The sequence below is a fragment of the Streptomyces sp. NPDC085927 genome, assembly GCF_044540975.1.
Lineage (GTDB): Bacteria > Actinomycetota > Actinomycetes > Streptomycetales > Streptomycetaceae > Streptomyces > Streptomyces hirsutus.
In genome coordinates this window covers 781,832-836,903 of sequence record NZ_JBITSN010000002.1, presented here as the reverse complement: position 1 = coordinate 836,903, position 55,072 = coordinate 781,832, and the positions used below count along the sequence as shown (strand labels likewise).

The following is a 55,072-nucleotide window of genomic DNA, read 5'->3' as shown; positions in this document are numbered from 1 at the left end:
CAGTCGTTGGCGAAGGTGATCCGGCGGGCGGTGAAGCCGTCGGGGCGCACGGTGGTGGTGGCGGAGCCGGAGGTGCCGTAGGTGCCGGAGCCGTCCGGCTTCGGGGTGCCCGCCGCGTTGTTGTGGACGATCACTGTGTCCCGGGCGTCGGGCGAGGCGCCGATCCAGGTCATGCCGGTGCGGTCGGCGTCGACGGAGACCGTCTCCCGGTAGGTGCCGGGGGCCAGGACGAGGACGCGTCCGGTGCCGGTCGCGGCGGTCACGGCCGCCTGGACGGTGGTGAAGTCTCCCGCGCCGCCGGGGTGCACGTACAGGGTCTTCGGGGTCAGGCGGTCGGCCGGCGAGCCGTACCGGCCGAACGGCCGGCGCGGGCCGTGGGCGGCCCGGGCGGGGGCGGCGGCCCGGGCGGGAGCGGCGGTCAGGGCGAGGGCGGTCGCGGCCGAGGCACCCGTGAGCAGGAGACCCCGTCGGGAGACGGGCGGGGACGTGCGCGAGGAGAACGGCAGCGGGCGGCCGTGGGGCGAGGGCATGCAGGTGCTCCTTCGGTACGGGACCGGGCGGGCCGGGTCGGACGGGCGGTGGCGGGCGGACCGGGTCGACGGGCGAAGCGGGCGGGATGGACCGGGGCGGGCGCGCGCCACAGTGGGGGTGGTACGCGCCCGCCCCGGCGTCAGGGGTGCGGGGAGGAGGTCAGCGGAGGCGGCCCGCTCCCGCACCGTGCTTGACCAGCGCCGGCACCGCCTGCGCCCGGTCGACGTCGGCGCGCAGGGTGGGTGTCCAGCCGGCGCCGGACCGGAGGGTCTCCTCGGGGATCTCCGCGTTGTGCACGGCGATCAGGTCGACCCGCTTGCCGTTGACGAGGTTGTTCCGCGCGGTGAGCGGCGAGTCGTTCCACCGCTTGAGGATCTTGGCCGGGCTGACGCCCTTCGCCAGGGTGAACGCGTTGTGCTCGGCGACGAGCCGGGACTCCTTGCCGATGCCGAAGCTGTAGCCGTAGCCCGCGTCGGCCACGAAGTGGTTGCTGTAGACGTCGACCTGCCCGAAGCGCACGCGCGGCGCGCGCTCGACCAGCTTCGAGAACAGGTTGTGGTGGAAGGTCGCCTTCAGCTTGCCCCGGTCGCCGACGGCCGTGGACTCGCCGTCGCTGTTGCCGATCAGGATCGTCTTGTCGTGCTCGGTGAAGACGTTCCAGGAGGCGGTGACGTAGTCGGCGCCGCGGACGATGTCCAGCTCGCCGTCGTGCTGCTGGTACAGCATCCCGAGGTGGGTGGGGGCCGCGCTGTCGGGGTGCTCGCCGTCGGTGAAGGTGTTGTGGTCCAGCCAGACGTGGGTGGCGTTGTACACGACGGCGGTGTCGTACTCGGAGTTCCAGTTGCCCCTGTCGCCGTCGGTCGGGTCCCACTGCGGGAAGCAGTCGAGGGGGCTCTCCAGGGTGAGGTTGCGGACGATGACGTTGTCGACGTCCTTGATCTGCAGGCTGGCGCCCTTGAACCCGGCGTTCTTCCCGATGCCGATGATCGTGGTGTTGGCGGGGACGTTCGCCTTGATCGTGGTGTTCTGCTGGGCCGCCGAGGCCCTGCGCAGGCCCTCGGGGCTGTCGTCGGGCTCGTCGCTCAGGTCCTGTTCCAGGCCCCAGGTCTCGGGCGCGTACTTCTCCAGGTAGGCGTCGAAGTCGTAGCCGGGGACGGCGAGCGAGTCGCAGCCGGCGGAGACCGCGTCGATGGTCCCCCGCACCTTGATGATCTTCGGCGCGCTGCCGCCGTCCGCCAGGGCCGCCTTGAAGCCGGCCCAGTCGCTGACGGTGTGGACGTGCTCGGGGGCGGCGCCGGCGCCTCCGGTGGTGCCGGTGCCGTGGGACGCCCAGCCGTCGTTCGCGCCGAGTGTCTGCCGGGCGGGGTCGCGGTGCTTGCCGGGGTGGTCACCGGAGTGGCCGCCGTGCGCCTGGGCGCCGGTGCCGGTCAGGGCCAGGACGAGGGCGGTGCAGCCGGCCAGCCCGGCGGCCTTCACGGTGGCATGGGCATGCCACTCACGTCTGTTCGGGGTGCGGGTCATGGTGCGGGTCTCCCTGTGTCTCGTTCCGTCGGTGTCGCGGACTGTCGTGCGCGCCCCTCGCGTGACTCACGCGTCCCACGCGCCTCACACGGTGTGCGCGAGGCGGGTCAGGCGGTGGCGCCGCCGTCCGGCCAGGTGATCCAGGACTCGGGGATCACGTCGTCCAGCCGGCGCACGTCCCGCGGCGCGAGCACCCGGGTGCGCAGCAGCTCCCGGGCGACCAGCCGCGCCACGGCGATGGCGCCGGGCGGGTTGAAGTGCGTGTTGTCCTGCTCGGTCGCCGTCCAGTTGAAGTACTTCTTCGTCTCCTCGGCCCCGAGCTCCTGCCACAGCGCCAGCGACAGGGCCTGGGTGTCGAGCAGCGCGACCCGCTCCTCCTGCGCCAGCGCCCGCATCGCCGCCGGATAGTCGCCGTGGCTCGGCACGGCGGCACCGCCCGCGTCGAACCTCCGGCGTTCCACGGCGGTGGCCAGCACGGGCCGCGCCCCACGGGCCCTGGCCCCGTCGACGTACAGCCGCAGATACTCCCGGTACGTCGTCCAGGGCTCGGTGTAGCGGGTCGGGTCGGTGGCCTTCTCGTCGTTGTGCGCGAACTGGATCAGCAGGAGGTCACCGGGCCGGACGGCGGCGAGGATCGCGTCCAGCCGTCCCTCGTCGACGAAGCTCTTCGAACTCCGGCCGTTCACCGCGTGGTTGGCGACCTCGAGGCCGGGGCGGAGCAGGAAGGGGAGCGCCGTGCCCCACCCGGTCTCGGGGGCGGCGTCGGCGTACTTCTGGGCCGCGGTGGAGTCCCCGGCGATGTAGAGGGTGCGGGGGCGGGGACGCCCGGGGGCGGCCTGGGCGGTGCCGGTCACGGCGAGGGCGAGGGGAAGGCCGAGACCGGCGGCGGATACCTGTCTGCGAGTGAGCGACACAAGCCTGTGCCTTTCAGCAAGGGTCCGAAGGAGCCCCGTGGGAGGGCTCGGGACTGTACCTGTGTGCGGGCCGCGGCCGGGCGGGCGCGGCCGGTCGTGGGGGCGGCCCGTGCCCCGGAGGGGACGGGCCGCCCCCGCGGTGTCACCGGGTGCGGCTCAGGCCATCTGCTCCTGCCACTCGGCCTGGGCCTCGTTCAGCTGCTCGGCCAGGTTGTCGAGGAAGTCCTTGGCGCTCATGTCCCCGAGCAGCACCTTCTGGAAGCTGGGCTCGTTGTCGGCCTTGGAGATGGTGTTCCAGTCGGGCAGGTAGTACGGCAGCTGGACGATCGTCGTCGACCCGTCGCTCAGCGCGTCCGCGGCCAGCTTCGTCGGCTCCGCCTTCTGGATCCAGTCGTCCTTGGCGGCGTCGAGGTTGGCCGGCACCTGTCCGGCGGACTCGTTGAACTTCGAGTTGGCCTCGGCCGAGACGGCGTACTCGATGAACTTCCAGGCGGCGTCCTTGTTCTTGGAGCTCTGGAACACGCCGAGCCCGTCGACCGGGTTGGAGACCTGGACCCGGGCCCCGTCGGGTCCGGTCGGCTGCGGGATGCCCCGGAACTTGTCGGCGCCGAACGCCTTCACGTGGTCCTGGTACGAGCCGAGGTTGTGGTTGAGCATGCCGATGGTGCCCGAGTCCCACTGCGCGACCATCTTGGTGAAGTCGTTGTTCAGGTCGGCGGCGGGAGTGACCTTCTTGAACAGGCCCGCGTACTTCTCCAGGGCCTCGACGTTCTTCGGGTCGTTGACCGTGGTCTTCTCACCGGTGGAGTCCCAGAACGTGGTGATGCCGGACTGGCCGTACATCGCGTCCAGGGCCTGGGCGATGGAGCCGGCACCACCGCGGATGGTGTAGCCGAACTCGTTCTTGCCCTTGTTGCTGAGCTTGTCCGCGGCCTTGAAGAAGCGGTCCCAGGTGGTCGGCTCCTCGAGGCCCGCCTTCTCGAACAGGTCGGTGCGGTAGTAGAGGACGCCGTTGTTCGCGGAGGTCGGGATCGAGTACAGCTTGTCGTCACCGCCGCCGGCGGCGCGCAGCGACTCGACCATGTCCTTGTTCAGCTTGCCCTCGAGGGGCGACTTGCCCAGCCGGTCGTCCAGCGGGTCGACCGCCTTCTGGGCGGCGAAGCCCGCGAGCATCGACGCGCTGATGCCTCCGACGTCCGGCAGGCCGCCGCCCTGGATGGCGGTGTCGACCTTGGACTGGTACTCGGTGGAGGCGATCCCGACGTACTCGACCTTGATGTCCGGGTTGGCCTTCTCGAAGTCGGCGATGATCTCCTTCCAGATGTCGGTGCGGACACCGCCGTTGTTGTCCCAGAAGGTGATCTTGCCCGTGCCGCTGCCCTCGGCACCCTTGTCGCCGCCCGCGCCGCTGCCGTCGTCGCCGCAGGCGGTGACGGTCAGCGCGAGCACGGCGCCCAGGGCGACGGCGGCCGGGGTCCGGCGCCTGCCGGTGCTGCTGCTTCTGCGATTGCTGATCTTCATTGGTCGGCTCTCTTCTGCTTCTGGTTCTTCTGGTTCCGACGGGACTTGCGGGAGGTGCGGGAGGTGCGGGTGTGGGGGCGTTCGCGGTCGTCCGGCGGGGTTCAGTCACGTGGGGGCGGTGCCGGCGCGGGCGCCGAAGCCGGTGCCGGGGCCGTGTCCGGTGGTGAGGCCGGCCTCGGCAAGCGCTTGCCCAGGAGGTGCGTCATTGCGGCTCCCAACAGGCGTACGGAGGAGGGTGGTCAGGCGGGACTGATCCTGAACCGCCTGAAGGTCGCGGTCCCGGCGTGCCCCTGGCCCGTCGGGGCGAGGGCGGCCAGGCCGAGCAGGGCGCCGACCCAGCGCCACGGTGTGGCGGCGAAGGTCTGCCCGGAGGGACGGAAGCCGTCCCCGGTGTCGTACGAGAAGCGGCAGCGGGCCCCGGCTCCGGCCTCGATCCGCAGCCGGGCCCTGCCTTCGGGGGCGAGGCGGGGGTGGCCGGCGTCGCGTTCGCTCCCGGCGGCCGTCTCGGCGAACCGGTGCACGAGGTGTGCCGTGCCGTCCGCGCCGCGCTGGAGTCCGATCCAGGCGTAGGCGTCCCCGAGGACGGCGAGGCCCGCCCGCGCTCCGGGCTCCGGGCTGTCGAGCCGCAGTTCCACCTCGATGGTGCACGGGGTGCCGGGCAGCCGCTGGGTGAGGATGTTCGGCAGTTTGCGCAGGTCGTGCGCGTCGGCGGTGCGGACGCAGGTCAGCCGCAGGCCGTCGGCGGAGTGCTGGGTGGCCCAGCCGTCATGGGGGTCCTCCCTGCTCGAGCGGAGCCGAGAGCTTGGGGGAGGGTTGGCCGTCCACTGCCACTGACGGCCGTGCCGGCCGCCGGGGAAGTCGTCGTCGGTGGCGGGCGCGGAGGCCGGCTGGGCGGGCAGGTCCGGGCGGCGGTGCTCGGCGACGGGGGCACCGTCGTTGCCGATCACCGGCCAGCCGCCCCCGCTCCCGCCCTCATTCGCCCGGGAGGTGTCCCCCGCAGGGCCCCAGCGCATCGGCTGGAGGTGCACGACCCTGCCGTACGCCCCGCGCTGCTGGAAGTGCAGGAACCAGTCCTCGCCGGACGGGGTGCGCACCCAGCCGCCCTGGTGGGGCCCGTTGACGTCGGTGTCCCGCTGCTCCAGGACGACCTTCTCCTCGTACGGGCCGAAGAAGTCGCGCGCCCGGAAGGCGCCCTGCCAGCCGGTCTCCACTCCCCCGGCGGGCGCCAGGATCCAGAACCAGCCGTCGTGCCGGTAGAGCTTGGGCCCCTCCAGGGTGAACCAGCCGGGGATGCGGTCGGCGTCGACGATCACCTTGCCCTCGTCGAGGAGTTCGGTGCCGTGGGGGTGCATGCGGTGGCCGGTGAGGCGGTTCTTGACGCCGGAGCGGGACTTCGCCCAGGCGTGCACGAGGTACGCCTCGCCGGTCTCCTCGTCCCACAGCGGGCACGGGTCGATCAGGCCCTTGCCGGCCTTCACCAGGTGGGGGCGGGTCCAAGGGCCGCGGATCTCGGGGGCGTTGACCTGGAAGATGCCCTGGTCGGGGTCGCCCCAGAAGATCCAGAACCGGTCGTCGTGGTGGCGCAGGGACGGCGCCCAGACCCCGCAGTCGTGCCGGGGCATCCCGAACTCGCTCTCGGGTTCCAGGCGTTGCAGCGCGTGACCGACGAGTGTCCAGTTGACCAGGTCACGGGAGTGCAGCAGCGGCAGTCCGGGGACGCGGCCGAAGCTGGAGGCGGTCAGGTAGAAGTCGTCGCCGACGCGGGTGACGTCCGGGTCGGACCAGTCGGCGTTAAGCACCGGGTTGCGGTAGGTGGGGTCCGTCGGCGGGGCGCTCACGGGCTCACCGCCTTGCGGACCAGGGCGGCCGCGTCGTCCCTGCCGAGGCGGCCGTCGGCGACGACGGTGACGACGCGGCGGACCACCGTCTCCCCGGGCGGGACCGGCAGCCGTGCGTCGTGGGCGAGGGAGGAGCCGACGCCGGGGTACTCGGCGGCGCGCACGAACCAGGGGTCGCGGCGGGTCGCCTCGGTGGCCCCGGCGAACACCAGCGTCCAGTCGGCGCCGGCCAGGGCCACCCAGTCGGCCGGGCGGCCGTGCACCGCTTCCTCGCCCTCGGCGGAGGAGGTGAAGACCTCCGGCCCGCTCTCCTCCTTGCGGGCCCGCCAGAAGAAACCGCCGTAGGCGGCGCCGGCGCGGCCGTTGGTGGCCGGGCTGCCGACGGAGAGCGGGGCCTCGGTGACGTTGGTGAGGGAGAAGGTGAAGTCGAGCGCCCAGGCGGTGTCGGTGAGCCCGGTGGCGGCGACGGTACGGCGCTCCCGCAGCAGCTCGCCGGGGGCGGCGATCCAGCGCAGCTCCTCCACGAAGCCGTCGGGGTCCCGGAGCTGGAATCCGGTGTGCCGCTGGGAGCCGTGGTTGTCCAGCTCGGTGGAGCCCCGGTCGCGGACGTAGGTGCGCCCGCCCCAGAAGTTGTGCCCCTCGACGTCGGGAACGGCGACACCGACGCCGAGGTGGTGGGTGTGGTCCACGGGGGACAGTTCGGTGACCGCCGTGCCGGCCAGGGTGGTGACGGGGTGCAGGTACGGGCGCGGGGAGAGCCTGTGGGGCAGCTCGGGCCGGGTGACGTACCGGCCGACCGGCCGGCCCGCAACGCGCAGGACCGCGAAGTCGTCACTGGTCATCGGGTGCTCACCTCTTTCGGCGGGTGCGGTGCGGACTGCGGTGCGGACTGCTGTGCGGACGGTTCTCCGGACCGCCGCGCGGACTCGGGTACGGCCTGCCGTGCGGGCAGGGCCCAGGGGGCGCCGAGTTCGGAGTAGAGGGACAGGGTGTCGGCGGCGGCCGCGACGAGTCCGTCGACACCGGGGACGACGCGGCGGTTCTCGCCGGGGACGCGGTGCCAGGCCCCGGCGGGCAGCGGGGCGGGGTCGGGGGCCCGCCGGATCGCCTCGACGACCTTCATGAAGGCGCCGGTCGCGTCCGGGGTGACCAGCAGGGGGGCGCCGGTGACGAGGTGGTCGACGAGGTTCTCCAGCAGGTCGGTCCGGCCGAAGTGTAGTTCTTCGGGGCCGTGGCCCGCACGCTGGACCAGGACGCGGTCCTGCTTGTACCAGAAGGTGATCCGGCCGCTGGTGCCGTGCACGAGGACGTACGGGTCGTCGGCCCGTTCGGCGCACAGGGTCGCGGCGACGGTGACCGGCCGGCCCTGTGCGGTGGTGACGCGGACGCAGGACGTGTCGTCGGACTCGATGTCGTTGGCGCGCAGCAGTTCGGTCTCGATGCCGGTGACGTCCTCGGCGCGGGTGCTGCCGGCCAGCGCCAGGGCGGTGGCGACGGCGTGGGCGAGCGGGTTGGTCAGCGCCCCGTCGATCACGTCGACGCCGTTCAGCCGGCGCCGGCCCGCCCAGGGCGCCCGCCGGAAGTAGTCCTCCGGGCGCACCCAGGCCCCGGCGCCGCCGATCCCGGTCGGCCGGCCGATGGCGCCGTCGGCGACCAGTGCGCGGATGGCGGGCACGGCGTGCGAGCCCAGCGACTGGAAGCCGATCTGGCAGGCGATCTTGGCGGCGGCGACCCCGTCGGCCATCCGGCGGTACTCGGCGTAGGACGGTGCCGGCGGCTTCTCCAGCAGGAGGTGCACGCCCCGTCCGGCGGCGGCGAGGGCGAGGTAGGTGTGGGTGTGGATCGGGGTGCAGACGACCGCGATCCGGGCCCCGGTGGACTCCAGCAGGGCGCCGAAGTCGGCGGACTGCTCGGGCGGTTCACCACCGTACTCGTCCTCGGTGAGCGGGGTGAGTTCGCAGATGCCGGCCAGCCGGACGAGCCCGTCCTCCTGGAGCCTGCGGATGTTCGCGAGGTGCCAGCGGCCGTGGCCGCGGGCGCCGGCGAGCACGACGGGCAGCGGCTCGGGCCGGGGCGCGGCGCCGGACGCGGCCTCAAGGGCGCCCCGGGGTGCGGGCTCGGGTGCGGCCTCGGGCGTGGTCATCCCTTCACCGCCCCCGCGCTGAAGCCGGTGATCAGCCACTTCTGGATGAAGGCGAACACGATCACGACGGGCACGGCCGCGATGATGCCGCCCGCGGCGAGGGCGCCGAGGTCGACGCTGTCCGCGCTCATCAGGGTGTTCAGACCGACCGGGATGGTCTGCTTCTCCTGGTCGTTGAGGAACATCAGGGCGAACAGGAAGTGGTTCCAGGAGTGGACGAAGGCGAAGGAGCCGACGGCGATCAGTCCGGGCCGCAGCAGCGGCAGGACGACCACCCGGAACGCCCGCATCCTGCCGCACCCGTCGACCCAGGCGGCCTCCTCCAGGGAGTACGGCACGTTCTTGATGAAGTTGCTGATCAGGATCATCGACAGCGGCAGCTGGAAGACCGTCTCGGCGATGATGACGCTGCCGAGCGAGTTGATCATCTGCAGTCCGGCGAAGATCTCGAACAGCGGGACCAGGAGCAGCGCGCCGGGCACGAACTGGGAGCACAGCAGGGCGAGCATGAAGACCCGCTTGATGCGGAAGTCGAACCGGGCGAGCGCGTAGCCTCCGGCCAGGGCGACCAGCGTCGTCGTGATCAGGGTGGCGACACCGACGAGCACGCTGTTCTGGAAGAAGGTGCCGAAGGCCCGGTCCGTCCACACCTTCTCGAAGTGGACGGTGGTCATCGGCCAGGGCACCAGCGAGGTCGAGCCGGCCGGGCGCAGGGCGAAGAGCAGGATCCAGTAGAAGGGGATGAGGGTGAACAGGAGGTAGATGCCCAGGGGGAGGTAGATGTGCCAGCGGGGCACCTCGTCCCAGGCGCGGTGCTTCTTCCTCGCGGGGCGGCTCGGCGGCTCGGCGGCGGAGCGCGCGGGGGCGGGGGCGGCCGGGGCGGCCTCTTTGGTGATCACTTGCTTTCGCCTCCGAACTTGCTCAGCCGCAGGTAGACGATCGAGCAGAAGAGCAGAATCACGAACGCGACCGTGGTGAGGGCCGACGCGTAGCCGAAGTCGTGGGCGTCGACGCTGGTGTTGGCGATGTACAGCGGGAGCGTCGTGGTCACGCCGGCCGGTCCGCCGCCGGTGAGGGTGTAGAGCAGGTCGACGTTGTTGAACTCCCACACCGCGCGCAGCAGCGTGGACAGGATGATGGCGTCCTTGAGGTGGGGCAGCGTGATGTGCATGAACTGCTGGAAGCGGCTGGCCCCGTCGACCTCGGCGGCCTCGTACAGGTCCTTGGAGACGGACTGGAGGTCGGCGAGGATGAGGATGGCGAAGAAGGGGACGCCGCGCCAGAGGTCGGCGACGACCACCGCCGAGAAGACGGTGGAGGTGTCCGAGAGCCAGCTGGTGCCGTAGTCGCCGATGCCCATGTCGGCGAGGTAGCGGGTGATGCCGGTCTGGGAGTTGTAGAGGAGCACCCAGATCGCCGAGGTCAGCACGCCGGAGACGGCCCACGGGGAGAAGACCAGGGCGCGGCCGACGCCCCGCCCGATGAAGGTCTGGTTGACGATGAGCGCCAGCGCGAGTCCGAACATCAGCTGGAGGCCGACCTCGACGACGACCCACTTGGCGCTGAAGACCAGGGTGTCCCAGAACAGCGGGTCCTCGGTGAAGAGGTGGACGAAGTTGTCGAAGCCCGCGTAGCCGTTCCGCCACGGCTTGGTGGGGTTGTAGTTCTGCAGGCTGTAGTAGAAGACGCTGATGACCGGGTAGGCGATGAAGCCCAGCATGAGCAGGCCGGCCGGGGCGATCAGCAGGTAGGGCAGTCTGCGCGGCGTGGCGGAGGCACGGCGCCGCCTCGGTGGCGTGGGCGGTTTCGCCACGGCTGCGGCTTGGGCCATGACTGTTCTCCGTTTCTCGGTGTACGTCGTGCTGTGCGGGGGTGAAGCGCTTTCTTCTCAGGTGTGCGGATGTGCACGCGATCCGGGGGACCGATCGTGCGGGGGTGCTCGCGGTCAGCCCGCGTAGGGGTCCTGCACCGTGCCCGGCCGGGCGAGGAACTCGAAGTCGCAGCCGGTGTCGGCCTGGGTGATCTGCTCGTTGTAGAGCGCGCCGTATCCGCGCTCGTACCGGGCGGGCGGGGGCGTCCACTGCGCCCTGCGCCGCTCCAGTTCCTCGTCGTCGACCTCGAGCCGGAGCAGCCGGCGTTCGACGTCGAGGGTGATCAGGTCCCCGGTGCGGACGAGGGCCAGCGGTCCGCCGACGTACGACTCGGGGGCGATGTGCAGCACGCAGGTGCCGTAGCTCGTGCCGCTCATGCGGGCGTCGGAGATCCGCACCATGTCCCGTACCCCTTGCTTGAGCAGGTGGTCGGGGAGGGGCAGCATGCCGTACTCGGGCATGCCGGGCCCGCCCTTGGGGCCGGAGTTGCGCAGCACCAGCACGTGGTCGGCGGTGATGCCCAGGTCCGGGTCGTTGATGGTGCGCTGCATGGTCCGGTAGTCGTCGAAGACGACCGCGGGGCCGGTGTGCCTGAGCAGGTGCGGTTCGGCGGCGATGTGCTTGATGACGGCGCCGTCGGGGCAGAGGTTGCCGCGCAGGACGGCGAGCCCGCCCTCGTCGGCGACGGGCTTGTCCCGGGGCCGGATGACGTCGTCGTGGTGCACCTGCGCGCCGGCGATCTGTTCGCGCAGGGTGTCGTGGGAGACGGTGGGCCGGTCCAGGTGGAGCAGGTCCTCGATCCGGGAGAGGAACCCGGGCAGCCCGCCCGCGAAGTGGAAGTCCTCCATCAGGTACGTCTGTCCGCCGGGCCGTACGTTGGCGAGCACCGGGACGGTGCGGGCGATGCGGTCGAAGTCGTCGAGGGTGAGGGCGACGCCCGCGCGGCCGGCCATGGCGATCAGGTGGATCACGGCGTTGGTGGAGCCGCCGAGGCCCAGGACCGTCGTCACCGCGTCCTCGAAGGCGTCCGCGGTGAGGATGTCGCTCAGCTTCCGGTCGCGGTGGACCAGTTCGACGATGCGCAGTCCGGCCGCGGCGGCCATCCGGTCGTGCCCGGAGTCGACGGCCGGGATGCTGGAGGCGCCCGGCACGGTGACGCCGAGGACCTCGGCGGCGGCGGTCAGCGTGGACGCCGTGCCCATGGTCATGCAGTGGCCGGGCGAGCGGGCCAGGCCGCTCTCCAGTTCCTGCATCTCGCAGTCGCCGATGACACCGGCCCGCTTGTCGTCCCAGTACTTCCACATGTCGGTGCCGGAGCCGAGGGTCTCCCCGCGCCAGTGGCCGGGGAGCATGGGGCCGGCCGGGACGAAGACGGTGGGCAGGTCGGCGCTGGCCGCGCCCATGAGCAGGGCGGGCGTGGACTTGTCGCAGCCGCCCATCAGCACGGCCCCGTCGACCGGGTAGGAACGCAGCAGCTCCTCGGTCTCCATGGCGAGGAGGTTGCGGTAGAGCATCGGGGTCGGCTTCTGGAAGGTCTCGCTGAGCGTGGAGACCGGGAACTCCAGCGGGAAGCCGCCCGCCTGCCACACCCCGCGCTTCACGGCCTGCGCGCGGTCGCGCAGATGGACGTGGCAGGGGTTGATGTCGGACCAGGTGTTGAGGATCGCGACGACGGGCTTGCCCAGGTGCTCCTCGGGCAGGTAGCCGAGCTGGCGGGTGCGGGCGCGGTGGCTGAAGGAGCGCAGTCCGTCCGTGCCGTACCACTGGTGACTGCGCAGTTCCTCGGGCCGCCTGCGCCTCTCGTCGGGGACGTTCACACGGACCACCCGGCGGCTATCGCGGCGACCTCGGCCCGCTCGTCCTCGGGCAGCGGCCTGCTCGGCGGGCGGACCTCGCGGCGGCACAGGCCGAGGGAGGCGAGGGCCTCCTTGACGACGGTGACGTTGTTGGCGGAGCCGTTGGCGGCACGCAGTTCCTCGAAGCGGCGGATCTGCTCCCAGACCTTCATGGCGGTCGCGTAGTCGCCCGACCTGAGCGCCCCGATCATGTCGAGCGACACCGACGGGGCGACATTGACCAGGCCGGAGGTGAAGCCGGTGGCGCCCGCCGAGAAGTAGGAGGGGGCGTACGGCTCGGCGAGTCCGGCGACCCAGACGAACCGCTCGAGACCGGCGTCCCGCGCGAAGGCGGCGAACTTCGCCGCGTCCGGCACGGCGTACTTCACGCCGATGACGTTGGGGCAGGAGTCGGCGAGTTCGGCGAGGCGGGCGCCGGTGAGCTGGGCGTTGCGGATGTAGGGGACGACGCCCAGGCCGGGCACGGCCTCGGCGATGGCGCGGTGGTAGTCGACCCAGCCGCTCTGGGAGACGTAGGGGTGGACGGGCTGGTGCACCATCACCATCCGTGCGCCGAGGTCACGGGCGTGCCGTGCCGAGGCGACGGCGGTCGGCACGTCGTGTCCCACTCCGACCAGGACGGACGAGCCGTCACCGGTCTCCTCGAGGGTCAGCTCGGTGACCGTGCGCCGCTCCTCGGGGGTCAGGGCGTAGAACTCGCCGGTGTTGCCGTTGGGGGTCAGGGTGGTGACGCCGGCGTCGAGGAGACGGCGCAGCAGGGCCCGGTATCCGGCCCGGTCGACGGAGCCGTCCTCGGCGAACGGGGTCACCGGGATGGCCACCACGTCGGCGAGGGCCGTCCGCTGGGTCTCGAACGTCGTCGTCATGCCTGACCGTCCTCTTTCTGGGCTGCCGGGGCTGCCGGGGCTTCGGGGATGTCCTGGATCCCGGTGCCTTCCCCGGCACCGAGTTCCGCGCCGGGGAAGGCCCGTCGCACGAAGGAGGCGATGTGCGCGTGCAGGGCGCGCGCCGCGCCGTCCGCGTCGCCGGCGAGGGCGAGGGCGAGGATCTCGCGGTGCTCGCTCGCCTCCCGCTCCCAGGAGGGATCGGCGGCCCAGGCGACGGCGGAGACGAGCGCGGCCTGGTCGCGGACCTCGTCGAGCATCCGGCCGAGCAGCGGGTTGCCGCACGGCAGGTACAGGGCGCGGTGGAACTCCCGGTTGGTCAGGGAGCGTTCGGCGGTGTCGGTGGCCTCGTCGGCCCTCGTCAGCGCGTCGCGCGCGGCGTCCAGGGAGGCACCGCGCCGGACGGCGCGCCGCAGCGCCTCGGGTTCGAGGAGCAGACGCACGTCGTAGACCTCGCGTGCCATGTCCGCGTCGACCATGCGCACCGTGACGCCCTTGTACTGGCTCATCACCACCAGGCCGGTGCCGGCCAGGGTCTTGAGCGCCTCCCGCACCGGGGTCTTGGACACCCCGAACTGCGCGGCGAGGTCGGTCTCGACCAGGGCCTGGCCCGGCGTCAGCCGGCCGGTGAGGATGCGGCGTTTGATCTCTTCCAGCACGTACTGCGTGCGGGAGGGGATCGGGGTGGGCACAGAGGTCATGCGCGCCTCTCGGATCTCGCGTATCGCGTCTCATATATGACGTACGAAGTACGACGCGATGAAACTAGGAGCGGCCCGGGGTTTCGTCAATGCTTCTGACAAAGGAAGTTCGGGTTGCCGTTCCCCGCTTCCGGAGCGGCCGGCCACCGCGCCGACGGCGGGACGCCCGGCCGGACAAGCGTGCTCGCACGGGGCCCGTGAACGCGTGACGGCCGGGCACCCGTCCTGCCCGGGTGCCCGGCCGCTCGGAAGATCTCCAGGTCAGACCTTGGGGGTCCACCCCGGATCGCGGCCGCTCAGCCCCACCGTCCGGTCCAGCAGCGGGGCGTCGGACGGCACGGGCACGACGGGGCCGAAGATGCCCTCGCCGCTGTCCCGGCCGGGTTCCGCCGCGGCGGCGAGGAGGAAGGTGTGCGCGGCCTCGAGGGCGGCGGGGTCGGGCGCGTAGTCCTGGCCGGTGGCGCGGGCCAGGTCCCAGCCGTGGACGACCAGTTCGTCGGCGGCCACCGCACCGGCCACCTCGCCCGGCAGGTCCACGCCCCCGGCCCTGGTCATGCCGGTCCAGGCCCGGGGGTCGCGCCAGGCCTCGGCGAGTTCGCCGAGCACCACGGGCAGGTCCTCGCGCCAGCCGGGGCGCAGGTCCGGCAGCGCGCCGTCCGGGCTGGTGTCCGTGGTGACGCCGAGATCCTTGCGGCCGGCGTCGCGGAAGGCGAGGCCCAGCCCGGCGAGGTGCCCCAGGAGGTGGTGCACCGCGTACCGGGGGCAGGGGGTGCCGTCCGCGAGCTGCGCGTCGGTGACGCCCTGGACGAGGCGCGTCACGATCCGCGCCTGCGGTCCGAGGTCGAGGGTCCGGTCGGTCATGGCTGCTCCTCATGGCTGTGCCCGTGCGCGCACGGGTGTTCCTGGAGGGTTGACCGAGCCGGACCCCGGAACTCATCGCTCGCCCGCGCGGTTTCCAGGGCATCTGCCCGATCCGCAGGGACAGTCCTTAGCCCCACGATGACCTGGCATGACGACGAACGGAACGCAGGGAACGGACGGGCCGGGCGGGCGGACCTGGGCCGCGGTGCGCGTGGTGCGGGACCGGAACGCGCGGCTCTACCTGGCCTCGGTGGTGGTGTCGGGTTTCGGCACGTCCGCGCTGTGGCTCGCCTCCTGCGTGTGGGTCAAGGACCTCACCGGCTCGGACGGGCTGGCCGCGCTGTGCCTGCTGGCGATGTGGGCTCCCGCCCTGGCCGGTCCGCTGCTGGGCACGCTCGCCGACCGGTTCCGTCGCAAGCCCTTGCTGATCGGCACGAGTCTGCTCCTGGCCGGGCTCCTGCTCACCCTCCTCACCGTCGACTCTCCGCACCGCCTGTGGCTGCTGTACGCGGTGCTGTTCGTCTACGGCGCGGCGGGCGTCGTCCACGACGCGGCCGAGTCGGCGCTGATCGCCACCGCCGTGGACCGGTCCCTGCTCGGCGACTTCAACGGGCTGCGGACGACGGCCAACGAGGGCATGAAACTCCTGGCCCCGCTGGCGGGCGCGGGCCTGTACGCCGCGTACGGCGGGGCGGGCGTCGCCCTCCTCGACGCGGTCACCTTCCTGTGCGCCACGGTGCTGTACGCGTCCCTGCGCGTACGGGAGGAGCGGCCCGCACCCCTGCGGGCCGGCCCGCGGGAGCGCCTCGCCGAAGGCGCCCGTCACCTGTGGTCGCATCCCGTGCTGCGCCCGCTGGCCCTGGCGGGCGGCGCCACGATGCTGTGCGCGGGACTGAACGGGGCGCTGGTCTACGCCGTGGTCGAGGACCTCGGCCACTCCCCCGCGTACGCCGGTGTGCTGTACGCCGTCCAGGGCGCGGGCTCGGTGGTGCTCGGCCTGTGCTCGGGGCCTGCCCTGCGCCGCTTCGGCGAGCGGCGGTTCGCGGCGTACGGCATCGCCCTCCTGGCCGCCGCCGTCGCGCTGCGCGCGGTGCCGGACGATCCACTGGCCTGGGCGTGCAGCGCGGCGATCGGGGCAGGGCTGCCCGCCGTCCTGATCGCCACGCTGACCGCCGTGCAGCGCGAGACGCCCGGCCCGCTGCTGGGCCGGGTCACCGCCACCGCCAACACGCTGGTGTTCACACCGAACGTGGTCGGGCTGGCGGCCGGCGCGGCGCTGGTCGGACCGCTCGACCACCGGCTGCTGCTGGCCGCCCTGGGGTGCACGCTGGCGGCGGTGGCGGTGGCACTGTTTCAGAGTGCGGTGAGCGCCGAGCGCACCGCTTCCAGGTCGCCGTCCGACGCCAGTCCCGCGTGATACAGCCGCAGTTGCGTGGCGCCGAGGCGGCGGGCCTCGGCCGCGTCCGCGGCGAGGGTGCCGGGGCTGCCGCCCATGCCGGAGACCACGGTGAAGTTGGCGGCGAGGACGGCGTCCGGACGGTCCTCCCGTGCGAACGGCGCCAGCGGGGCGGGGCCCCCGGTGCAGGGGACGACCACGCCGTCGGCGACGGAGAGGATGTGCGCGGGGTCGACACCGGCGTTGGCACCGCAGTGGTACGACACCGGGTCCGCGTGCAGCAGGACCTGGAAGCCCTCGGGTGCCGCGTCCCGTACCGCCCGGACCACCGCCTCCTGGAGCGTGCGGGCCGTCGCGTCGCGCCACGCGCGCGTGGCGGCCGCCGTCTCCTCGCCGAGGAGCTTGCCGACTCCCGTCCAGCTTCCGTCGGAGGGCGCCCCCCGCCACACCGGTTCCAGGGCGGCCCGTACGGTCGCGGCCAGTTCACCGGCGTCCAGGCCCTGAGCCCCGTAGCCCTCGCGGCAGGACGGGCAGAAGCACAGGGACATCAGGTACTGTCCGGCGTCCCCGAGGCCGACCCCTGCGGTCTTGTCGTGGGCGTGCAGATGCGCGAGCCCGTACCAGCCGAGGGATTCCAGTTCGGTGCCGCTCGCCCCGGGCCGTACCGCCGCCTCCGCGGCCAGGCCGGTCAGGTAGGCGCGGGTGGCGGGCTGTGCGATGCAGGGTGCCCACGGGTAGCGGTCGCCGTAGGCGTTGACGACCGAGGTGTCCGGGTGGTCGGCGCCGAGGCGGGAGTTGTGCGCGAGCACGACCCAGGTGTGCACCTGGAGGCCCGCGTCCGCGAGCGCCGCGGCGGCCTCGCCGAAGGCGTCACCGGGGGCCCAGTCGCCGGAGGGGTACGGGCGCGGGGTGCGGCCGGCCCAGTGGGCGCCGGGCGGGTAGAGGACGGCCGCGTGCTCGGCGGTGACGATACGGTGGCGCGGGTGACGGGGAGTCAGCGCGCGCGTGGAGTGGTAGGCGGAGGCGAGCGTCGCCTGCGCCACGCCGAGCCCGGCGATCCGCGCGGGCGCTTCCGGGTCCCCGTTGACGTCCCAGGGGTAGACGAACGCCGATGCCTTCATTTGGCCTCCTCGATCAGTGCGAGTCCCCGCTCGATCAGCTGAGCGAGTCGCTCGACATGATCCCCGGCCGGTTCGTCGAGCGGCGGCCGGACCTCGCCCACGTCCAGGCCGCGCAGCCGTACCCCGGCCTTGACCAGGGAGACGGCGTATCCGCGCCCCTGGTCGCGCAGTTCGACGAAGGGGCGGTAGAAGCCGTCGAGCAGGCGGTCCACGGTGGCCCGGTCACCGGTGTGCAGGGCCCGGTGGCAGGCGAGGGCGATCTCGGGCACGAAGCAGAACACCGCGGACGAGTAGAGGCCGATGCCGAGGGCACGGTAGGCGAGCTGGGTCTGTTCGGCGGTGGGCAGCCCGTTGAAGTACAGGAACTCGCCGGGGGCCTCGGTGCGTACGGCGCTGATGATCCGCTGCATGTGGTCGAGGTCGCCGTGGCCGTCCTTGAGACCCACGATCCCCTCGGTGCGGGCCAGTTCGACGACGCTTCCGGGCGTGAACAGGGCGTTGTCGCGCTGGTAGACGATCACCGGCAGGGTGGTCGCCGCGGCCAGTTCGCGGTAGTGCCGCACCAGTCCCGTCTGGCCGGCCCGCACCAGGTAGGGCGGCATGGCGAGCAGCCCGTCCGCCCCGGCCCGCTCGGCGAGCCCGGCCCAGCGCACCGCGAGGCCGGTGCCGTACCCGGCGCCCGCGACGACCGGGACGCGTCCGTCGGCCGCCTCGACGGCGACCCGCACGCACGCCTCGAACTCCTCGGGCGTCAGGGCGTGGAACTCCCCGGTGCCGCAGCAGGCGAAGACGGCGGCGGCACCGGCCTCGACCCCGCCGCGCACATGGAGCCGGTAGGTCTCGAGGTCGACGGAGCCGTCGGGTCCGTAGGCGGTGACCGGGAAGAACAGCGGTCCGCTGGGGATACCGAGTCGGGCGGTGAGAGGGGCTGGCGTCACAAGCTCTCCCAGGTCCATATTCTTGATTGGCGTCTACATTTCTGAACGATGCCACGCTAGAGCGCCCTCGGGACGCCGGTCAAGCATGCCGCCCCGTCACACACCAGCCGATTTCCCCACTCCGCAGGAGGCCGGGGGATACTTGACGGGCGACGGGCCGCCTCCTTACCGTGTCCACGCATATGAATGCCGTGCGTGCACATGCACGGCCGGTGACGCAAGGAGATCCTTGATGCCCGCTCCCCGCACCGTCCTGCTCACCGGTGCCGCCGGCGGCCTCGGCACCCTGATGCGGGGCCTGCTCCCGGACTACGGTTACGAGCTGCGCCTGCTCGACCTGCGGCCCGTCGAGGGGGAGCCGGACGCGATCGTGGCGGATCTGGCCGACAGGGAGGCCGTGCGCGAGGCGGTCCGCGGGGTCGACGCGGTCATCCATCTCGCGGGCATCTCCCTGGAGGCCTCCTTCGAGAAGATCCTCGCGGCGAACATCGAAGGCACCTACCACCTGTACGAGGCCGCGCGCGAGGAGGGCGTGGGGCGCATCGTCTTCGCCTCCTCCAACCACGCCGTCGGCTACACCCCGCGCCCGCGGGGCGACGACCCCCTCATCCCCGTCGACACCCCGCGCCGCCCGGACACCTTCTACGGTCTGTCCAAGTGCTTCGGCGAGGACCTCGCCCAGCTGTACTGGGACAAGCACGGCCTGGAGACCGTCTCCGTGCGCATCGGCTCCTGCTTCCCCGAGCCGACCAGCGTGCGGATGCTCTCGGTGTGGATGAGCCCCGCCGACGGCGCCCGCCTCTTCCACGCGGCCCTGACCGCCGAGGGCGTCGGCCACACGGTCGTCCACGGCTCGTCCGACAACACCCGGCTGTGGTGGGACCTCGCCTCCGCGCGGGCTCTCGGTTACGACCCGCAGGACGACTCCGAGCCGTTCGCCGCGAAGCTGATCGCCGAGCAGGGCGAACTGGATCCGGCCGACCCGGCACAGGCCTGCATCGGCGGACACTTCGTCACCGACCCCCCGATCTGGCCGTACTGACGGCACGGGCAGCACCGGCGGATCCGGCACCACCGGCGGTTCCGGCACCGCCCGCACCACCGGCAGCACACAGCGGGAACCGACGGCGCCCGCGCGCACGGTCGCGGCGGAAAATCGACGTCCGCGGCGGCGGGCGGGCACCGAACGGGCCCGCCCGCCGCCGCATTCGGGCACCCGCGGTGCCCGCTTTTCCGTGCCCGTCCGCCCCCGCGCAGGTCCGAGGCGGGCACCGCCCGTGCCGAACGGGCGCAAACGGGCAGGACCGGTCACGCAACAGGCCTGGTCAGCTTCGCGCACCCGCTGTACAACTTCCTGCAAGGCCTCCACGGGGCCCGAACGGGCAACCAATGCAGGAAGCAGGTGTGCGGCCATGAGCGACAGAACGGCCGAAGAGCGCCAGCGTGAGATCGTGCGGGTGGCACGCGCCACCGGCTCGGTCGACGTGACAGCGCTCGCCGCCGATCTGGGCGTGGCCAAGGAGACCGTACGGCGGGATCTGCGCGCCCTGGAGGACCACGGCCTGGTGCGCCGCACCCACGGCGGCGCCTATCCCGTGGAGAGCGCCGCCTTCGAGACCACGCTCGCCTTCCGCGCCACCAGCCATGTGGCCGAGAAGCGGCGGGTCGCGAACGCGGCGGCCGAACTGCTCGGCGACGCGGAGACGGTGTTCGTCGACGAGGGCTTCACCCCGCAGCTCATCGCCGAGGCACTGCCCCGGGACCGGGCACTCACCGTGGTCACCGCCTCCCTGCCGGTCGCGGGCGCGCTCGCCGAGACCGGCACCATGTCCGTCCTGCTGCTCGGCGGCCGGGTCCGCTCCGGCACCCTCGCCACCGTCGACCACTGGACGACGAAGATGCTCTCCGGTTTCGTCATCGACCTGGCGTTCATCGGCGCCAACGGCATCTCGCGCGAACACGGTCTGACCACGCCCGACCCGGCGGTCAGCGAGGTCAAGACACAGGCGGTGCGGGCCTCGCGCCGGGTGGTGTTCGCGGGCGTCCACAGCAAGTTCGGGGCGGTCAGCTTCTGCCGGTTCGCCGGCGTCGGCGCGCTGGAGGCGATCGTCACGAGCACGCTGCTCCCGGCGGCCGAGGCCCACCGCTACTCCCTGCTGGGCCCCCAGGTCGTCCGCGTCTGACCGGGCCGCCCGACCGCACCACGATCCACGGCACGCGGTTTCCCCGCGCGCCGGTTCACCGCACGAGTTCCCCATCCCCGCGGGCCGACCCGTCCAGGCGACGCCCGGTACCTCCCTATATGACAGTTTTCGTCAAGGAGTGATCCATGCGAACCCAGAGCCGACGGAGGCCGCCGCGAGCCACACTCGCCGCGGTCGCCGCAGGGACGCTGCTCGCCCCGCTGCTCTCCGGCTGCTGGGTCGGAGCGGGCGGGGCCGGATCAGGTGGTGATGCCGTCAATGTCCTGATGGTCAACAACCCGCAGATGGTGGAGCTGCAGAAGCTCACCGCCGCGCACTTCACCAAGGACACCGGCATCAAGGTGAACTTCACCGTGCTGCCGGAGAACGACGTCCGCGACAAGATCAGCCAGGACTTCGCCAACCAGGCCGGCCAGTACGACGTCGCCACCCTGTCCAACTACGAGATCCCGATCTACGCCCGCAACGGCTGGCTCAAGGAGATGGACCCGTACGTCGGCGGGGACCCCGGCTACGACGAGCAGGACGTCCTCAAGCCGATGCGCCAGTCCCTCACCGGGGACGACGGCAAGCTCTACGGCCAGCCCTTCTACGGCGAGTCCTCGTTCCTGATGTACCGCAAGGACCTCCTCGAGCGGGAGGGCCTGACGATGCCGGAGAACCCCACCTGGAAGGAGGTGGGCGAGATCGCCGCGAAGCTCGACGGGGCCGAGCCCGGCATGAAGGGCATCTGTCTGCGCGGTCTGCCCGGCTGGGGCGAGGTCATGGCACCGCTGACGACCGTGGTGAACACCTTCGGCGGCACCTGGTTCGACGAGGACTGGAACGCCCGCCTGGACTCCCCGGAGTGGCTCGAGGCCACGAAGTTCTACGTCGGCCTGGTCCGCGAGCACGGTGAGGCGGGTGCCGCCCAGTCCGGCTTCGCCGAGTGCCTGAACAACACCACCCAGGGCAAGACCGCCATGTGGTACGACGCCACCTCCGCGGCCGGCTCCCTGGAGTCCGCCAACTCCCCCGTCAAGGGAAAGATGGGCTACGCCCCCACCCCCGTGGAGAAGACGGAGTCGGCCGGCTGGCTCTACACCTGGGCCTGGGGCATCCAGAACGCCTCCCGGAACCCGGACAACGCGTGGAAGTTCGTCTCCTGGGCCTCCAGCAAGGAGTACGAGCAGCTGGTCGGCGACGAGATCGGCTGGTCCGACGTCCCGGCCGGCAAGCGCGCCTCCACCTACGAGAACCCCGACTACCGCGCGGAGGCCGGGGCCTTCCAGGAGATGACCAGGAAGGCCATCGAGCAGGCCCGCCCGGACGACCCGGGCGTGCAGCCGCGGCCCGCGCCCGGCATCCAGTTCGTCGGCATCCCCGAGTTCACGGACCTCGGCACCCAGGTCTCCCAGGAGATCAGCGCGGCCATCGCCGGACGCCAGTCCGTCGAATCGGCCCTGAAGAAGTCCCAGCAGCTCGCCGAAGAGATCTCCGAGGAGTACGAGGGACGATGACCGCCACGACAACGGCCCCCGTGGCCACCCCGGACATCCGCCCCGGCGGCCGCCGGCGCTCCGACCGGCTGCGCGGCTGGGCCACCAGGGCCCCGCTGCTGCCCGCCCTGATCTTCATGATCGCGGTGACCCAGCTGCCCTTCGTGGCGACGCTGGTGATCTCCTTCTTCGACTGGAACTCCCTCTACCCCGACGCCCGGGAGTTCGCCGGCTTCGCGAACTACGGCGAGGTGCTCGGCGACTCCGACCTGCGCCAGTCCGTGTGGACGACGATCCTGCTGACGGTGGCGGTCGTCCTCGCCAGCCTGGTCCTCGGACTGCTGCTGGCCCTGCTGCTCGACCGGAGGTTCCGCGGCCGGGGCATCGTCCGCACCCTGCTCATCGCCCCGTTCCTGGTGGTGCCGGTGGCGGCGGCCCTGCTGTGGAAGCACGTCCTCTACAACCCGGAGTACGGCCTGTTCAACGGCCTGCTGCAGTACGTCGGCGGCCCGCAGCCCGACTGGATCTCGGACACGCCGCTGCTCGCGGTGGAGGCGGCGCTGGTGTGGCAGTGGACGCCGTTCATGATGCTGATCCTGCTCGCCGGCCTGCAGAGCCGGGACCAGGAGCAGATCGAGGCGGCCCGGGTCGACGGGGCGAGCGACTGGCAGATCTTCCGCCATCTGACCCTGCCCCACCTGCGCCGCTACCTCGAACTGGGCGCCCTGCTCGGGTCGATCTACATCGTGCAGAACTTCGACGCGGTCTTCACGATCACGTCCGGCGGCCTGGGCACCGCCAACCTCCCGTACACCGTGTACCAGACCTTCTACCAGGCCCACGAGAACGGTCTGGCCTCGGCCGCCGGTGTCCTGGTGGTCATCGGCTCGATCATCATCGCGACCTTCGCCCTGCGCGTCGTGTCGTCCCTGTTCCGCGAGGAGGCGTCCCGCGCATGAGCACCGTCGCCGTACCCGACCGCGGCCGGAACCGCAAGGGAGCGGGGCTCGGCCTGGTGGCCTGGCTGGCCGGCATCGTCTTCTTCCTGCCCATCGCGTGGATGGCGCTGACGTCCTTCCACTCCGAGGAGGACGCGGCCACCAACCCGCCGTCCTTCACCGCCGCCCTCACCCTGGACGGCTACCGGGAGTTCTTCGGCGCGGGCGGCGGCGCGAGCCCCTGGCCGTCGCTGATCAACTCGACGGTGGCGTCCATGGCCTCCATGATCCTGGTCCTGCTGCTCGCACTCCCGGCGGCATACGCCCTGTCCATCCGCCCGGTGAAGCGGTGGACGGACGTCCTGTTCTTCTTCCTGTCCACCAAGATGCTGCCGGTCGTGGCGGGCCTGCTGCCGATCTACCTGTTCGCCAAGAACGCCGGGATGCTCGACAACATCTGGCTCCTGGTCCTGCTCTACACCTCCATGAACCTGCCGATCGCCGTGTGGATGATGCACTCGTTCCTCTCGGAGATCCCGGTCGCGGTGATCGAGGCCGCCCAGATCGACGGGGCGCGGCTGCCGACGGTGCTGGCCCGCATCATCGCCCCGATGGCGATGCCCGGCATCGCGGCGACCGCCCTGATCTGCTTCATCTTCAGCTGGAACGAACTGCTGTTCGCCCGGGTCCTGACGGGCGTGGTCGCCGAGACCGCCCCCGTCTTCCTGACCGGATTCATCACCAGCCAGGGCCTCTTCCTGGCCAAGGTGTGCGCCGCGTCGCTCGTCATCTCCCTGCCGGTGCTCGCCGCGGGGTTCGCCGCCCAGGACAAACTCGTCCAGGGCCTGTCGTTGGGAGCCGTGAAATGAAGGCCGCCGTCATCGAGTCCGTGGGCCGGGCCGTCGTCGCCGAGGTCCCGGACCCGACGCCAGGACCCCGCGAGGTCGTCGTCGAGGTCGCGGCCTGCGGGCTGTGCGGCACGGACCTGCACATCCTGCAGGGCGAGTTCGCCCCCAAGCTGCCGATCGTGCCGGGGCACGAGTTCGCCGGCGAGGTGGTCGGTGTCGGCTCCCAGGTCACCGAGGTGTCGCTCGGCGACCAGGTCGCCGTGGACCCCTCCCTGTACTGCTACGAGTGCCGCTACTGCCGGACCGGCCACAACAACCTGTGCGAGCGCTGGGCCGCGATCGGCGTCACCACGGCGGGCGGGGCCGCCCAGTACGCGGTGGCCCCGGTGGCGAACTGCGTCAAGCTGCCCGAGCACATCCGCACCCAGGACGCGGCACTGATCGAGCCGCTCTCCTGCGCGGTGCGCGGCTACGACGTCCTGCAGTCCCGGCTCGGCGCGCACGTCCTGATCTACGGCTCCGGAACGATGGGCCTGATGATGCTGGAGCTGGCCAAGCGGACCGGCGCGGCGAGCGTGGACATGGTCGACCTCAACCCGGCCCGCCTGGAGACCGCCCGGCAGCTGGGCGTCTCCGCCTCGGCGGCGAACCCGGACGAACTGGACCGCCCCCGGGGCTGGGACCTCGTCATCGACGCGACGGGCAACGCGGCGGCGATCCAGGACGGCCTGGAGCGGGTCGCCAAGGCGGGCACCTTCCTGCAGTTCGGCGTCGCCGACTACGCGACCCGCGTGACGATCGACCCGTACCGCATCTACAACCAGGAGATCACGATCACCGGGTCGATGGCGGTGCTGCACAGCTACGAGCGGGCGGCGGAGCTGTTCGCGACGGGGGTGCTGGACCCGGACGTGTTCATCAGCGACCGTCTGCCGCTGGAGCGGTATCCGGAGGCGCTGGAGCAGTTCGCGAAGGGTGTGGGGAGGAAGATCGTGGTGGTGCCGTAGGGAAGCCGGACCGGCCCTCGCCTTCGTCCCGGTCGCGCCCGCACGGGCCGGGGCGAAGGCGCGGAGTTCCTGCCAGAGACGTACCGGCAAAGCCCTCGGAAACGACAGGCCGGACAAGGTCGAGCAGGGCTTGGCCGGGTCGGACAGGGCAGGCGCGGGCGAGGGTGAAAACCCTTGGGCCGCCCCGCCCCCGCCGCCGTACCATCCGACCATGCCCCGACCTCACGGTTTCGCCTACGAGGCCCATCCCAACGGCACTGTGCGCATCACCCACCACAACCGCCCCGCCACCACCCTGAACGGCGACCGCGCCGCCCGTTTCCTCACCGAGGTCACCGCCGCCGACCCCCAGCTCGTCATGGCCCGCTGGACCGGCGACTACAAGCGCGGCAACGAACGCACCGCCCGCAACCACCCCCGGAACCGGGGCTGAGAGCCACCGGCCCATTCGGGCCGCAGGTAAGGGAACGGCAAAACGCCCCCGCTCGTTCACCCGGCATGACAGCTATGACCCCCGGCTCGAACATCCCTCTTCCCACCGCCCGTGTGACGGTGGACGTCGCCGCACCGGTGCGGCTCGACGTATCGGGCCTGCTGCTCACCGCCGACGGCAAGGTGCGCTCCGACGACGACTTCATCTTCTACAACCAGCCCGCGGGCCCCGGCGTGACCTACCGCTCCGGCGGCGGCAGCGCCCCGGACGCCATCATGATCGACACCACGGCCGTCCCGCCCGGCATCGAGAAGATCGTCGTCACCGCGAGCCCCGACGCCCAGGGCCAGACCTTCCAGGGCATCGAACCGACGGCCACCATCCGCGGCGCGGACGACAACGCGGTCCTGGCCACGTTCACTCCGCCGAGCCTCAGCGCCGAGACCGCCCTGGTGATCGTCGAGGTCTACCTGCGCAACGGCGCCTGGAAGGCCCGCGCGGTCGGCCAGGGCTACGCCAACGGCCTGGCCGGCATCGCCACCGACTTCGGCGTCACGGTCGAGGAACCGGCCGCCCCCGCCCAGCCGGCCGCCCCGGTCCAGCCGGTCGCTCCCCCTCCGCCGGCGCCGCCGGCCCCGCCGATGGCCGCCCCGCAGGCTCCGCCCGCGTCCGCCGCTCCCCCGGCACCGCCCGCCGCCGCGCCGGGCACCGGGAAGATCAACCTGGACAAGGGCCGGGTCAGCCTCCAGAAGAACCAGACCGTCTCCCTGGTGAAGGGCGGACGTCCGCTGCTCTCGCAGGTCCGGATGGGCCTCGGCTGGGAGCCGGCCTACCGGGGCAAGGACATCGACCTGGACGCCTCGGTCATCGCGTACGGCCCGCAGCGCAACCACATCGACAGTTGCTACTTCGGCAAGCTCCAGATCGTGAACGGCGCGATCAAGCACTCCGGTGACAACCTCACGGGCGAGGGCGGCGGGGACGACGAGACGATCACGGTCGACCTCGGCCGCCTCCCCCAGGAGGTCTCCGGCCTGGTCTTCACGGTCAACTCGTTCTCCGGCCAGAAGTTCACCGAGGTCGCCAAGGCGTACTGCCGCCTCCTGGACGCCGGCACCGGCGAGGAACTGGTCCGCTTCGACCTCACCTCCGCCGAGGCGCAGACGGGCGTCATGATGGCGAAGCTCATCCGCCAGTTCTCCGGCGAGTGGGAGATGACCGCCATGGGCGAGTTCGTGAAGTCCCGCACGGTCAGGGGCATGGTCAAGCCGGCCGCCAAGGCGCTGTAACAGCCGTACGGCCCGTGGCCGGGTGCGCCCCGCGTGGTGCGGGACGCACCCGGCTCGGCGGGACACGCCCCGGACGCGTCACGGCCGCGACGCGTCGCGGCCCCGCCCTCGCCCTTGCCCTCGCCCGGCTCAGAACAGCGCGCTGTACGCGTTCAGTGCCGGCTGGCCCCCCAGGTGGGCGTACAGCACGGTCGAGTCGCGGTCTATCTCGCCCCGGGACACCAGGTCGATCAGCCCGGCCATCGACTTCCCCTCATAGACGGGGTCGGTGACCATCCCCTCGGTGCGGGCGGCGAGCCGCATCGCCTCCAGCGTCGCCTCGTCGGGGATCCCGTAGGTGCCCGCGTGGTACCGCTCGTCCAGCTCCACGTCCTGGACGGTCAGGTCCTGGCGTACGCCGATGAGCCGGCCGGTGTTCCGCGCGATCCGCGCGATCTGTTCGCGGGTGCGGACGGGCGCCGCCGACGCGTCGATCCCGATCACCCGCCGGGCCCGCCCGCCCGCCTCCTCCAGCGCCCGGAACCCGGCCACCATCCCGGCCTGGGTGGACCCGGTCACCGAGCACACGATCACGGTGTCGAAGAAGACGCCCAGCTCCCGCTCCTGCTCGGCGACCTCATAGGCCCAGTTGGCGAAGCCCAGTCCGCCGAGCGGGTGGTCGGAGGCGCCGGCCGGGACGGCGTACGGCTTGCCGCCCGTCTCCTCGACCTCCCTCAGCGCCTGCTCCCAGCTCTCCTTGAAGCCGATCCCGAACCCGGCCCGCACCAGGCGCACGTCGGCGCCGGCGAGCCGGCTGATCAGGATGTTGCCGACCTTGTCGTACACGGCGTCCGGCCACTCCACCCAGCTCTCCTGCACCAGCACGCACTTGAGCCCGGCGCGGGCGGCGACGGCGGCGACCTGGCGGGTGTGGTTGGACTGCACCCCGCCGATGGAGACGAGGGTGTCGCAGCCCTGGGCGAGGGCGTCGGCGACCAGGTACTCCAGTTTGCGGGTCTTGTTCCCGCCGTAGGCCACACCGGAGTTGCAGTCCTCGCGCTTGGCCCACAGGGCGGCGCCGCCGAGGTGCGCGGTGAGCCGCTCCAGCGGATGCACGGGCGAGGGACCGAAGAGCAGAGGGTATCGCTCGTGGGCAGAGAGGGACATGGGTGATCCTTCCGTCAGGGGGCCTCGGGAACGTCGGCGAGCTCTTCCAGGCCCCGCCAGATCTCCGCCGTGACCCGGACCGCCTCGTCCGGGTCTTTGGCCGCGCAGGCCTCGATCAGCCGGTCGTGCAGTCCGCCGGAACGGCAGGCGCCGCCCTCGCCGAAGCGCTGCCGCTCCAGCCGGCGGATGAGCGGGGTGTGGCGGGCGGCGGTCGCGGCGGCGGCACGGTTGCCGCTCACCCGGACGAGGACGTCGTGCAGTTCGTCGTCGGCGCGCAGCGCGCCGTCCACGTCCCCGGCCCGTACGGCGGCGGTGAACCGTTCGTTCGCGGCGCGCATCAGCTCCACGTCGGGTTCCCGCAGCCGCGGTACGGCGACACGGGTGACCAGTTCGTGCATGGCGCCGACGACGGCCGCCGCGTCGCGTACGTCGCGGGCGATCAGCGGGGTCACCCGCGTGTAGCTCTGCGGTTTGCTCTCCAGCAGCCCTTCGTCCACCAGCCGCGCGAACGCCTCGCGCACCGGCGCCCGGGACAGCCCGAGCCGCTCGGCGATCTCGGCGTCCCGCACCACCGCGCCGGGTTCGATCTCCCCCGCCACGATGGCGTCCCGGATCACCGCGTGGGCGCGGTCCCTGAGCAGGGTGCGCGGTATGGGTCGCATGGTCTCCACAACTGAAATGTTAGATGTCGGAGACCGTGCGAACAAGCCCGCGGTCCCCCTCACCGTGAGGGGGACCGCGGGCAGCGGGTTCAGCGGCGCTTCTGGCGCTTCCAGGGGCCGGTGACGGCGAGCATGATGCCCGGTTCCTGGATGTTGGCGTACAGGGTCTTCCCGTCGGGCGAGAAGGTGACGCCGGTGAACTCGCTGAACTCCGGCTCCTGTTCGGTGCCGATGTTCAGTTCGTTGCGGGCGATGGGGTAGGTGCGTCCGCTGTCGGTGGCGCCGAACAGGTGCTGCGCGCCCTCGCCGTCCTCGGCGATGACCAGTCCGCCGTACGGGGAGACGGTGATGTTGTCCGGACCGTCGAAGGCACCGTCCCCGGCCGGGTTCCGGTGGGCGCCGAGCAGGACCTTCAGGGTCAGGGTGCGGCGCCGGGGGTCGTAGAACCAGACCTGGCCGTCGTGCTGTACGGGGCTTTCCTCACGGGCGTACGAGGAGACGAAGTACGCCCCGCCGTCGCCCCACCACATGCCCTCCAGCTTGCGGGCCCGGGTGATCCCGCCGGCCTCGAACTGCTCGCGCACGGAGACGGTCCGCGCGTCGCGGTCGGGCACGTCCACCCAGTCGACGCCGTACACCGTGCCGGTCCGGGACGCGCGGGAGAGGTCGTCGACGAACCGGCCGCCGGAGTCGAAGCACTTGGGCGCCTGGAGGACGCCCGCGTCGTCGGCGAGGGCGCGGAACCTGCCGGGGCCGTGGCGGAAGTCCGCCGGCGGGGTCCAGCGGAAGAACAGGCCGTTGGGCTCGTCGGCGTCCTCGGTGAGGTAGGCGTGGCCGCGCTTGGGGTCGATGACGACGGCCTCGTGGTCGTACCGGCCGAAGAACTTCAGGGGCCTGGGGTCGCGGTTGGCGCGACGGTCGGCGGGGTCGACCTCGAAGACGTAGCCGTGGTCCCTGGTCATGCCGTTCTCGCCGGCCCGGTCGGAGTTCTCCTCGCAGGTGAGCCAGGTGCCCCAGGGGGTGCTGCCGCCCGCGCAGTTGTTGGCGGTGCCGGCGATGCCGACCCACTCGGCGACGCTGCCGTCGGGGCGCACTTCGACAATCGTGCAGCCGCCGGGCGCGCCCGGGTCGTAGACGAGGCCCTCGGCGAGCGGGACCGGGTGCTCCGCCTCGTCGCGCGGGCCGTCGATCTCGTGGTTGTTGACCAGCAGGGTGGTGCCGCGGGGGCCGTCGAAGGCGGCGGTGCCGTCGTGGTTCGAGGGGGTGTGCTCGCCGGACTCCAGCCGGGTCCTGCCGGTGTACGTGAGGATGCGGTAGGTGAAGCCGGCCGGCAGGGCGAGGATGCCGTCCGGGTCCGGGAGCAGGGGGCCGTAGCCGACCGCGGGGTGGGGCCGCCGGGCGGCCTCCCGCTCCTCATCGGCGCTCTCGGCGTCGTGGGACGCGAGGGCGCCCGGTGCGGAGGCGAGGGCGCCCACACTGCCCACCAGTGCGACACCGGCGCCGGCGACCGCGGATGTCCTGGCGAAGTCCCTGCGGGTGAGCGACATGGAGCCTCCTGTGGCGGTGGGGTGCCGTGAGGGGTGGCGGGTCGGGTCCCGTTCACCGTCACGGTTCCGTCCGTGCCTGAACACCGGTTGAACTCCGCGGGGCGCCCCGGCCGCCGCTTCGGTGAACCACGCGCGGTCGCCCGCCCCGCTCACCGGCCGAAAGCGGTGTGCCCCGCTCCGCTACCGGCGCGAGGCACTCGTCATCCGCTCAGACCCCCTGCCGCGCGTCAGCTCCCGCGCTGCGAGCGCGCCTTGAAGGCGGCCTTGCGTGCGGCCTTGGCGACCGCCTTGTCCGGGTGCAGCCGCCCCATCGCCTCCAGCACGTCCGCCGTGGCCGGGTGCTCCACCCGCCAGGCGGTGGCGAAGAAGCCGCTGTGCTGGCGGGCCAGGCCCTCCACCAGGGCCTGCAACTCCTCGGAGTGGCCCTCGGCCGCGAGCTGTGCGGCCACCGTGTCGATGGTCAGCCAGAAGATCATGGCCTCGGAGGGCGGCGGTACGTCCGTCGCCCCGTGCTCGGTCAGCCACACCCGGGCCAGCCCGCCGAGTTCCGCGTCGTCGAGCACCTCGCGCAGGGCGGGCTCGGCCGAGACGCCGACCAGCGCCAGCGCCTGCTGGCACTGCAGCCGCCGCAGCGGCGCGTTCTCGTCGGTGCCGCGCGCGGCGGCGAGCAGCTCCCGGGCCGCGTCGAGGGGTTCGCGGCGGGCGAGCCACTGTTCGGTCTCCGCGTGGGCCGCCGCCGGCGGGAAGGCGGGGGTGCGGTCGAGCAGCGCGTCGGCGCCCTTGTCCGTGAGGTCCCCGACCGCCGGGGCGTCGAATCCCGCTTCCAGCAGGCGGGCGCGCAGCCCGTACAGGCCGAGCGGGGTCAGCCGCACCACGCCGTAGCGGGTGACGTCGGTGTCGTCCTGGGGCGGGGCGGGCTCCTCGTCGCCCTCGGCCAGCAGTGCCTCGTCGACCGGCTGGTACTCCACGAGTCCGGCCGGCTCCAGCAGGCGGAACTGGTCGTCCAGCCGCATCATCGCGTCGGACACCTCCTGGAGCACGTCGTTGGTGGGCTCCGGCATGTCGTCGGGGACGATCACGGAGGCGGCCAGCGCGGGCAGCGGCACCGGCGGGCCGGCGGGTCCCGCCTCGCCGACGGTCAGCAGATACAGGTTGCCGAGGACCCCGTCGAGGAACTCCGCCTCGGCCTCGGGGTCCCAGTCGACCGAGGAGAGGTCGAGTTCGCCGGATCCGTCCCCGGCGACGAGGGCGTCGACGAGCCCGTCCAGGTCGGGCACGCTCGCGTCGGCGAGCACCGCCTCCAGGGCGGCGAGCCACACGGTGAGGACGTCCTGCGGCGAGCCGCCGGTGAGCAGTGCGAGGCCGGCGCCCGCGGTGACGGTGCCCTCCTCCTCGTCGACGACGTCGACGAGCCCGGCGTCCACGGCGACGCGCCATGCGGCACTGGCGTCGGCGGTGGCGTCCTCGCCGCTCAGCCCGAGCGCCTCGGCCGCCGCGGGCAGCTGCTCGTCGACGAGCCCGCCGCCGGCGTCGACCCGCGTTCCGGGCCCTGCCCAGCGGGCGAGCCGGGCGGCCCGGGACAACAGGGGCGTGGACAGTGCTTCGCGCGCCAGCTCCGCTTCGGGGTGCAGCCGCGCCGGCGGCATGGAGCTGTCTGACATCGGCTGTTTCTCCTAGGGTCTGTCCGGCGGATCACGTCGGAGGCAACTGGCGGCATCTGTCCAGCTGGGCCGGAGACGACTCGGCCACTCAGCCTAGACGGATTTCCGCCCAAGCCGCCCGCTCCCCCTCCGCCCCACTCCCCACGCATGGCCGAAACCTTGACAAGTGGCCCGGCCAGGCTGGAGATTGACGCGCGTAGAAATCGGCGGACAGTTGTTCACCGGAGCCGGAAGCCGGCCACGGACGCCATCCGTGGAGGCCGCCCCGCAGGCCACTCGTGGACCGGCTGCGCACACCGTCCGCGGAAGGCATTCTGAGAGGACGGGAGGCCGCGCAGGGCCGCGGGGGCCATTCACGGCAGCCCGCCCGCACCCCGCGCCCTCTCTCCACGCGTCACACGATGTTCCACCCTCGTCCCGGCACTCATCACATTCCCGGAGGGAATCCGTTGCCGAGCAAGTCGTCCGCGCGTCTCGCCGCGCTCACCGTCGCCGCCGTGTGCGCGGCGTCCGCGATCACCCTCACCTCTCCCGCGCACGCGGAGTCCGTGCGCATCCACGACATCCAGGGCGACACCCGGATATCCCCGTACGCCGGACAGCAGGTCACCGATGTGGCCGGAATCGTCACCGGCATCCGCACCTACGGTTCGTCCCGCGGATTCTGGATCCAGGATCCGACGCCGGACGCCGACCCTGCCACCAGTGAGGGCGTCTTCGTCCACACGGGCTCGACCCCCCAGGGGATCACCGTCGGCGACGCCGTCACGGTCTCCGGCACGGTGACGGAGTACGTTCCCGGCGGTACGGCCTCCGGCAACCAGGCGCTGACCGAGATCACCCGCGCCACGTTCACCGTCGTCTCCGGCGGCAACCCGGTCCCGGCCGCGACCAGGATCGACGCCAGGTCCGTCCCCGCCGCCTACACCCCGGCCGGGGACGGCGCGGCGAACGGCTCCGTCAACGCCCTGCCGCTGCGCCCCGACCGCTACGCCCTGGACTTCTACGAGTCCCTGGAGGGCATGAACGTCCAGGTCTCCGACACCAGGGTGGTCGGCGCCACCGACCCGTACACCGAGCTCTGGGTCACGGTGAAGCCGAAGGAGAACCGCAACCACCGCGGCGGCACGGTCTACGGCGCCTACGACGCCCAGAACACCGGCCGCCTGCAGATCCAGTCCCTGGGCCGGGCCGCGGACTTCCCCGACGCGAACGTCGGCGACACCCTCGCCGGCACCACCGCGGGCCCGCTGGACTTCAACCAGTACGGCGGTTACACGCTGGTGGCGAGCGAACTCGGCACGCTCGAGAGCGGGAACCTGCGGCGCGAGTCGACGCGCGCGCAGCGTTCCGGCGAGCTGGCGGTCGCCACGTACAACGTGGAGAACCTGGACCCGTCCGACGACACGTTCGCCGCGCACGCCGAGGCGATCGTGGGCAACCTGAAGTCGCCCGACATCGTGTCCCTGGAGGAGATCCAGGACAACAACGGCGCCACCGACGACGGCACGGTCGCCGCCGACCGGACGGTGGCCGAGCTGATCGACGCGATCGAGGCGGCGGGCGGCCCGCGCTACGAGTGGCGCGGGATCGACCCGGCCGACAAGGCCGACGGCGGCGAGCCGGGCGGCAACATCCGCCAGGTGTTCCTCTTCGACCCGGAGCGGGTCTCCTTCACCGACCGCGCGGGCGGCGACGCCACGACGGCCACCGGCGTCACCAAGGTGCGCGGCAAGGCGGCCCTGACGGTCTCCCCCGGCCGCATCGCCCCCGAGTCCGAGGCGTTCGAGGACAGCCGCAAGCCGCTGGCCGGCGAGTTCGTCTTCCGGGGCCGCACGGTCGTCGTGGTCGCCAACCACTTCGCCTCCAAGGGCGGCGACCAGGCCCTGACGTCGCAGTACCAGCCGCCGTCGCGCAGCTCGGAGACACAGCGTCACCTCCAGGCGAAGGAGGTCCACGACTTCACCGCGAAGATCCTCGCCGTCCAGAAGAACGCGGACGTCGTCGTCCTCGGCGACATCAACGACTTCGAGTTCTCCACGACGACGAAGATCCTCGAGGGCCGGGGCACGCTCTGGTCGGCGGTCAAGTCCCTGCCGCGCAGCGAGCGTTACTCGTACGTCTACCAGGGCAACAGCCAGGTTCTGGACCAGATCCTGATCAGCCCGTCGATCCGCCGCGGCGGGGCGTTCACGTACGACAGCGTGCACCTCAACACCGAGTTCCACGACCAGATCAGCGACCACGACCCGCAGATCCTGCGTTTCCGCCCGTAGGGCGTACACCCGTGCCGAGGGCCGGCCGAACGCTCCCGTTCGGCCGGCCCTCGGCCGTGCCCGCCCAGCCCAGCCCTGCCCCGCCCGGATCCGCAGCGCTCCCTGGTTCTCGGTCACTCCCTGGTCCGCGGTCAGTGCGTCCCGCGCCGCCGCAGCACCGCCATCCCGGCCGTCGCCGCCAGACCGGCCGCCGTCCCTCCGGCGATCATCACCGGCCACGGCTTCCGCGTCCCGGCCAGCCGGGCCTGCGTGGCGCTGCTCCGCAGCTGTACGGTCACCGCGCCGGCCTTGTCGCGCAGGTCCTCCACCCGGGCCAGCGCATGCCCCTTGACGTCCATCTTCCCAGCCAACTGCTCCACCGTGTCACCGAGTTCGTGCCGAGTCCGCTCGATCTCCCACCGCAGTTCGTCCGGCCCCTTGGCTCCGCGGGCAGCATTCTGCTCGACCCCGGGCTCGATGTGGGACCCGGAACCGGATCCGGAAGCCCCCGCCTTCGCAGACGCGTTCACGCCGTTCACGTCCCGCGTCATCGGTGCGCCCTTCCCTTGATCTCCTCCACGTCGGCCTTCACGCTGTCCAGCGTCCGCTCCGGCGTCGCCGGGGTGGCCTGCCGCAACTGGCCGCGACCGAGGACGGCCAGCACACCGGCGATCACGAACAGCACGGCCGTGACGATCAGCGCTGCCGCCCACACCGGCAGGACGAGGGAGAGCGCGGCGCCCCCGGTGAAGGCCGTCGCCAGCAGGCCCGCATAGGCGAAGGCGCCCGCAGCGCCCAGCATGCCGCCGCCGACTCCGGCCCGGCGGCCCTTCTCGGCCAGCTCCACCTTGGCCAGGGCCACTTCCTGCCGTACCAGCCGGGAGACCTGCTCGGTGGCCTGTCCGACGAGTTCGCCCACGCTGTGCTCGTCACGGCCGTGTTCGGCATGGCTGTATTCGGCACGGCTGTGGCCGTCACGGCTGCGCGTGTCGCGAACCGGCGGTTGCTCGATGGTTGCGGTCACGGTGTTCCGCCTCCTCTCGGTCGGGTGCCTTCCGAGTACCCGGAGCGCGCGGCGCCTATCCCGAGCGCCATCCATTACTGATACTTACCAATAACGGACAGAAGATTTAAGTGGAGCTACGCAGTGATCGGGCAGAGACTCCTCCCATGACCCCATCGACGCCCCCCTTCGGCCGCGCCCTGTGCGCCATGGTCACGCCGTTCACCCCCGCCGGCGCCCTGGACCTGGACGGCGCCGCGCGTCTGGCCGACCACCTGGTGAGCCACGGCTGCGACGGCCTGGTGCTGTCCGGTACGACGGGCGAGTCCCCGACCACGACGGACGCCGAGAAGTCCGCCCTCGTCACGGCGGTGCGGGAGGCGGTGGGCAGCCGCGCCTCGATCGTCGCCGGTGTCGGCACCGCCGACACCGCGCACACCGCCGCACTCGCCCGCGAGGCCGAGAGGGCGGGCGCCGACGGTCTCCTGGTCGCCACCCCGTACTACAGCCGCCCGCCGCAGGACGCGGTCGAGGCGCACTTCCACGCGGTCGCGGACGCCACGGACCTGCCTCTGGCCCTGTACGACATCCCGGCCCGCACGGGCACCCGCATCGAGCCGGACACGATGCTGCGGCTCGCCGAGCACCCCCGGATCGTGGCGGTGAAGGACTGCTCGTACGACTTCCTGGCCGCCCAGAAGATCCTCGCCCGCACGGATCTCGCCTACTACGCGGGCTGCGACGAGCACATCCTCGCCCTGTACGCGGTCGGCGGCGCCGGGTACGTCAGCACGGTCGCGAACGTGGTCCCGGACCACCTGCGCGCCGTCCTGGACGCCTTCGACGCGGGTGACACGGCCCGCGCGGCCGGTCTCCAGCAGCGGGCCACCGCCCTGATCGAGGCGGTGATGGCGAACGGCCTGCCCGGCACGGTCACGGCCAAGGCCCTCCTCACCTCCCTCGGCCTGCCCGCGGGCCCGGTCCGCCCGCCGCTGAGGCCGGCGGACCGCGACACGACCGAGAACCTCAGGTCGCTCCACGAGGACCTCACGGCAGGCTGACCGTCACCGCTCGCCGCGCACACTCGCCGCTCAGCCGAGGGCGTGGGCGAACATGCCCGGCTCGTACGAGCCTCCCTTCTGACGCACGATCACGGCGAGCCGGTTGGCCGCGTTGATCAGGGCGACCAGGGCGACCAGCGCCGCGGTCCGGTCGTCGTCGTAGTGCTTGCGCACCCGGTCCCAGGTCTCGTCGGAGACACCGTGGCGGGCGTCGCCGAGCCGGGTGCCCTCCTCTGCGAGGGCCAGCGCGGCCTGCTCCGCCTCGGTGAACACGGTGGACTCGCGCCAGGCGGCGACCAGGTGGAGCCGGACCGCACTCTCACCGGCGGCCGCGGCCTCCTTGGTGTGCATGTCGACGCAGTGGCCGCAGCCGTTGATCTGGCTGGCGCGCAGCGACACCAGCTCCTGCGTGGACCGGGGCAGCGGCGACTGCTGGATCACCAGGCCCGCGCCCGCGAACCGCTTGGCGAACTTGAGCGCGATCTCGTTGGCGAACAGGTCGAATCGGGCTTCCATGGCTTCGTCCTCACTCGTGGTGTTGCATCGGACGAACACGGGATGCCGGCCGCCGGCTTTCTGTGACAGAACCACCGTGTGACACAAGCCATGGCAGACGGGTGTCACAGGATCGCGGGGACCGGTGTCCCGTGCGCATGACGCAGTCGGAAGCGAAGGAGCGTCCGGTGAAGAGCGAACGAAGCGAGCACACGGCCGGGCGCCCCGCGGGCGGCGCGGGGACGGATCCCGCCACCGAGGCGTTCGTCGACCACCGCAACCTCCTGTTCACGGTGGCCTACGAGATGCTGGGCTCGGCCGCCGACGCGGAGGACGTGCTGCAGGAGACCTGGCTGCGGTGGTCGGGGGTCGACCTCGGCGCGGTGCGGGACCGGCGGGCGTACCTGGTCCGGATCACCACGCGCCAGGCGCTGAACCGGCTGCGTACGCTCGGCCGCCGCAAGGAGTCCTACGTGGGCTCGTGGCTGCCCGCGCCGCTGCTCACCACGCCCGACGTGGCCGAGGACGTGGAACTGGCCGACAGCGTCTCGACGGCGATGATGCTGGTGCTGGAGACGCTCACGCCGACGGAGCGGGCGGTGTTCGTGCTGCGCGAGGTGTTCGCCCTGGAGTACGACGAGATCGCGGAGGCCGTCGACCGGAAACCGGCCGCGGTCCGCCAGATCGCCCACCGCGCACGGGGCCACGTGGCGGCACGCCGGCCGCGCGAACACGTGTCGTCGGCGGACTCCCGAAAGGCACTCGACGCGTTCCGTCGGGCGGTCGAGACGGGAGACCTCCAGAGCCTGCTCGACGTCCTGGCGCCGGACGTCGTCCTGCTGGGCGACGGCGGCGGAGTCAAGCAGGCCGTCCTGCGGCCCATCGTCGGGGCCGACAAGGTGGCCCGTCTGCTGGCCGCGGGCCTGGGCAGGATCCCCGCCGGTTCGTCGTTCCTGTTCGCCCAGGTCAACGGCCGCCCGGCACTGCTCCTCCGGGTCGACGGCGAACTCGACACCGTCCTGACGGTCCGCGTCGACCACGGCCTCGTCACCGGCCTCTACGCCGTACGCAACCCGGAGAAGCTGTCCCACATGCGCCGGGAAACGGCCCTGAGCCGCTGAGGCAGGGGCCGGGCGCGGGCCCTCGGCGCGGGCGTCGAGCCGCGCCTTCCCGACGTCGTCGGCGACGACAGGGCCCAGCGAGGTCCGGGCGACGTCCGCGAGGAAGCCGAACACGCCCTCCGGCCGGGACGGTCACCGCCACCGCGCTCCTCGTCCGGTTCCGACCGTGCCGGCGGGTGCATGGCCTACGGTGCCTCGACATCGGAGATCCGGTACTTGCTCACCTCGGCGTCGCGGATCTGAGCCGCCTGCTCGGGTTCCGGGCCCGCACCGCGGAAGCGTGCGAGATCCTCGTCGGTCTTCCACCGCTCGTAGACGTTGATCCGGTCCGGCTCGATCGAGTCGGCCGACAGAGCGAAATCAAGGCATCCGACGGCAGCCCGGGCCTGCTCGACGATGCTCGAGCATCCGGTCAGATAGGCGCCGCGGTCAGCAGCGTCCACCCACAACTTCCCGGCAATGATGATCACGGTACTCCTCGCGTATCGACTGCTCGCCCGACGGTGATGTGCAGCGTGACCGCCTGTCGGCATGGCCACCACGGGGACAGACCGCGGCCGCGTACCGGATTCATCGGTCACCCGCACCACGATGAGCGGACATCACCGTGGCACGGGACACCGGATCGAAGAGACGGGTTCCAGGGGTTTGTCATGCCGATCATTCCGGCGCCCCGGAGTCCGACGCCCGTATCTGCCGGCCGGTCGTGTACCTGGCGCCCACCGCAAGCAGGACCGGGGCCACCGCGAGAGCCATTCCTCTTCCGAGTCTCGTGGTCGGGGCGGGCGGTCGGGCTCAGTCGGTGGCGAGGCCGTCGATCAGGCGGTCGAGGAACCGGGCCCGGCCGGTTCGTGCCGTAGCCGACGTTCCGGACTGGTGAGCCAGCGGTGTTGCACCAGAAGCATCTCCACTGCGGCTCACGGGACAAGAGAGGGCGCCGGACGGGCGGGCTACGCGTCGCTGCCGTGATCGGCCTCGGCCGGCTGGGACGCCCGTGCGTCGGCTGTCTCCAACAGCCGCAGCGCGGGCGTGTTGATGGCTTGGGGCGTCCCCTGGCGGTCGTACTGGAAGAGGGCGATACCGTGCTGCGAGGCCCACGCAAAGGCCGGCGGGGTGTAGCCGGCCAGTGAGAAGAACAAGGCCTCTTTCTCCTTGGCGGTGGCGACGCCATGGAGTTGCTGGACGGTCGGGCGGGTGGTGGGGCTGCCCTCCATCTTCACCTGGGCCAGGCCCCGCTCGGAGATGACGTCGATTCCCTCGTCGGCGCCAACGGGCGTGGCCACCGCATCGGTGAAGCCCAGGTAACGCATCCAGTCGACGGCGATGAGTTCGGCTTCCCGCGCGGTGCGGATCAGCCGTGGCTCGGGCCGGCTCGCCGGGGGTGCGGCTGGTGCGGGGAGGGCCGCGGCCTCCTCTCGGGCCGCGAGGGCGGTCCGCAGTCGAGGGTTGTCGAGGAAGGAGAAGAGCAAGTCTCCGACCTGGACTCCCCAGCCTTCGGTCACATCATCGGGATCGGGGTCGTATCGGTAGGACGTGCCTTTGTCCGACACGGCCGCTGCGCGGTCGGTGAGGATCAACAGTGCCGGGCGCTTCCCGGACCCGCTGGTCACCGACAGGGCGATGCACAAAATGCGCTCGTCGACGGCGACATGCCGTCGCGCGAGCCGCTCCGCCTCGGCCTGGACACGTGGGTTGCGTGCCGCGCTGGTTCTCGACAGGCAGTACGCGATCGCCTCCTCCTGCGGCGCTCCGCGCTCTGGCAGGCCGTCAAGCAGCTGACGTATCGCGCGCTGCAGTGCCTGGGCTGCTTGGGCCGTCTCACGTGCAAGAGCATCCTGCCGCTCCTGCTCACGCTCCTGCTCGGCGCGTGCGGCTTTCCTCTCGCGGATTCTGGCCTGTCGGGCAGCTTCGGCCTCGTTCCGGGCGATGTTGCGCCGGCCCGCCGGGGTGGCGTTGAGTATCCATACGGTGATTCCCGAAACAGCCGCAACAGCCAGTGCGATCAGCGGGACGATTTCGGAGAACAACAACCCGATGAGCCCGACGAGGAACGCGACGACGCCCAGGCCCATGAGCAATAGCTGAATCGTCTCCACCCAGGTATCCACCGGCGGGCGCCGCGTCGTGCTCTTGGCGCCGCCGGTGGCTCGGGCGTCGTTCTCCGGGGGGCGCGGGCCCACAGCCGCCCGGCCGGATCCCGGGCAGGCCTGCCCTCCCACCTTGTGGGAGACGATGAATCCTTTGCCCATGGGCAGCTGCAGCCGACAAACCGAGCATATGCCGAGTTGCACTACTTTCCCCCGTACCCCTTGCTTCGAAGTGAGCAGACTGTAACTGATCCGGGCAGCGACGGCAGGTACCTGCCCTCACTCGGACAGACGCAGGCAGTCTCTCGGCGACGGGATCGACGCCGACCGCGGCAGCTGCACCACCCACACCGAGGCCCTGCCGGCCAAGGCCGTCAAAGCACCGGCCGTCACCGGCTGTTGCCGCGTCACCGGAGACTCCTGGTACTCGTAGTACGGCGGCCAGGACGTCACCGGCATCGAACGCATCGTCCCCCTCGCCCAGACCTGGGGCCCCGGCGCCTCTACCTGGAGCGAACAGCGCCGCATCGCCCACGCCCACTGCTTTGACGACGAAGCGCCGGCGGGCCGTCGCTCCCGACGGACCGAACGACGCAGACGGCAGCCAGCGAGGCCCGGCGTCACTTCTTCGGCTGCTGATCGCGCCCGAGGGAGCTTGACTCGACCATCGTGAGTTCCTTGTACTCGACCTGTGCAACGAGCTGAACGTTCTCGACCTCGTCGCGTGCGTCGCCCGCCTTGACAGCCGCCGTCTCGTCAGCCGTTCGGACTTCTGATGCGGTGCTCTCACGCACGAGCGCCCTTCCGGGCCGTGCTCGGGCCGTGGAAGGGCGCTCAACGATGACCGACGTCGACAGCTACCGGCAGCGCAGTGTCAGGTCAGGGCGTTGATCGATTGGGCGGCCGCAGGTCACGGCCGCCCGTGGTCAGTTGTGGCTGTGCAGGACGTCGTTGAGGCCGCCCCAGACCGCGTTGTTCGGGCGGGCCTCGACCGCGCCGCTGATCGAGTTGCGGCGGAAGAGGATGTTGGAGGCACCGGACAGCGCGCGGGCCTTGACGATCTCACCGTCGGGCATGGTCACGCGGGTGCCGGCGGTGACGTAGAGGCCTGCCTCGACGACGCACTCGTCACCGAGCGGGATGCCGACGCCCGCCTCGGCGCCGATCAGGCAGCGCTCGCCGATGGAGATGATCACGCTGCCGCCGCCCGACAGGGTGCCCATGGTGGACGCGCCGCCGCCGATGTCCGAGCCGTCGCCGACGACGACGCCCGCGGAGATGCGGCCCTCGATCATGGAGGTGCCGAGGGTGCCCGCGTTGAAGTTGACGAAGCCCTCGTGCATGACCGTGGTGCCCGCGGCGAGGTGGGCGCCCAGGCGGACCCGGTCCGCGTCGGCGATGCGGACGCCCTTGGGGACGACGTAGTCCGTCATGCGGGGGAACTTGTCGACGGACGTGACGGCCAGGTGCAGGCCCTCGGCACGGGCGTTGAGCCGCGCCTTCTCGACGTCGTCGACGGCGACGGGGCCGAGCGAGGTCCAGGCGACGTTCGCGAGGAAGCCGAACATGCCCTCCAGGTTCTGGCCGTGCGGCTTGACCAGACGGTGCGAGAGCAGGTGGAGGCGCAGGTAGACGTCGTGCGCGTCGGTCGGCTTCTCGTCGAGGGAGGAGATGACCGTACGGACCGCGACCACTTCGACGCCCCGGCGCGCGTCCGGTCCGATCGCCGCGGTCGCGCCGGCGCCGAGGAGTTCGGCGGCCTGCTCGGCGGAGAGCCGCTCGGTGCCGGACGGGCCGGGCGCGTCGGAGAGTTCGGGGGCGGGGAACCAGGTGTCGAGGACGGTTCCGTCGGCGGTGAGGGTGGCGAGGCCGGCGGCCACTGCGCCGGTGGTGCTCTGAGCAGTCGAGTCGGTCATGAGGGAAACCTAACCGGCCCCGGCCCGTCGATGCGAACCGGTGCCGCGCCGTCTCAGGTGCCGGGCGGGCCGTCCCGGAAGCGGAGACGGCCCCAGGTCACAGCGGTGCGCTGACGCCCTCTCGGTCCGCGGGCAGGATCCGCCCCAGCATCTCCCGTGCGTACTCCTCGTCGTACGGGGTGCCGGTCAGCAGGGCCTGGAGGCAGATGCCGTCCATCAGCGCGACCAGGGCGCGGGCGGTGACCGGGTCGGTGCGGTGGGACAGGAGTTCGGTGACGTCCTCGCACCACTCGGCGGCGACGGGGCGCAGGGCGGGGCGGCGCAGGGCGGCCAGGTACAGCTCGTACTCCAGCTCGACGCCGGTGCGCTCGCCCGCGAGCCACTCGCCGAGGAGTCCGGCGAGCTCGGCCGCCAGGTCGGTGCGCGGGTCCTCCAGGCCGCCGCGTGAGGCGACGGCCTTGGCGAACCCCTCGTTCGCCTGGCGCAGCGCGGCGACCAGCAGCTCGTCGAGGGTCTTGAAGTGGTACGTCGTGGAGCCGAGCGGCACATCGGCCTCGGCGGCGACGCTGCGGTGGCTGAGTCCCGCGATGCCGCTCCTGCCGACGACGCGGATCGCGGCTTCGATGATCCGCCGGCGCCGCTCGGGGTCGTACCGGCGGGCCATCAGTGCGCGCCGCCGAGGTTGAGCACGACCACGCCCACGATGATCAGCGCGATGCCGGCAGCCTTGGCCGCGGTGAGCCCCTCCCCCATGAACAGGATGCCGATCGCGGCGATGGCGGCGGTGCCCACCCCGGCCCAGATGGCGTACGCGGTGCCGATGGAGAGGGTGCGCAGTGTCTGGGCGAGCAGGCTGAAGGAGACCACGTAGCCCGCCAGGGTCAGCAGCGAGGGCCAGAGCTTGCTGAAGCCCTCGCTGTACTTCATGGCGGTGGTGGCACCCACCTCCGCGGCGATCGCCCCGGCGAGCAGAAGGTATCCCATGCGTACGAGCGTACACAACGATGCGTACGGCTGTACACAACGTCTTGTGCGGCCGTACACGACGACGGCCCCCGGTTCCCGCACATCCAGTGGATGTGCGGGAACCGGGGGCCGTTCCACGCCCGTACGGCCGGTGGCTCAGACGTTGAAGCCGAGTGCCCTCAGCTGGTCGCGGCCGTCGTCCGTGATCTTGTCGGGGCCCCACGGCGGCATCCACACCCAGTTGATGCGCAGCTCGCTGACCAGACCGTCCGTGGCGGACTTGGCCTGGTCCTCGATGACGTCGGTCAGCGGACAGGCCGCGGACGTCAGGGTCATGTCGATGGTCGCCACATTGGTGTCGTCGACGTGGACGCCGTAGATCAGGCCGAGGTTGACGACGTCGATGCCCAGTTCGGGGTCGACGACGTCCATCAGGGCCTCGCGGACTTCTTCCTCCGAGGCCGGCTTCATCTCCACGGTCTCGCTCATGCCGTTGTCCTTTCGGCGTCGGGGCCCAGAGCCTGGGCGGTCGCGTCCTTCCACGCCATCCAGCTGAGGAGGGCGCACTTGACGCGGGCGGGGTACTTGGAGACTCCGGCGAACGCGATCGCGTCCTCCAGGGTCTCCTCCATCGCGTCGTCCGGCTCGACCTTGCCCTTGGACTGCATGAGCTCCAGGAAGGTCTCCTGGATCCGCTGCGCCGTGGCGAGGTCCTTGCCGACCAGCAGGTCGTTCAGCACGGAGGCCGAGGCCTGGCTGATGGAGCAGCCCTGCCCCTCGTACGAGACGTCACTGATCGTCGTGCCGTCGTACTTCACCCGCAGTGTGATCTCGTCACCGCACGTCGGGTTGACGTGGTGCACCTCGGCATCGCCGTCCCGCAAGCCCCGCCCGTGCGGGTTCTTGTAGTGGTCCAGGATGACTTCCTGGTACATCGAATCCAGCTTCATGCGATCAGCTCGCCCATCCCTCAGCCGAAGAAGTTCCGTACGTGCTCCAGGCCGTCGACCAGAGCGTCGATCTCGGCCGGGGTGGAGTACAGATAGAACGACGCTCGCGTGGTCGCGGGAATTCCGTACCTCAGGCAGACCGGCCGCGCGCAGTGGTGGCCGACCCGGACCGCGATGCCCTGCTCGTCGAGGACCTGGCCCACGTCGTGCGGGTGGATGTCACCCAGCGCGAACGAGATCGCGGCGCCGCGGTCCTCGGCCGTGTCGGGGCCGATGATGCGCAGGTCCGGAACCTCGGCCAGCCGCTTGACCGCGTACTCGGTGAGCGCGTGCTCGTGGGCGAGGATCTTGTCCATGCCGATCGCGCTCAGGTAGTCGATCGCGGCACCGAGACCGACCGCCTGGGCGATCGGCGGGGTGCCCGCCTCGAACTTGTGCGGCGCGGGGGCGTAGGTCGACGAGTGCATCGACACGGTCTCGATCATCTCGCCGCCGCCGAGGAACGGCGGGAGGTCCTCGAGCAGCTCCTGGCGGCCCCACAGGACGCCGATGCCGGTCGGGCCGCACATCTTGTGGCCGGTGAAGGCCACGAAGTCGGCCTGGAGGGCCTGCACGTCCACCGGCATGTGCGGGGCGGCCTGGGAGGCGTCGATGCAGACGAGCGCGCCGACCTCCTGGGCGCGGCGCACGATCGCCTCGACCGGGTTGACGGTGCCCAGGATGTTGGACACCAGCACGAAGGAGACGATCTTCGTCTTCTCGGTGATGACCTCGTCGATGTTGGACAGGTCGAGGCGGCCGTCGTCGGTGAGGCCGAACCACTTCAGCTTCGCGCCGGTGCGCTGCGCGAGCAGCTGCCACGGCACGATGTTGGAGTGGTGCTCCATCTCCGTGATGACGATCTCGGTCTCGTGGTCCACCCGGTAGGGCTCGTCGGCCCAGCCCAGCATGTTCGCCACGAGGTTGAGCGACTCCGAGGCGTTCTTGGTGAAGATCACCTCGTTGCGGGAGGGCGCGTTGATGAACTCCGCGACCTTGTCGCGCGCGCCCTCGTACAGCGCCGTGGCCTCCTCGGCGAGCACGTGCACACCGCGGTGGACGTTGGCGTTGTAGCGCTCGTAGTACTCACTGAGTGCGTCCAGTACCTGACGCGGCTTCTGGCTGGTCGCCGCGTTGTCCAGGTAGACGAGCTTCCGGCCGTCGTGGACCTGGCGGTCCAGGATGGGGAAGTCCCCTCGGATGGCCTCGTCAAGGAGCCTGGGCTCGGTGAGGAGGCCCGGCAGCTGTGTCACGCGGATGCGCCACCCTTCGCGTAGGCCTCGTAGCCCTCGTTCTCCAGCTTGTCGGCGAGCTCGGCGCCGCCGGACTCGGCGATCCGCCCGTCGGCGAACACGTGGACGTAATCGGGCTTGATGTAGCGCAGGATGCGCGTGTAGTGCGTGATCAGCAGGGTGCCGACCTCGCCGGACTCGCGGACGCGGTTGACGCCCTCGGAGACGATGCGCAGCGCGTCGACGTCCAGGCCGGAGTCGGTCTCGTCGAGGATCGCGATCTTCGGCTTGAGCAGCTCCAGCTGGAGGATCTCGTGGCGCTTCTTCTCACCGCCGGAGAAGCCCTCGTTGACGTTGCGCTCGGCGAAGGCGGGGTCCATGTGGAGGCGCTCCATGGTCTCCTTGACCTCCTTCACCCAGGTGCGCAGCTTGGGGGCCTCGCCGCGGATGGCGGTGGCGGAGGTGCGCAGGAAGTTGGAGACGGAGACGCCGGGGACCTCGACCGGGTACTGCATGGCGAGGAACAGGCCGGCGCGGGCGCGCTCGTCGACGGACATCTCCAGGACGTCCTCGCCGTCGAGGGTGACGGTGCCGCCGGACACGGTGTACTTGGGGTGACCGGCCAGGGCGTAGGCGAGGGTCGACTTGCCGGAGCCGTTGGGGCCCATGATGGCGTGCGTCTCGCCCTGCTTCACGGTGAGGTCGACGCCCTTGAGGATTTCCTTCGTGGCGTTGTCGGCCTCGACGGTGACGTGCAGGTCTCGGATTTCAAGCGTTGCCATGGGTGCCTCAGGACTCCTGGGTGACGGAGACGAGCACGTCGTCCCCTTCGATCTTTACGGGGTATACGGGAACGGGGCGCGTGGCCGGAAGACTGTCGGGCTTGCCCGAGCGGAGGTCGAAGCGCGAGCCGTGCAGCCAGCACTCGATGTGGCAGTCGTCGACCTCGCCCTCCGAGAGGGAGACGTTCGCGTGCGAACAGATGTCGTTGATCGCGAACACCTCGCCCCCGGTGTGTACGAGGGAGACCGGCGTGCCGTCGAGTTCCACCCTCTTGGGGGTGTCCTCCTCCAGCTCGCTCAGCCCGCAGGCGCGTTGGAAGGTCATCCGACCGAGGCCTCCAGCTCCTCCTCGATCTTGGCGATCAGGCGCTCCTCGATGTCCGGGACGCCGATCTGCTGGACCAGCTCGGCGAAGAAGCCGCGGACCACCAGGCGGCGGGCGTCCTGCTCGGGGATGCCGCGGGCCATCAGGTAGAAGAGCTGCTCGTCGTCGAAGCGGCCGGTCGCGGAGGCGTGGCCGGCGCCGACGATCTCGCCGGTCTCGATCTCCAGGTTGGGCACGGAGTCGACGCGGGCGCCGTCGGTGAGGACGAGGTTGCGGTTCATCTCGTAGGTGTCGGTGCCCTCGGCCCTGGCCTGGATGAGCACGTCGCCGATCCACACGGCGTGCGCGTCGTCGCCCTGGAGCGCGCCCTTGTAGACGGCGTTGGACTTGCAGTGCGGAACGTTGTGGTCGACCAGGAGGCGGTGCTCCTGGTGCTGGCCGGCGTCGGTGAAGTACAGGCCGAACAGCTCGGCCTCGCCACCGGTGCCCGCGTAGGCCACCCGGGGGTGCAGCCGGACCAGGTCGCCGCCGAAGGTGACGACGACCGACTTGAAGGAGGCGTCGCGGCCGACGAGGGCGTTGTGCTGGGCGACGTGCACGGCCTTGTCGTCCCAGTCCTGGACGGAGACGACGGTGAGCTTGGCGCCGTCGCCGAGGACGTACTCGACGTTGGCGGCGAACACCGCGTCACCGGAGTGGTCGATGACGACGACCGCCTCGGCGAAGGCGCCGAGCTCGATCACCTGATGGCCGTAGGCGGTGCCGCCCTCGCCGTGCACCGCGATGCGGATCGGCTCGGTGAGCACGGTCTCCTTCGGCACGGTCACGACCGAGGCCTGCTCGAAGGCGCTGTACGCCTGGGCGGCGACGCGGTCCACCGGCTTGCCGGCCCGGCCGAGCCGCGCGTCGTCGCGGCCGACGGCCTCGACGCGGACGCCCTCGGGCGCCTCGACGGCGATCTTGACGCCTTCGCCGGTGGCGACGGCGGTGCCGTCGTGCAGGCCGCGCAGGCGCTCCAGCGGGGTGAACCGCCATTCCTCCTCGCGGCCGCGCGGGACCGGGAAGTCCGCCACGTCGAAGGACGGGGGCGCGCTCATACGGGTGGCGACGGTCGACTCGGCGGCCACCGCGATCGAGCCGGCGGTGGTGGAGCCCACCGGGAGATTCTGGGCCTCAGCCATGGCTGTCGTAGTGCTCTCTTTCTGAGGGGGACGTGTGCTGTCCGACGGGGGCGGTCGGGTCGACCGGCCCCGTCGGGGGCGGGGCGGCGGGTCAGCCGACCGCGCCCTCCATCTGCAGCTCGATCAGCCGGTTGAGCTCCAGCGCGTACTCCATCGGCAGTTCCTTGGCGATCGGCTCGACGAAGCCGCGGACGATCATCGCCATCGCCTCGAACTCGGACAGACCGCGGCTCATCAGGTAGAAGAGCTGGTCCTCGGAGACCTTGGAGACGGTCGCCTCGTGGCCCATGGACACGTCGTCCTCGCGGACGTCGACGTAGGGGTAGGTGTCCGAGCGGGAGATGGTGTCCACGAGCAGCGCGTCGCACAGCACGTTGGACTTGGCACCGGGGGCGCCCTCACCGATCTCGATCAGACCGCGGTAGGAGGTGCGTCCGCCGCCGCGCGCCACCGACTTGGAGACGATGTTGGACGAGGTGTTCGGTGCCATGTGGACCATCTTGGCGCCGGCGTCCTGGTGCTGGCCCTCGCCGGCGAAGGCGATGGACAGGGTCTCGCCCTTGGCGTGCTCGCCCATGAGGTAGACGGCCGGGTACTTCATCGTCACCTTGGAGCCGATGTTGCCGTCGACCCACTCCATGGTCGCGCCCTCGTAGGCCACGGCGCGCTTGGTGACCAGGTTGTAGACGTTGTTCGACCAGTTCTGGATGGTCGTGTAGCGGCAGCGGCCGCCCTTCTTGACGATGATCTCGACGACGGCGCTGTGCAGCGAGTCCGAGGTGTAGATCGGGGCGGTGCAGCCCTCGACGTAGTGGACGTAGGCGTCCTCGTCGACGATGATCAGCGTCCGCTCGAACTGGCCCATGTTCTCGGTGTTGATCCGGAAGTAGGCCTGGAGCGGGATGTCCACGTGGACGCCCTTGGGGACGTAGATGAACGACCCGCCGGACCACACGGCCGAGTTCAGCGACGCGAACTTGTTGTCGCCGACCGGGATGACGGTGCCGAAGTACTCCTGGAAGAGCTCCGGGTGCTCCTTCAGCGCGGTGTCCGTGTCGAGGAAGATGACGCCCTGCTCCTCCAGGTCCTCGCGGATCTGGTGGTAGACGACCTCGGACTCGTACTGCGCGGCGACACCGGCGACCAGGCGCTGCTTCTCCGCCTCGGGGATGCCGAGCCGGTCGTAGGTGTTCTTGATGTCCTCGGGCAGGTCCTCCCAGGAGGCGGCCTGCGCCTCGGTGGAGCGCACGAAGTACTTGATGTTGTTGAAGTCGATGCCCGACAGGTCCGAGCCCCAGTTGGGCATGGGCTTCTTGTCGAACAGCCGCAGGCCCTTCAGCCGCAGCTTCAGCATCCACTCCGGTTCGTTCTTCTTCGCGGAGATGTCACGGACGACGTCCTCGCTCAGACCGCGCTTGGCCGCGGCGCCTGCCGCGTCGGAGTCGGCCCAGCCGAATTCGTACGTACCCAGGCCCTCGAGTTCGGGGTGGGCAGTCTCCGTGGGGAGAGTCATGCGGGGTTCCTCCCGGCCGTGCTTGCGGATGCGGTTGCGTTGTGGATGTGGGGCGAAGGCTTCTCGGGCTTCGTCCCGGACGTTCTCGGGGATTTCGGAGGCTCCGGGGGCTCCGGGGGCGGTGAGGCCCCCGCGGCCCTCGAAACCGTCGAGGACTTCGGGATGAAGGTGGTGCAGACACCGTCGCCGTGGGCGATGGTGGCCAGCCGCTGGACATGCGTACCGAGCAGCTCGGCGAAAAATTCCGTCTCCGCCTCGCAGAGTTGCGGAAACCGCTCGGCGGCGTGGGCGACCGGGCAGTGGTGCTGGCACAGCTGCTCGCCCTGCTGCGGGTGGGGGGCGCTGCGCGCGGTGGCAGCGTACCCGTCCGCGGTGAGCGCCCTGGCCAGGGCCTGGGCGCGCTCCTCGGGGGCCGCCGCCTCCACCGCCTCGCGGTACGAGCCGGCCTGGGCGGCGATCCGGGCGCGGGCGAACGCGGCGATCGCCTCGTCGCCGCCCTCCCGCTCGCCGATCCACCGCAGGGCGTCCACGGCCAGTTCGTCGTACGACTGGTCGAAGGCGTCCCGCCCGCAGTCGGTGAGGGCGAAGACCTTGGCCGGGCGTCCGCGCGTGCGCGCGCCGTAGACCCGGCGCTCGCGCGCCTCCACGATTCCGTCGGCGGCCAGGGCGTCGAGGTGCCGGCGGACGGCCGCCTGGGTCAGCCCGAGCCGCTGGGCGAGGTCGGAGACGGTCGACGGTCCGTGGTCCAGGACGGAGCGGACGACCCGGTTGCGGGTGGACCGCTCACCGGTCGCAAGTTCCTCCTGGGGAGCCTCGCCGACGTTTTTCACAACGCCATTGTTGCGTAATTCATACGGCCCGGGCAAGCCGCGCATGATCCACTCCGGGGTGCGCTGCATCACTTAGGTAAACCTAAGGTGACCTGCGGAAACGATCTCTGATCGATCGAACGGGTGGTATCCCCGGGCCGCTTCCGGAACACTGCCGGGCATGCCCGCACCCCCGCCGACCGGCCCTCTTGTCACCCGGGACACCCTCGCCGCCGGACTCGCCGAGCTCGGCGTGCGGCCCGGCGAGACCCTCCTCGTGCACTCCTCGCTCAGCTCCCTGGGCTGGGTCAACGGCGGCCCGGTCACCGTCGTCGGCGCACTGCTCGACGTGCTGGGCCGGGACGGCACCCTGGCCGTCCCGGCCCAGTCCGGCGACCTCTCCGACCCGGCGCTGTGGAGCGATCCGCCGGTGCCGGAGGCCTGGTGGGAGGCCGTCCGGGCCACCATGCCCGGCTACGACCCGGCGATCACCCCCACCCGCGGCGTGGGAATCGTCCCGGAGACGGTACGGACCTGGCCCGGCGCCCGGCGCAGCGCCCACCCGCAGACCTCGTTCGCCGCGCTCGGACGGCGCGCGGCGGAGGTCGTCGCGGTGCACGAGCAGGACTGCCGGCTGGGGGAACGGAGTCCGCTGGCGGCCCTGGAGCGGCTGGACGCCCGGGTGCTGCTGCTCGGCACCGGGTACGACACCTGCACCTGCTTCCACCTCGCCGAGTACCGGATGCCCTCCCCGCTCGTCGCCGTGGGCCGCCCCGGCCAGGCGGGCTGGGAGACCCTGACCGAGGTGTCGATCACCTCCGAGCGCTTCGACGAACTCGGCCACGACTTCGAACGGGACCGCCCCGCGGACCGCCCCGTCGTCCGCGGCAGGGTCGGGGCGTCCGAGGCGCGGCTGTTCCCGCTGCGGGACGCGGTGGCCTACGCACAGCGGTGGCTGGAACTGCACCGTCCCCCCGCGGAGGAGTTCCCGAACCCCCCGGTCTGAGGTCCCCGGCCCGTACCTAGACTCGTGACCCATGCGAAGCGAGCCCGTGGTCCAGGTGCAGGCCCTGGTGAAGCGGTACGGCACGAAGACCGCGGTGGACGGCCTCGACCTGGTGGCACGGCAGGGCGTGACGGCCGTGCTCGGACCCAACGGGGCGGGCAAGACGACCACGGTGGAGACCTGCGAGGGATACCGGCGGCCGGACTCCGGCACGGTGCGCGTCCTGGGCCTGGACCCGGTGCGGGAGTCGGCCGCGCTCAGACCCCGCGTCGGCGTGATGCTCCAGTCCGGCGGCGTCTACTCGGGCGCGCGGGCCGACGAGATGCTCCGGCACATGGCCACACTGCACGCGCACCCCCTGGACGTGGATGCGCTGATCGAGCGCCTCGGACTCGGCTCCTGCGGCCGTACGGCCTACCGGCGGCTCTCCGGCGGCCAGCAGCAGCGGCTCGCGCTGGCGATGGCCGTGGTGGGGCGCCCGGAGCTGGTCTTCCTGGACGAACCGACCGCCGGACTCGACCCGCAGGCCCGCCGTGCCACCTGGGACCTCGTACGGGATCTGCGCGCCGACGGGGTCTCCGTCATCCTCACGACGCACCACATGGACGAGGCCGAACAGCTCGCCGACGACGTCGCGATCATCGACGCCGGCCGGGTGGTGGCCCAGGGCAGCCCCGAGGAGCTGTGCCGGGGCGGCGCCGAGAACACCCTGCGCTTCTCGGGCCGGCCGGGTCTGGACGTGGTCTCCCTGCTCAAGGCGCTCCCGCCCGGCTCCCGGGCCGACGAGCTGACCCCTGGCTCGTACCGGGTGGCCGGCGAGGTGGACCCGCACCTGCTCGCCACGGTCACGTCCTGGTGCGCACAGCACGGCGTGCTGCCGGACCGGATCTCGGTCGAGCGGCACACCCTGGAGGACGTCTTTCTGGAACTGACGGGCAAGGAGCTGCGTTCATGATCCGGATCCGCACGAAGACCGGCCGGGGGTCCGGGGGTCGTCCCCCGGGAAGACACAGCCTGGAACTGACGGGCAAGGAGCTGCGTTCATGAATCCGGCACCCACCGGGACGGGCGGGGCCGGCGGCACCGGCGCCTACGCGCCGAGGCCCGGCGCGGCACCGCTCCCCCGCATGATCGCGGCGCAGGCGGTGCTCGAGACGAAGATGCTGCTGCGCAACGGCGAGCAGCTGCTGCTCACCGTGGTCATCCCCACCCTGCTGCTGGTGCTGTTCAGTACGGTGGACATCGTGGACACCGGCGAGGGCGAGGCGGTGGACTTCCTCGCCCCCGGCGTCCTCGCGCTGGCGGTGATGTCGACGGCGTTCACCGGGCAGGCCATCGCCACCGGCTTCGAGCGCCGGTACGGGGTGCTGAAGCGGCTGGCGGCGTCGCCGCTGCCGCGCTGGGCGCTGATGACCGCGAAGACGCTGTCGGTGCTGGTCACCGAGGTGCTGCAGATCGTCCTGCTGACGGTGATCGCGTTCGCGCTGGGCTGGTCGCCGCAGGGCAACCCGTTCGCGGTGCTCCTGCTGCTGGTGCTGGGCACGGCCGCCTTCTCGGGGCTCGGTCTGCTGATGGCGGGCACCCTGAAGGCCGAGGCGACGCTCGCCGCCGCCAACCTGGTGTTCCTGCTGCTGCTCGTCGGCGGCGGGGTCGTCGTGCCGCTGGACGACTTCCCGGACGCCGCGCAGAACGTCCTCGGGCTGCTGCCCATCTCGGCGCTGTCGGAGGGTCTGCGGGCCGTGCTCCAGGACGGGGCGGGGCTGCCGTGGGGCCAGGCCGCGATCCTCGCCGTGTGGGCGGTCGCGGGGCTGGCGGCGGCGGGCCGGTTCTTCCGCTGGGAATGAGCGGGCGGGGGCGGGGCGGGGCGGCCGGGACGTCCGGGCGGACCCTCGTGAAAGTGTGCACAAGCGGAGCCCTACGATGGGTCGCGTGCCAAACCTGACCCGCGCCGACGCCCAGGCGGCCCTGCGCAGCCCCCTCGCCTTCATCGCCGCACGCTGGACCCCGGATCCCCGGACGGTCCGGCGGGCGGTCCTCGCCGCGCTCGTCATGTCGGTGGTCATCGTGGTCACCGGCGGTGCAGTGCGGCTGACCGGCTCCGGCCTGGGCTGCCCGACCTGGCCCAAGTGCACCGAGGACTCCCTCACCTCCACCCGCGAGATGGGGATGCACGGCCTCATCGAGTTCGGCAACCGGCTGCTGACGTACGTGCTGTGTGCCGCCGTCGGCTGGGCGATCATCGCCGTGCGCTCCGAGAAGCCGTTCCGGCGCAGCCTGACGCGGCTGGGCTGGGCGCAGTTCTGGATCGTGATGGGCAACGCGATCCTCGGCGGCATCGTCGTCCTGGTCGGCCTGAACCCGTACACGGTCGCGGCTCACTTCCTGCTCTCGTCGGCGCTGATCGCGGTGGCCGCCGTGATGTGGCAGCGCGTCCGCGAGGGCGACGGGGAGCCCCGGCCGCTGGTCGGCAAGCCGGTACGGCAGCTGGTGTGGTTCCTGGTGGTGGCGTCCGTGCTGCTGATCGCGGTCGGCACGGTGGTGACCGGCGCGGGGCCGCACGCGGGTGACTCCAGCGAGGTCGAGCGGATGCCGCTGGACTGGGAGATGGTCAGCAAGCTGCACGCCGTGCTGGCGTGGATCGTGGCGACGCTGACGTTCGCCCTGTGGTTCGTCCTGAAGGCGGTGGACGCCCCCAAGGGCCCGCTGCACCGCACCCGCGAGCTGTTCCTGATCATTCTCGCGCAGGGTGTGATCGGCTACGTCCAGTACTTCACGGACCTGCCCGAGGTCCTGGTCGGCGCCCACATGTTCGGCTCCTGCGTGATGTGGATCTGGGTGGTGCGGGTCCTGCTGTCGCTGCGCGAGCGGCCGGATGTGCCGGCGGCCGGTCCGCCGGTGCCGTCCGCTCAGTCGTCCGACGCCACGAGCGCGTCGATCGCCGGCCCCAGGTAGTCCCGGGTCAGCCGCGCCCGGCGCAGGACCCACTCCTCGTCGGGCGGCGCGGGGTCCTCGTAGCGCCGCCTCCGGACGTCCTCGACGACCTCGCCGGGAGCCCCGAGGGCGGTCAGTACCTCCAGGGCCTCCCGCTTGGGGATCAGCCGGCCCTCGCGCAGCGTGACCGTGGCACGGGCGAAGGTCAGCAGGCCCAGGTCCACCCACACGTCCTGCGTCCAGTGGGCGGCCCGGTCCACCTCCCGCCGCCAGAAGTCGCGCTGGTCGCGCACCACGAAGGCGGCGAGGTCGCCGTCCGGCACCGGCGGCAGTACGTCCGCGGGCGGCGCACCGTGCAGGACCCGGCCGAAGCGGTGCAGCTCGGCCCGGGTGACCGGAGTGACCGTGCGCCCGAAGAGCTGCTCGTGCGCCCAGGTCGGGTGGCGCCGCTCGGCGTCTGAGGCGGTGTCCGGCGTCAGATAGGTGCAGTGCAGCCGGTCGGCGAGCGGCTCGCGCCGCAGGCGGGCGTGCAGCAGTGCCACCCGCCACACCGTCCGCGCCGTGACCGGATGGTTCAGGACCGTGATCAGATCCAGGTCGCTGCGGCCCTCCCGGTAGTCACCGCCGGCCAGTGAGCCGTGCGCCCAGACGGCGACCGGGGCGAGCGGCGCGAGGCCGGTGAGGAAGCGGTCGAGCAAGGCGTCGGTGGTCATCCGCCCAGTCTTCACGTCCCACTCCGGTCCGCACACCCCGCGTTCTCGCCCCGCTTCAGCCCGTAGACCCTGCCCGCGTTCCCCGAGGCGATCATTCCGGCCACCCGCTGCGCGTCGTCGAGCGCCCACGCGCCCTCGGCGACCCAGCCGCCGAGGACCCGGGAGAGTGCCTCGCGGAACAGGCGTGCGCCCACGACGTGCAGTTCGGGCAGCGCCTGGGCGCCGCTGGAGAAGAGGATCTTGCCGAAGGGGGCGCTGTCCAGGACCTCCGCGAGGACGGTCGCCGCGCCGGCGCCGGTGCGGGCCAGGGCGGCACCGGAGTCGACGTACACATGCGGGTAGACGCCGGCCAGGCGGGCGGCGTGCCGGTGGTCCGGGTAGCCGTGCAGCAGGACGAGGTCGGTGCCGAGCCCGGCGGTGGCCCGGACGAAGCCGCTCAGCAGCGCCGGGTCGGTGGCCCCGGTCCGGGTGCCGGGTGCGCCGGGCCCCGTGTGCAGCTGCAGGGGCCGGCCCGAGGCGACGGCGATCCACAGCAGGTGCCACAGCAGCACCGGGTCCCGCAGCTCGTCCCCGGCCCGGCGTGCGGCCAGCCAGCGCGCGGCCGCACCGCGCACCTCCCCGGGCCCCGGCGGCTGCGGGGCCGGGGCCGGACCCCGCCGTATGCCGGTGACGGAGGTGAAGGCGACGGCGTGCGCGGCGGCTCCGTGCACGGACTCGGCGAGGTTGGCGAGGAAGGAATCCACCGTGCCGGAGGTGTCGGCGACCTGCTCGGCGAGCTGTTCGAGGCGCACGATCTCGTGGGCCTCGGCGGCGCCGGCCCTGGCCAGTTCGGCCGTTCCGGTGAGGTCGCCGGGCAGTCCGGTGTCGACGAGATAGGTGGTGATGCCGCTGGCCCGCAGCAGACGGCGGCCCGTCTCGGCGACACCCAGCTCACGGCGCCGCGCCAGGTAGCGGGCGGGCGGGCAGTGCGGCTCCAGGCCGAGCAGGGGCGGGCACCAGCGGCGTACGGCGAAGCCGGTCTGGGTGTCGAAGAGGGTGGTGCCCGGGGCGGGCGGTCCCTCGGTACGGGCGAGCTGGGCCTCGAAGGTGCCGAGGCCCAGCTCGGTGCGCAGCACTCCGTGGCAGTACTGGTCCACGAGGGACGGTGGGTCGATCATCCGGGCTCCCCAGGTGGGCGCTGCGCTGGCTTCGCAGGGCCTAACGGTGAACCGGTGAGTAGGTGTTGCCCGGCCGCGGGACTGCCGTGGTGGGGGGCCCGCGGGCCCCCCCCCGGCCGCCCCCCCCCCCCGCGGGGGGGGCCGGGGGGGGGGGCCCCCCCCCGGGGTGGCGCCCCAACGGGGGCATTAGTAACCGGCGCGCGCGGCCGTGGGCGCGAACA

General features: G+C 71.9%; 55 protein-coding genes and 1 pseudogene (1 of these 56 only partly in view). 16 read left to right on the top strand and 40 right to left on the bottom strand.

The window, feature by feature from the left end:
* The 13 genes from ACIF80_RS08760 to ACIF80_RS08700 all read right to left on the bottom strand — a co-directional run.
* Positions 1–530: the 5' end (the start) of a pectinesterase family protein gene (locus ACIF80_RS08760; RefSeq protein WP_399801111.1), read on the bottom strand. 652 nt of this gene lie to the left of the window's left edge; 530 of the gene's 1,182 nt are visible here — the first part of the coding sequence; the start codon lies at positions 528–530; the stop codon falls past the left edge of the window.
* 160 nt (positions 531–690) lie between these two features.
* Entirely contained in the window at positions 691–2,052 is a 1,362-nt protein-coding gene (locus tag ACIF80_RS08755; RefSeq protein ID WP_399801109.1) for a polysaccharide lyase family 1 protein, read from the bottom strand.
* Between the two features lie 107 nt (positions 2,053–2,159).
* Positions 2,160–2,966 (bottom strand): rhamnogalacturonan acetylesterase, encoded by an 807-nt coding sequence (locus ACIF80_RS08750; protein ID WP_399801107.1) that lies wholly within the window; start codon positions 2,964–2,966, stop codon positions 2,160–2,162.
* A 156-nt stretch (positions 2,967–3,122) separates the two neighbouring features.
* The gene (locus ACIF80_RS08745) at positions 3,123–4,487 is read right to left on the bottom strand and encodes an ABC transporter substrate-binding protein (protein ID WP_399801105.1); all 1,365 of its coding nucleotides are present in this window, start codon (positions 4,485–4,487) and stop codon (positions 3,123–3,125) included.
* A 239-nt stretch (positions 4,488–4,726) separates the two neighbouring features.
* On the bottom strand, positions 4,727–6,325 hold the full coding sequence (locus tag ACIF80_RS08740) for a family 43 glycosylhydrolase (RefSeq protein WP_399801103.1): 1,599 nt from the start codon (positions 6,323–6,325) through the stop codon (positions 4,727–4,729).
* Positions 6,322–7,167 (bottom strand): PmoA family protein, encoded by an 846-nt coding sequence (locus ACIF80_RS08735; protein ID WP_399801101.1) that lies wholly within the window; start codon positions 7,165–7,167, stop codon positions 6,322–6,324. Before ACIF80_RS08735 ends, ACIF80_RS08740 begins: the two co-directional genes overlap by 4 nt.
* Positions 7,164–8,468 carry a Gfo/Idh/MocA family protein gene (locus tag ACIF80_RS08730; RefSeq protein WP_399801099.1) on the bottom strand — a complete coding sequence of 435 codons (1,305 nt, stop codon included), beginning with the start codon at positions 8,466–8,468 and terminating at the stop codon, positions 7,164–7,166. The genes ACIF80_RS08735 and ACIF80_RS08730 overlap by 4 nt, the downstream gene beginning before the upstream one ends.
* The gene (locus ACIF80_RS08725; protein WP_399801097.1) at positions 8,465–9,367 is read right to left on the bottom strand and encodes a carbohydrate ABC transporter permease; all 903 of its coding nucleotides are present in this window, start codon (positions 9,365–9,367) and stop codon (positions 8,465–8,467) included. Before ACIF80_RS08725 ends, ACIF80_RS08730 begins: the two co-directional genes overlap by 4 nt.
* A complete protein-coding gene (locus tag ACIF80_RS08720; RefSeq protein ID WP_399801095.1) occupies positions 9,364–10,299 on the bottom strand; it encodes a carbohydrate ABC transporter permease in 936 nt (311 codons plus the stop codon). Before ACIF80_RS08720 ends, ACIF80_RS08725 begins: the two co-directional genes overlap by 4 nt.
* A gap of 114 nt (positions 10,300–10,413) precedes the next feature.
* Complete coding sequence (araD, locus tag ACIF80_RS08715) at positions 10,414–12,156, bottom strand: L-arabinonate dehydratase (protein ID WP_399801093.1); 1,743 nt, start codon at positions 12,154–12,156, stop codon at positions 10,414–10,416.
* The gene (locus tag ACIF80_RS08710) at positions 12,153–13,061 is read right to left on the bottom strand and encodes a dihydrodipicolinate synthase family protein (protein ID WP_399801091.1); all 909 of its coding nucleotides are present in this window, start codon (positions 13,059–13,061) and stop codon (positions 12,153–12,155) included. The genes araD and ACIF80_RS08710 overlap by 4 nt, the downstream gene beginning before the upstream one ends.
* Positions 13,058–13,780, bottom strand: a complete 723-nt coding sequence (locus ACIF80_RS08705) for a GntR family transcriptional regulator (RefSeq protein WP_399801088.1) — start codon at positions 13,778–13,780, stop codon at positions 13,058–13,060. The genes ACIF80_RS08710 and ACIF80_RS08705 overlap by 4 nt, the downstream gene beginning before the upstream one ends.
* A gap of 261 nt (positions 13,781–14,041) precedes the next feature.
* A complete protein-coding gene (locus ACIF80_RS08700) occupies positions 14,042–14,641 on the bottom strand; it encodes a TIGR03086 family metal-binding protein (protein ID WP_399801086.1) in 600 nt (199 codons plus the stop codon).
* Positions 14,642–14,789: 148 nt separating this feature from the next.
* On the opposite strand from ACIF80_RS08700, the gene ACIF80_RS08695 reads away from it, so the two are divergent.
* A complete protein-coding gene (locus tag ACIF80_RS08695; protein ID WP_399801084.1) occupies positions 14,790–16,058 on the top strand; it encodes an MFS transporter in 1,269 nt (422 codons plus the stop codon).
* Here ACIF80_RS08695 and ACIF80_RS08690 read toward each other — a convergent pair.
* Together ACIF80_RS08690 and ACIF80_RS08685 are read right to left on the bottom strand one after the other, a co-directional pair.
* Positions 15,995–17,158 carry a hypothetical protein gene (locus ACIF80_RS08690; protein WP_399801082.1) on the bottom strand — a complete coding sequence of 388 codons (1,164 nt, stop codon included), beginning with the start codon at positions 17,156–17,158 and terminating at the stop codon, positions 15,995–15,997. The genes ACIF80_RS08695 and ACIF80_RS08690 overlap by 64 nt on opposite strands.
* Positions 17,155–18,096, bottom strand: a complete 942-nt coding sequence (locus ACIF80_RS08685) for a 5-dehydro-4-deoxyglucarate dehydratase (protein WP_399801080.1) — start codon at positions 18,094–18,096, stop codon at positions 17,155–17,157. Before ACIF80_RS08685 ends, ACIF80_RS08690 begins: the two co-directional genes overlap by 4 nt.
* Positions 18,097–18,328: 232 nt before the next feature.
* Between ACIF80_RS08685 and ACIF80_RS08680 the strand changes: the two genes are divergently transcribed.
* The 8 genes from ACIF80_RS08680 (at position 18,329) to ACIF80_RS08645 (ending at position 26,293) form a co-directional block, all read left to right on the top strand.
* Complete coding sequence (locus tag ACIF80_RS08680) at positions 18,329–19,138, top strand: NAD-dependent epimerase/dehydratase family protein (protein WP_399801078.1); 810 nt, start codon at positions 18,329–18,331, stop codon at positions 19,136–19,138.
* Positions 19,139–19,508: 370 nt separating this feature from the next.
* Entirely contained in the window at positions 19,509–20,279 is a 771-nt protein-coding gene (locus ACIF80_RS08675) for a DeoR/GlpR family DNA-binding transcription regulator (RefSeq protein ID WP_399801075.1), read from the top strand.
* A 146-nt stretch (positions 20,280–20,425) separates the two neighbouring features.
* Positions 20,426–21,799, top strand: coding sequence for an ABC transporter substrate-binding protein (locus tag ACIF80_RS08670; protein WP_399801073.1), 1,374 nt, complete (start codon positions 20,426–20,428; stop codon positions 21,797–21,799).
* A complete protein-coding gene (locus tag ACIF80_RS08665) occupies positions 21,796–22,737 on the top strand; it encodes a carbohydrate ABC transporter permease (protein WP_399801071.1) in 942 nt (313 codons plus the stop codon). Before ACIF80_RS08670 ends, ACIF80_RS08665 begins: the two co-directional genes overlap by 4 nt.
* Positions 22,734–23,585: a carbohydrate ABC transporter permease gene (locus ACIF80_RS08660; RefSeq protein ID WP_399801068.1), complete on the top strand. Its 852-nt coding sequence runs from the start codon at positions 22,734–22,736 to the stop codon at positions 23,583–23,585. The genes ACIF80_RS08665 and ACIF80_RS08660 overlap by 4 nt, the downstream gene beginning before the upstream one ends.
* The gene (locus ACIF80_RS08655) at positions 23,582–24,571 is read left to right on the top strand and encodes a zinc-dependent alcohol dehydrogenase family protein (protein ID WP_399801066.1); all 990 of its coding nucleotides are present in this window, start codon (positions 23,582–23,584) and stop codon (positions 24,569–24,571) included. The genes ACIF80_RS08660 and ACIF80_RS08655 overlap by 4 nt, the downstream gene beginning before the upstream one ends.
* A 211-nt stretch (positions 24,572–24,782) precedes the next feature.
* Positions 24,783–25,004 carry a hypothetical protein gene (locus tag ACIF80_RS08650; protein ID WP_399801063.1) on the top strand — a complete coding sequence of 74 codons (222 nt, stop codon included), beginning with the start codon at positions 24,783–24,785 and terminating at the stop codon, positions 25,002–25,004.
* Positions 25,005–25,078: 74 nt separating this feature from the next.
* Entirely contained in the window at positions 25,079–26,293 is a 1,215-nt protein-coding gene (locus ACIF80_RS08645; RefSeq protein ID WP_399801272.1) for a TerD family protein, read from the top strand.
* A gap of 129 nt (positions 26,294–26,422) precedes the next feature.
* Here ACIF80_RS08645 and ACIF80_RS08640 read toward each other — a convergent pair whose 3' ends face one another.
* The 4 genes from ACIF80_RS08640 to ACIF80_RS08625 all read right to left on the bottom strand — a co-directional run bounded on the left by ACIF80_RS08640 (position 26,423) and on the right by ACIF80_RS08625 (position 31,309).
* A complete protein-coding gene (locus ACIF80_RS08640; RefSeq protein WP_399801060.1) occupies positions 26,423–27,439 on the bottom strand; it encodes a 1-aminocyclopropane-1-carboxylate deaminase in 1,017 nt (338 codons plus the stop codon).
* A gap of 14 nt (positions 27,440–27,453) precedes the next feature.
* Positions 27,454–28,110 carry a GntR family transcriptional regulator gene (locus ACIF80_RS08635; RefSeq protein WP_399801057.1) on the bottom strand — a complete coding sequence of 219 codons (657 nt, stop codon included), beginning with the start codon at positions 28,108–28,110 and terminating at the stop codon, positions 27,454–27,456.
* Positions 28,111–28,190: 80 nt separating this feature from the next.
* Positions 28,191–29,648, bottom strand: a complete 1,458-nt coding sequence (locus tag ACIF80_RS08630) for an alkaline phosphatase PhoX (protein ID WP_399801055.1) — start codon at positions 29,646–29,648, stop codon at positions 28,191–28,193.
* Between the two features lie 227 nt (positions 29,649–29,875).
* Complete coding sequence (locus tag ACIF80_RS08625) at positions 29,876–31,309, bottom strand: hypothetical protein (RefSeq protein ID WP_399801052.1); 1,434 nt, start codon at positions 31,307–31,309, stop codon at positions 29,876–29,878.
* 449 nt (positions 31,310–31,758) lie between these two features.
* On the opposite strand from ACIF80_RS08625, the gene ACIF80_RS08620 reads away from it, so the two are divergent.
* Complete coding sequence (locus tag ACIF80_RS08620) at positions 31,759–33,585, top strand: endonuclease/exonuclease/phosphatase family protein (RefSeq protein ID WP_399801049.1); 1,827 nt, start codon at positions 31,759–31,761, stop codon at positions 33,583–33,585.
* A 131-nt stretch (positions 33,586–33,716) separates the two neighbouring features.
* Here the strand turns inward: ACIF80_RS08620 and ACIF80_RS08615 are convergent, their stop codons facing one another.
* Together ACIF80_RS08615 and ACIF80_RS08610 are read right to left on the bottom strand one after the other, a co-directional pair.
* A complete protein-coding gene (locus ACIF80_RS08615) occupies positions 33,717–34,115 on the bottom strand; it encodes a DUF3618 domain-containing protein (RefSeq protein ID WP_399801046.1) in 399 nt (132 codons plus the stop codon).
* Complete coding sequence (locus tag ACIF80_RS08610; protein ID WP_399801044.1) at positions 34,112–34,588, bottom strand: phage holin family protein; 477 nt, start codon at positions 34,586–34,588, stop codon at positions 34,112–34,114. Before ACIF80_RS08610 ends, ACIF80_RS08615 begins: the two co-directional genes overlap by 4 nt.
* 146 nt (positions 34,589–34,734) lie before the next feature.
* On the opposite strand from ACIF80_RS08610, the gene dapA reads away from it, so the two are divergent.
* Positions 34,735–35,628: a 4-hydroxy-tetrahydrodipicolinate synthase gene (dapA, locus tag ACIF80_RS08605; RefSeq protein ID WP_399801041.1), complete on the top strand. Its 894-nt coding sequence runs from the start codon at positions 34,735–34,737 to the stop codon at positions 35,626–35,628.
* A gap of 30 nt (positions 35,629–35,658) precedes the next feature.
* Here the strand turns inward: dapA and ACIF80_RS08600 are convergent, their stop codons facing one another.
* A complete protein-coding gene (locus tag ACIF80_RS08600) occupies positions 35,659–36,144 on the bottom strand; it encodes a carboxymuconolactone decarboxylase family protein (protein WP_399801038.1) in 486 nt (161 codons plus the stop codon).
* 137 nt (positions 36,145–36,281) lie between these two features.
* Here ACIF80_RS08600 and ACIF80_RS08595 point away from each other — a divergent pair, with 137 nt between their 5' ends.
* A complete protein-coding gene (locus tag ACIF80_RS08595) occupies positions 36,282–37,244 on the top strand; it encodes an RNA polymerase sigma-70 factor (protein WP_399801035.1) in 963 nt (320 codons plus the stop codon).
* An 18-nt stretch (positions 37,245–37,262) separates the two neighbouring features.
* Here the strand turns inward: ACIF80_RS08595 and ACIF80_RS08590 are convergent.
* The 16 genes and pseudogenes from ACIF80_RS08590 to ACIF80_RS08515 form a co-directional block, all read right to left on the bottom strand.
* A pseudogene (locus ACIF80_RS08590) lies at positions 37,263–37,364 on the bottom strand (2,3,4,5-tetrahydropyridine-2,6-dicarboxylate N-succinyltransferase); the annotation flags it as partial.
* Positions 37,365–37,429: 65 nt separating this feature from the next.
* A complete protein-coding gene (locus ACIF80_RS08585) occupies positions 37,430–37,714 on the bottom strand; it encodes a putative quinol monooxygenase (protein WP_399801032.1) in 285 nt (94 codons plus the stop codon).
* Positions 37,715–38,194: 480 nt separating this feature from the next.
* Entirely contained in the window at positions 38,195–39,340 is a 1,146-nt protein-coding gene (locus ACIF80_RS08580) for a restriction endonuclease (RefSeq protein ID WP_399801030.1), read from the bottom strand.
* Between the two features lie 270 nt (positions 39,341–39,610).
* Positions 39,611–39,790: a hypothetical protein gene (locus ACIF80_RS08575; RefSeq protein WP_399801028.1), complete on the bottom strand. Its 180-nt coding sequence runs from the start codon at positions 39,788–39,790 to the stop codon at positions 39,611–39,613.
* 161 nt (positions 39,791–39,951) lie between these two features.
* Positions 39,952–40,125 (bottom strand): hypothetical protein, encoded by a 174-nt coding sequence (locus ACIF80_RS08570; protein ID WP_399801025.1) that lies wholly within the window; start codon positions 40,123–40,125, stop codon positions 39,952–39,954.
* 132 nt (positions 40,126–40,257) lie between these two features.
* On the bottom strand, positions 40,258–41,247 hold the full coding sequence (dapD, locus tag ACIF80_RS08565; protein ID WP_399801022.1) for a 2,3,4,5-tetrahydropyridine-2,6-dicarboxylate N-succinyltransferase: 990 nt from the start codon (positions 41,245–41,247) through the stop codon (positions 40,258–40,260).
* A gap of 97 nt (positions 41,248–41,344) precedes the next feature.
* Positions 41,345–41,911: a TetR/AcrR family transcriptional regulator gene (locus tag ACIF80_RS08560; protein ID WP_399801019.1), complete on the bottom strand. Its 567-nt coding sequence runs from the start codon at positions 41,909–41,911 to the stop codon at positions 41,345–41,347.
* The gene (locus tag ACIF80_RS08555; RefSeq protein WP_399801017.1) at positions 41,911–42,231 is read right to left on the bottom strand and encodes a DMT family transporter; all 321 of its coding nucleotides are present in this window, start codon (positions 42,229–42,231) and stop codon (positions 41,911–41,913) included. Before ACIF80_RS08555 ends, ACIF80_RS08560 begins: the two co-directional genes overlap by 1 nt.
* 138 nt (positions 42,232–42,369) lie before the next feature.
* Positions 42,370–42,702: a metal-sulfur cluster assembly factor gene (locus ACIF80_RS08550; RefSeq protein ID WP_055591708.1), complete on the bottom strand. Its 333-nt coding sequence runs from the start codon at positions 42,700–42,702 to the stop codon at positions 42,370–42,372.
* Positions 42,699–43,163 (bottom strand): Fe-S cluster assembly sulfur transfer protein SufU, encoded by a 465-nt coding sequence (gene sufU / locus ACIF80_RS08545; RefSeq protein ID WP_399801014.1) that lies wholly within the window; start codon positions 43,161–43,163, stop codon positions 42,699–42,701. Before sufU ends, ACIF80_RS08550 begins: the two co-directional genes overlap by 4 nt.
* A 20-nt stretch (positions 43,164–43,183) precedes the next feature.
* Positions 43,184–44,455 carry a cysteine desulfurase gene (locus tag ACIF80_RS08540; protein WP_399801011.1) on the bottom strand — a complete coding sequence of 424 codons (1,272 nt, stop codon included), beginning with the start codon at positions 44,453–44,455 and terminating at the stop codon, positions 43,184–43,186.
* The gene (gene sufC / locus ACIF80_RS08535) at positions 44,452–45,216 is read right to left on the bottom strand and encodes a Fe-S cluster assembly ATPase SufC (protein ID WP_055591711.1); all 765 of its coding nucleotides are present in this window, start codon (positions 45,214–45,216) and stop codon (positions 44,452–44,454) included. Before sufC ends, ACIF80_RS08540 begins: the two co-directional genes overlap by 4 nt.
* Before the next feature lie 7 nt (positions 45,217–45,223).
* Positions 45,224–45,541: a non-heme iron oxygenase ferredoxin subunit gene (locus ACIF80_RS08530; RefSeq protein WP_055572483.1), complete on the bottom strand. Its 318-nt coding sequence runs from the start codon at positions 45,539–45,541 to the stop codon at positions 45,224–45,226.
* Positions 45,538–46,722 (bottom strand): Fe-S cluster assembly protein SufD, encoded by a 1,185-nt coding sequence (gene sufD / locus ACIF80_RS08525; protein WP_399801007.1) that lies wholly within the window; start codon positions 46,720–46,722, stop codon positions 45,538–45,540. Before sufD ends, ACIF80_RS08530 begins: the two co-directional genes overlap by 4 nt.
* Before the next feature lie 91 nt (positions 46,723–46,813).
* Positions 46,814–48,235, bottom strand: a complete 1,422-nt coding sequence (gene sufB / locus ACIF80_RS08520) for a Fe-S cluster assembly protein SufB (protein ID WP_399801005.1) — start codon at positions 48,233–48,235, stop codon at positions 46,814–46,816.
* Positions 48,232–49,065, bottom strand: a complete 834-nt coding sequence (locus ACIF80_RS08515) for a helix-turn-helix transcriptional regulator (RefSeq protein WP_399801002.1) — start codon at positions 49,063–49,065, stop codon at positions 48,232–48,234. Before ACIF80_RS08515 ends, sufB begins: the two co-directional genes overlap by 4 nt.
* 160 nt (positions 49,066–49,225) lie before the next feature.
* On the opposite strand from ACIF80_RS08515, the gene ACIF80_RS08510 reads away from it, so the two are divergent.
* The 4 genes from ACIF80_RS08510 (at position 49,226) to ACIF80_RS08495 (ending at position 53,002) form a co-directional block, all read left to right on the top strand.
* The gene (locus ACIF80_RS08510; protein ID WP_399801000.1) at positions 49,226–50,050 is read left to right on the top strand and encodes an aminoglycoside N(3)-acetyltransferase; all 825 of its coding nucleotides are present in this window, start codon (positions 49,226–49,228) and stop codon (positions 50,048–50,050) included.
* Between the two features lie 46 nt (positions 50,051–50,096).
* Positions 50,097–51,005, top strand: coding sequence for an ABC transporter ATP-binding protein (locus tag ACIF80_RS08505; protein WP_399801269.1), 909 nt, complete (start codon positions 50,097–50,099; stop codon positions 51,003–51,005).
* A gap of 88 nt (positions 51,006–51,093) precedes the next feature.
* Positions 51,094–51,894 carry an ABC transporter permease gene (locus tag ACIF80_RS08500; protein WP_399800997.1) on the top strand — a complete coding sequence of 267 codons (801 nt, stop codon included), beginning with the start codon at positions 51,094–51,096 and terminating at the stop codon, positions 51,892–51,894.
* 76 nt (positions 51,895–51,970) lie between these two features.
* A complete protein-coding gene (locus ACIF80_RS08495; RefSeq protein WP_399800994.1) occupies positions 51,971–53,002 on the top strand; it encodes a heme A synthase in 1,032 nt (343 codons plus the stop codon).
* Here ACIF80_RS08495 and ACIF80_RS08490 read toward each other — a convergent pair.
* Positions 52,957–53,694 (bottom strand): nucleotidyltransferase domain-containing protein, encoded by a 738-nt coding sequence (locus ACIF80_RS08490; protein WP_399800991.1) that lies wholly within the window; start codon positions 53,692–53,694, stop codon positions 52,957–52,959. The two genes, ACIF80_RS08495 and ACIF80_RS08490, sit on opposite strands and share 46 nt — an antisense overlap.
* 11 nt (positions 53,695–53,705) lie before the next feature.
* Complete coding sequence (locus ACIF80_RS08485) at positions 53,706–54,851, bottom strand: amidohydrolase family protein (RefSeq protein ID WP_399800988.1); 1,146 nt, start codon at positions 54,849–54,851, stop codon at positions 53,706–53,708.
* Between the last annotated feature and the right edge of the window lie 221 nt (positions 54,852–55,072).

What these genes read in the sequence shown, in the direction of transcription:
- dapA (WP_399801041.1), top strand. Translation starts at nt 34,735, where the DNA reads ATGACCCCATCGACGCCCCCCTTCGGCCGCGCCCTGTGCGCCATGGTC.
- sufB (WP_399801005.1), bottom strand. Translation starts at nt 48,235, where the DNA reads ATGACTCTCCCCACGGAGACTGCCCACCCCGAACTCGAGGGCCTGGGT.
- ACIF80_RS08640 (WP_399801060.1), bottom strand. Translation starts at nt 27,439, where the DNA reads ATGTCCCTCTCTGCCCACGAGCGATACCCTCTGCTCTTCGGTCCCTCG.
- ACIF80_RS08560 (WP_399801019.1), bottom strand. Translation starts at nt 41,911, where the DNA reads ATGGCCCGCCGGTACGACCCCGAGCGGCGCCGGCGGATCATCGAAGCC.
- ACIF80_RS08680 (WP_399801078.1), top strand. Translation starts at nt 18,329, where the DNA reads ATGCCCGCTCCCCGCACCGTCCTGCTCACCGGTGCCGCCGGCGGCCTC.
- ACIF80_RS08600 (WP_399801038.1), bottom strand. Translation starts at nt 36,144, where the DNA reads ATGGAAGCCCGATTCGACCTGTTCGCCAACGAGATCGCGCTCAAGTTC.
- dapD (WP_399801022.1), bottom strand. Translation starts at nt 41,247, where the DNA reads ATGACCGACTCGACTGCTCAGAGCACCACCGGCGCAGTGGCCGCCGGC.
- ACIF80_RS08555 (WP_399801017.1), bottom strand. Translation starts at nt 42,231, where the DNA reads ATGGGATACCTTCTGCTCGCCGGGGCGATCGCCGCGGAGGTGGGTGCC.
- ACIF80_RS08720 (WP_399801095.1), bottom strand. Translation starts at nt 10,299, where the DNA reads ATGGCCCAAGCCGCAGCCGTGGCGAAACCGCCCACGCCACCGAGGCGG.
- ACIF80_RS08575 (WP_399801028.1), bottom strand. Translation starts at nt 39,790, where the DNA reads ATGCCGGTGACGTCCTGGCCGCCGTACTACGAGTACCAGGAGTCTCCG.
- ACIF80_RS08645 (WP_399801272.1), top strand. Translation starts at nt 25,079, where the DNA reads ATGACCCCCGGCTCGAACATCCCTCTTCCCACCGCCCGTGTGACGGTG.
- ACIF80_RS08675 (WP_399801075.1), top strand. Translation starts at nt 19,509, where the DNA reads ATGAGCGACAGAACGGCCGAAGAGCGCCAGCGTGAGATCGTGCGGGTG.
- ACIF80_RS08655 (WP_399801066.1), top strand. Translation starts at nt 23,582, where the DNA reads ATGAAGGCCGCCGTCATCGAGTCCGTGGGCCGGGCCGTCGTCGCCGAG.
- ACIF80_RS08670 (WP_399801073.1), top strand. Translation starts at nt 20,426, where the DNA reads ATGCGAACCCAGAGCCGACGGAGGCCGCCGCGAGCCACACTCGCCGCG.
- ACIF80_RS08510 (WP_399801000.1), top strand. Translation starts at nt 49,226, where the DNA reads ATGCCCGCACCCCCGCCGACCGGCCCTCTTGTCACCCGGGACACCCTC.
- ACIF80_RS08595 (WP_399801035.1), top strand. Translation starts at nt 36,282, where the DNA reads ATGACGCAGTCGGAAGCGAAGGAGCGTCCGGTGAAGAGCGAACGAAGC.
- sufC (WP_055591711.1), bottom strand. Translation starts at nt 45,216, where the DNA reads ATGGCAACGCTTGAAATCCGAGACCTGCACGTCACCGTCGAGGCCGAC.
- ACIF80_RS08630 (WP_399801055.1), bottom strand. Translation starts at nt 29,648, where the DNA reads ATGTCGCTCACCCGCAGGGACTTCGCCAGGACATCCGCGGTCGCCGGC.
- ACIF80_RS08735 (WP_399801101.1), bottom strand. Translation starts at nt 7,167, where the DNA reads ATGACCAGTGACGACTTCGCGGTCCTGCGCGTTGCGGGCCGGCCGGTC.
- ACIF80_RS08745 (WP_399801105.1), bottom strand. Translation starts at nt 4,487, where the DNA reads ATGAAGATCAGCAATCGCAGAAGCAGCAGCACCGGCAGGCGCCGGACC.
- ACIF80_RS08665 (WP_399801071.1), top strand. Translation starts at nt 21,796, where the DNA reads ATGACCGCCACGACAACGGCCCCCGTGGCCACCCCGGACATCCGCCCC.
- ACIF80_RS08530 (WP_055572483.1), bottom strand. Translation starts at nt 45,541, where the DNA reads ATGACCTTCCAACGCGCCTGCGGGCTGAGCGAGCTGGAGGAGGACACC.
- ACIF80_RS08490 (WP_399800991.1), bottom strand. Translation starts at nt 53,694, where the DNA reads ATGACCACCGACGCCTTGCTCGACCGCTTCCTCACCGGCCTCGCGCCG.
- ACIF80_RS08690 (WP_399801082.1), bottom strand. Translation starts at nt 17,158, where the DNA reads ATGAAGGCATCGGCGTTCGTCTACCCCTGGGACGTCAACGGGGACCCG.
- ACIF80_RS08500 (WP_399800997.1), top strand. Translation starts at nt 51,094, where the DNA reads ATGAATCCGGCACCCACCGGGACGGGCGGGGCCGGCGGCACCGGCGCC.
- ACIF80_RS08660 (WP_399801068.1), top strand. Translation starts at nt 22,734, where the DNA reads ATGAGCACCGTCGCCGTACCCGACCGCGGCCGGAACCGCAAGGGAGCG.
- ACIF80_RS08615 (WP_399801046.1), bottom strand. Translation starts at nt 34,115, where the DNA reads ATGACGCGGGACGTGAACGGCGTGAACGCGTCTGCGAAGGCGGGGGCT.
- ACIF80_RS08695 (WP_399801084.1), top strand. Translation starts at nt 14,790, where the DNA reads ATGACGACGAACGGAACGCAGGGAACGGACGGGCCGGGCGGGCGGACC.
- ACIF80_RS08705 (WP_399801088.1), bottom strand. Translation starts at nt 13,780, where the DNA reads ATGACCTCTGTGCCCACCCCGATCCCCTCCCGCACGCAGTACGTGCTG.
- ACIF80_RS08755 (WP_399801109.1), bottom strand. Translation starts at nt 2,052, where the DNA reads ATGACCCGCACCCCGAACAGACGTGAGTGGCATGCCCATGCCACCGTG.
- ACIF80_RS08550 (WP_055591708.1), bottom strand. Translation starts at nt 42,702, where the DNA reads ATGAGCGAGACCGTGGAGATGAAGCCGGCCTCGGAGGAAGAAGTCCGC.
- ACIF80_RS08730 (WP_399801099.1), bottom strand. Translation starts at nt 8,468, where the DNA reads ATGACCACGCCCGAGGCCGCACCCGAGCCCGCACCCCGGGGCGCCCTT.
- ACIF80_RS08485 (WP_399800988.1), bottom strand. Translation starts at nt 54,851, where the DNA reads ATGATCGACCCACCGTCCCTCGTGGACCAGTACTGCCACGGAGTGCTG.
- ACIF80_RS08650 (WP_399801063.1), top strand. Translation starts at nt 24,783, where the DNA reads ATGCCCCGACCTCACGGTTTCGCCTACGAGGCCCATCCCAACGGCACT.
- ACIF80_RS08710 (WP_399801091.1), bottom strand. Translation starts at nt 13,061, where the DNA reads ATGACGACGACGTTCGAGACCCAGCGGACGGCCCTCGCCGACGTGGTG.
- sufU (WP_399801014.1), bottom strand. Translation starts at nt 43,163, where the DNA reads ATGAAGCTGGATTCGATGTACCAGGAAGTCATCCTGGACCACTACAAG.
- sufD (WP_399801007.1), bottom strand. Translation starts at nt 46,722, where the DNA reads ATGGCTGAGGCCCAGAATCTCCCGGTGGGCTCCACCACCGCCGGCTCG.
- ACIF80_RS08700 (WP_399801086.1), bottom strand. Translation starts at nt 14,641, where the DNA reads ATGACCGACCGGACCCTCGACCTCGGACCGCAGGCGCGGATCGTGACG.
- ACIF80_RS08625 (WP_399801052.1), bottom strand. Translation starts at nt 31,309, where the DNA reads ATGTCAGACAGCTCCATGCCGCCGGCGCGGCTGCACCCCGAAGCGGAG.
- ACIF80_RS08495 (WP_399800994.1), top strand. Translation starts at nt 51,971, where the DNA reads ATGGGTCGCGTGCCAAACCTGACCCGCGCCGACGCCCAGGCGGCCCTG.